The 57671-nt window shown below is 63.9% G+C and carries 44 protein-coding genes and 1 pseudogene (1 of these 45 running past the window's edge); 27 read left to right on the top strand and 18 right to left on the bottom strand.

Annotated elements, in window-relative coordinates; translation table 11 throughout:
• The first annotated feature begins 104 nt into the window (after nucleotides 1-104).
• The 17 genes from BX592_RS02155 (at nucleotide 105) to BX592_RS02230 (ending at nucleotide 17995) form a co-directional block, all read left to right on the top strand.
• On the top strand, nucleotides 105-263 hold the full coding sequence (locus BX592_RS02155; RefSeq protein ID WP_134190018.1) for an entericidin A/B family lipoprotein: 159 nt from the start codon (nucleotides 105-107) through the stop codon (nucleotides 261-263).
• A gap of 100 nt (nucleotides 264-363) precedes the next feature.
• Nucleotides 364-1017: a 3-isopropylmalate dehydratase small subunit gene (leuD, locus tag BX592_RS02160; RefSeq protein WP_134190019.1), complete on the top strand. Its 654-nt coding sequence runs from the start codon at nucleotides 364-366 to the stop codon at nucleotides 1015-1017.
• 54 nt (nucleotides 1018-1071) lie between these two features.
• Nucleotides 1072-2139 carry a 3-isopropylmalate dehydrogenase gene (leuB, locus tag BX592_RS02165; protein WP_134190020.1) on the top strand — a complete coding sequence of 356 codons (1068 nt, stop codon included), beginning with the start codon at nucleotides 1072-1074 and terminating at the stop codon, nucleotides 2137-2139.
• A gap of 108 nt (nucleotides 2140-2247) precedes the next feature.
• Nucleotides 2248-2376 (top strand): hypothetical protein, encoded by a 129-nt coding sequence (locus BX592_RS34825; protein WP_279589165.1) that lies wholly within the window; start codon nucleotides 2248-2250, stop codon nucleotides 2374-2376.
• Nucleotides 2377-2461: 85 nt separating this feature from the next.
• Nucleotides 2462-3583, top strand: coding sequence for an aspartate-semialdehyde dehydrogenase (asd, locus tag BX592_RS02170; protein ID WP_134190021.1), 1122 nt, complete (start codon nucleotides 2462-2464; stop codon nucleotides 3581-3583).
• A 207-nt stretch (nucleotides 3584-3790) separates the two neighbouring features.
• Nucleotides 3791-6238, top strand: coding sequence for a FimV/HubP family polar landmark protein (locus BX592_RS02175; RefSeq protein WP_134190022.1), 2448 nt, complete (start codon nucleotides 3791-3793; stop codon nucleotides 6236-6238).
• Entirely contained in the window at nucleotides 6238-7047 is an 810-nt protein-coding gene (gene truA, locus BX592_RS02180) for a tRNA pseudouridine(38-40) synthase TruA (RefSeq protein WP_134190023.1), read from the top strand. Before BX592_RS02175 ends, truA begins: the two co-directional genes overlap by 1 nt.
• The gene (locus tag BX592_RS02185; RefSeq protein ID WP_134190024.1) at nucleotides 7044-7793 is read left to right on the top strand and encodes a phosphoribosylanthranilate isomerase; all 750 of its coding nucleotides are present in this window, start codon (nucleotides 7044-7046) and stop codon (nucleotides 7791-7793) included. The genes truA and BX592_RS02185 overlap by 4 nt, the downstream gene beginning before the upstream one ends.
• 59 nt (nucleotides 7794-7852) lie before the next feature.
• Complete coding sequence (gene trpB, locus BX592_RS02190; protein ID WP_134190025.1) at nucleotides 7853-9046, top strand: tryptophan synthase subunit beta; 1194 nt, start codon at nucleotides 7853-7855, stop codon at nucleotides 9044-9046.
• A 110-nt stretch (nucleotides 9047-9156) separates the two neighbouring features.
• On the top strand, nucleotides 9157-10044 hold the full coding sequence (locus tag BX592_RS02195; RefSeq protein WP_134190348.1) for a DNA-methyltransferase: 888 nt from the start codon (nucleotides 9157-9159) through the stop codon (nucleotides 10042-10044).
• 73 nt (nucleotides 10045-10117) lie between these two features.
• Nucleotides 10118-10942, top strand: coding sequence for a tryptophan synthase subunit alpha (trpA, locus tag BX592_RS02200; protein WP_134190026.1), 825 nt, complete (start codon nucleotides 10118-10120; stop codon nucleotides 10940-10942).
• Nucleotides 10943-11037: 95 nt separating this feature from the next.
• Nucleotides 11038-11910 carry an acetyl-CoA carboxylase, carboxyltransferase subunit beta gene (gene accD / locus BX592_RS02205; RefSeq protein ID WP_134190027.1) on the top strand — a complete coding sequence of 291 codons (873 nt, stop codon included), beginning with the start codon at nucleotides 11038-11040 and terminating at the stop codon, nucleotides 11908-11910.
• 137 nt (nucleotides 11911-12047) lie between these two features.
• A complete protein-coding gene (gene folC / locus BX592_RS02210; RefSeq protein WP_134190028.1) occupies nucleotides 12048-13358 on the top strand; it encodes a bifunctional tetrahydrofolate synthase/dihydrofolate synthase in 1311 nt (436 codons plus the stop codon).
• Between the two features lie 28 nt (nucleotides 13359-13386).
• Entirely contained in the window at nucleotides 13387-14397 is a 1011-nt protein-coding gene (locus tag BX592_RS02215) for an SPOR domain-containing protein (RefSeq protein ID WP_134190029.1), read from the top strand.
• Between the two features lie 7 nt (nucleotides 14398-14404).
• Complete coding sequence (locus tag BX592_RS02220) at nucleotides 14405-14899, top strand: CvpA family protein (protein WP_134190030.1); 495 nt, start codon at nucleotides 14405-14407, stop codon at nucleotides 14897-14899.
• A 137-nt stretch (nucleotides 14900-15036) separates the two neighbouring features.
• Nucleotides 15037-16587, top strand: coding sequence for an amidophosphoribosyltransferase (purF, locus tag BX592_RS02225; protein ID WP_134190031.1), 1551 nt, complete (start codon nucleotides 15037-15039; stop codon nucleotides 16585-16587).
• A gap of 220 nt (nucleotides 16588-16807) precedes the next feature.
• Nucleotides 16808-17995 carry an O-succinylhomoserine sulfhydrylase gene (locus BX592_RS02230; protein WP_134190032.1) on the top strand — a complete coding sequence of 396 codons (1188 nt, stop codon included), beginning with the start codon at nucleotides 16808-16810 and terminating at the stop codon, nucleotides 17993-17995.
• Between the two features lie 114 nt (nucleotides 17996-18109).
• Here the strand turns inward: BX592_RS02230 and BX592_RS02235 are convergent, their stop codons facing one another.
• Nucleotides 18110-18916: an AraC family transcriptional regulator gene (locus BX592_RS02235; RefSeq protein ID WP_134190033.1), complete on the bottom strand. Its 807-nt coding sequence runs from the start codon at nucleotides 18914-18916 to the stop codon at nucleotides 18110-18112.
• A gap of 33 nt (nucleotides 18917-18949) precedes the next feature.
• Entirely contained in the window at nucleotides 18950-19291 is a 342-nt protein-coding gene (locus BX592_RS02240) for an FKBP-type peptidyl-prolyl cis-trans isomerase (RefSeq protein WP_134190034.1), read from the bottom strand.
• A gap of 153 nt (nucleotides 19292-19444) precedes the next feature.
• On the opposite strand from BX592_RS02240, the gene BX592_RS02245 reads away from it, so the two are divergent.
• A complete protein-coding gene (locus BX592_RS02245; RefSeq protein WP_134190035.1) occupies nucleotides 19445-20251 on the top strand; it encodes a sensor histidine kinase in 807 nt (268 codons plus the stop codon).
• A 187-nt stretch (nucleotides 20252-20438) separates the two neighbouring features.
• Nucleotides 20439-21782 carry a hemolysin family protein gene (locus tag BX592_RS02250; protein ID WP_134190036.1) on the top strand — a complete coding sequence of 448 codons (1344 nt, stop codon included), beginning with the start codon at nucleotides 20439-20441 and terminating at the stop codon, nucleotides 21780-21782.
• Between the two features lie 104 nt (nucleotides 21783-21886).
• Here the strand turns inward: BX592_RS02250 and treY are convergent, their stop codons facing one another.
• The 8 genes and pseudogenes from treY to BX592_RS02290 all read right to left on the bottom strand — a co-directional run bounded on the left by treY (nucleotide 21887) and on the right by BX592_RS02290 (nucleotide 42099).
• The gene (gene treY / locus BX592_RS02255) at nucleotides 21887-24868 is read right to left on the bottom strand and encodes a malto-oligosyltrehalose synthase (protein WP_134190037.1); all 2982 of its coding nucleotides are present in this window, start codon (nucleotides 24866-24868) and stop codon (nucleotides 21887-21889) included.
• The gene (malQ, locus tag BX592_RS02260) at nucleotides 24865-27129 is read right to left on the bottom strand and encodes a 4-alpha-glucanotransferase (protein ID WP_134190038.1); all 2265 of its coding nucleotides are present in this window, start codon (nucleotides 27127-27129) and stop codon (nucleotides 24865-24867) included. Before malQ ends, treY begins: the two co-directional genes overlap by 4 nt.
• A gap of 5 nt (nucleotides 27130-27134) precedes the next feature.
• Nucleotides 27135-29027: a malto-oligosyltrehalose trehalohydrolase gene (gene treZ, locus BX592_RS02265; RefSeq protein ID WP_134190039.1), complete on the bottom strand. Its 1893-nt coding sequence runs from the start codon at nucleotides 29025-29027 to the stop codon at nucleotides 27135-27137.
• Between the two features lie 166 nt (nucleotides 29028-29193).
• Nucleotides 29194-31505, bottom strand: a pseudogene (gene glgX, locus BX592_RS02270) (glycogen debranching protein GlgX).
• A 205-nt stretch (nucleotides 31506-31710) separates the two neighbouring features.
• Nucleotides 31711-33948 carry a 1,4-alpha-glucan branching protein GlgB gene (gene glgB, locus BX592_RS02275; protein WP_134190041.1) on the bottom strand — a complete coding sequence of 746 codons (2238 nt, stop codon included), beginning with the start codon at nucleotides 33946-33948 and terminating at the stop codon, nucleotides 31711-31713.
• A complete protein-coding gene (treS, locus tag BX592_RS02280) occupies nucleotides 33941-37399 on the bottom strand; it encodes a maltose alpha-D-glucosyltransferase (protein ID WP_134190042.1) in 3459 nt (1152 codons plus the stop codon). Before treS ends, glgB begins: the two co-directional genes overlap by 8 nt.
• A gap of 9 nt (nucleotides 37400-37408) precedes the next feature.
• Nucleotides 37409-40849: a maltotransferase domain-containing protein gene (locus BX592_RS02285; protein WP_134190043.1), complete on the bottom strand. Its 3441-nt coding sequence runs from the start codon at nucleotides 40847-40849 to the stop codon at nucleotides 37409-37411.
• A 581-nt stretch (nucleotides 40850-41430) separates the two neighbouring features.
• Nucleotides 41431-42099, bottom strand: a complete 669-nt coding sequence (locus tag BX592_RS02290) for a DUF1345 domain-containing protein (protein ID WP_134190044.1) — start codon at nucleotides 42097-42099, stop codon at nucleotides 41431-41433.
• Nucleotides 42100-42414: 315 nt separating this feature from the next.
• On the opposite strand from BX592_RS02290, the gene BX592_RS02295 reads away from it, so the two are divergent.
• The 4 genes from BX592_RS02295 (at nucleotide 42415) to BX592_RS02310 (ending at nucleotide 46916) form a co-directional block, all read left to right on the top strand.
• Nucleotides 42415-42972 (top strand): sugar dehydrogenase complex small subunit, encoded by a 558-nt coding sequence (locus tag BX592_RS02295; protein ID WP_377681608.1) that lies wholly within the window; start codon nucleotides 42415-42417, stop codon nucleotides 42970-42972.
• Nucleotides 42965-44560 (top strand): GMC family oxidoreductase, encoded by a 1596-nt coding sequence (locus BX592_RS02300; protein ID WP_134190046.1) that lies wholly within the window; start codon nucleotides 42965-42967, stop codon nucleotides 44558-44560. The genes BX592_RS02295 and BX592_RS02300 overlap by 8 nt, the downstream gene beginning before the upstream one ends.
• A 23-nt stretch (nucleotides 44561-44583) precedes the next feature.
• A complete protein-coding gene (locus tag BX592_RS02305) occupies nucleotides 44584-46026 on the top strand; it encodes a c-type cytochrome (protein ID WP_243849255.1) in 1443 nt (480 codons plus the stop codon).
• Between the two features lie 152 nt (nucleotides 46027-46178).
• Nucleotides 46179-46916, top strand: a complete 738-nt coding sequence (locus BX592_RS02310) for a metallophosphoesterase (protein ID WP_134190047.1) — start codon at nucleotides 46179-46181, stop codon at nucleotides 46914-46916.
• A gap of 27 nt (nucleotides 46917-46943) precedes the next feature.
• Here BX592_RS02310 and BX592_RS02315 read toward each other — a convergent pair whose 3' ends face one another.
• From BX592_RS02315 to BX592_RS02325, 3 genes are all read right to left on the bottom strand, one after another.
• A complete protein-coding gene (locus BX592_RS02315; RefSeq protein WP_134190048.1) occupies nucleotides 46944-47729 on the bottom strand; it encodes an RES family NAD+ phosphorylase in 786 nt (261 codons plus the stop codon).
• The gene (locus BX592_RS02320; RefSeq protein ID WP_377681607.1) at nucleotides 47726-48088 is read right to left on the bottom strand and encodes an MbcA/ParS/Xre antitoxin family protein; all 363 of its coding nucleotides are present in this window, start codon (nucleotides 48086-48088) and stop codon (nucleotides 47726-47728) included. Before BX592_RS02320 ends, BX592_RS02315 begins: the two co-directional genes overlap by 4 nt.
• A gap of 241 nt (nucleotides 48089-48329) precedes the next feature.
• Nucleotides 48330-49124, bottom strand: a complete 795-nt coding sequence (locus BX592_RS02325) for an SDR family NAD(P)-dependent oxidoreductase (protein ID WP_134190050.1) — start codon at nucleotides 49122-49124, stop codon at nucleotides 48330-48332.
• A gap of 225 nt (nucleotides 49125-49349) precedes the next feature.
• On the opposite strand from BX592_RS02325, the gene BX592_RS02330 reads away from it, so the two are divergent.
• Nucleotides 49350-51077: a CHAD domain-containing protein gene (locus BX592_RS02330; RefSeq protein WP_134190051.1), complete on the top strand. Its 1728-nt coding sequence runs from the start codon at nucleotides 49350-49352 to the stop codon at nucleotides 51075-51077.
• 55 nt (nucleotides 51078-51132) lie between these two features.
• Nucleotides 51133-51969: a TOBE domain-containing protein gene (locus BX592_RS02335; RefSeq protein WP_134190052.1), complete on the top strand. Its 837-nt coding sequence runs from the start codon at nucleotides 51133-51135 to the stop codon at nucleotides 51967-51969.
• Between the two features lie 22 nt (nucleotides 51970-51991).
• On the opposite strand, the gene BX592_RS02340 is transcribed toward BX592_RS02335, so the two are convergent.
• The 4 genes from BX592_RS02340 to BX592_RS02355 form a co-directional block, all read right to left on the bottom strand.
• On the bottom strand, nucleotides 51992-52693 hold the full coding sequence (locus BX592_RS02340; RefSeq protein WP_134190053.1) for an ATP-binding cassette domain-containing protein: 702 nt from the start codon (nucleotides 52691-52693) through the stop codon (nucleotides 51992-51994).
• Between the two features lies 1 nt (nucleotide 52694).
• Nucleotides 52695-53369 (bottom strand): molybdate ABC transporter permease subunit, encoded by a 675-nt coding sequence (gene modB, locus BX592_RS02345; protein ID WP_134190054.1) that lies wholly within the window; start codon nucleotides 53367-53369, stop codon nucleotides 52695-52697.
• A 32-nt stretch (nucleotides 53370-53401) separates the two neighbouring features.
• Nucleotides 53402-54178: a molybdate ABC transporter substrate-binding protein gene (gene modA / locus BX592_RS02350; RefSeq protein ID WP_134190055.1), complete on the bottom strand. Its 777-nt coding sequence runs from the start codon at nucleotides 54176-54178 to the stop codon at nucleotides 53402-53404.
• 151 nt (nucleotides 54179-54329) lie between these two features.
• The gene (locus BX592_RS02355; RefSeq protein ID WP_134190056.1) at nucleotides 54330-55040 is read right to left on the bottom strand and encodes a phosphatase PAP2 family protein; all 711 of its coding nucleotides are present in this window, start codon (nucleotides 55038-55040) and stop codon (nucleotides 54330-54332) included.
• A gap of 313 nt (nucleotides 55041-55353) precedes the next feature.
• Between BX592_RS02355 and BX592_RS02360 the strand changes: the two genes are divergently transcribed.
• Nucleotides 55354-56505 carry an extracellular catalytic domain type 1 short-chain-length polyhydroxyalkanoate depolymerase gene (locus BX592_RS02360; RefSeq protein ID WP_134190057.1) on the top strand — a complete coding sequence of 384 codons (1152 nt, stop codon included), beginning with the start codon at nucleotides 55354-55356 and terminating at the stop codon, nucleotides 56503-56505.
• 116 nt (nucleotides 56506-56621) lie between these two features.
• The gene (locus BX592_RS02365) at nucleotides 56622-56798 is read left to right on the top strand and encodes a DUF3563 family protein (RefSeq protein WP_134190058.1); all 177 of its coding nucleotides are present in this window, start codon (nucleotides 56622-56624) and stop codon (nucleotides 56796-56798) included.
• A 93-nt stretch (nucleotides 56799-56891) separates the two neighbouring features.
• On the opposite strand, the gene BX592_RS02370 is transcribed toward BX592_RS02365, so the two are convergent.
• Nucleotides 56892-57671, bottom strand: partial view of a cryptochrome/photolyase family protein gene (locus BX592_RS02370; RefSeq protein ID WP_134190059.1) — the 3' end only. It continues 792 nt past the right edge of the window; 780 of the gene's 1572 nt are visible here — the last part of the coding sequence; its start codon lies off the right edge, out of view; the stop codon is at nucleotides 56892-56894.

The raw sequence follows: 57671 nt of genomic DNA on the forward strand, positions 1-57671 counted from the left end.
CGCCAGGGTGCGGGCGGTCGCACCCACCTCGTGAGTCCCGCGATGGCTGCCGCGGCTGCCATCGAAGGTCATTTCGTCGATATTCGCAAGCTGGGTTGAACAACATGACGAAGCTTCCGTTGAACGACACGCTGCTGCGCCGGTTCGCACTGGCCGCTTTTGCAGGGTTGCTGCTCGGTCTCGCCGGGTGCAACACCGTGAGCGGCTTCGGTCAGGACATGAGCGCGGCCGGCCACTCGATCAGCAACGCGGCGGCGAAGTGAAGCCGCGCCGTCATCGCATGAATACTTGAACGCCGGCAATGCGGTCGCGCAAGCAACGCTCGCACATCAGCATCTCCGGCTCTGAACAGGCATAAGCGTCATGGACAAATTCACCGTACACACCGGCCTCGTCGCGCCGCTCGATCGCGAGAACGTCGATACGGACGCGATCATTCCGAAGCAGTTTCTGAAGTCGATCAAGCGCTCCGGCTTCGGCCCGAACGCATTCGACGAGTGGCGATATCTCGACCACGGCGAACCGGGCATGGACAACTCGAAGCGTCCGCTGAACCCGGACTTCGTGTTGAACCAGCCGCGTTATCAGGGCGCGTCGGTTCTGCTCGCGCGCCAGAACTTCGGCTGCGGCAGCTCGCGCGAGCACGCGCCGTGGGCGTTGCAGCAGTACGGCTTTCGCGCGCTGATCGCGCCGAGCTTCGCCGATATCTTCTATAACAACTGCTTCAAGAACGGTCTGTTGCCAATCGTGCTGACCGAACAGCAGGTCGATCATCTGTTCAACGAAACCTTCGCGTTCAACGGTTTTCAGTTGACGATCGATCTGGAAAATCAGGTCGTGCGTAAGACCGATGGCAGTGCCGAGTACAAGTTCGATGTCGACGGATTCCGCAAATACTGCCTGCTGAACGGTTTCGACGACATCGGGCTTACGCTGCGCCAGGCGGACAAGATTCGCCAGTTCGAAGCGGAACGGCTGACGAAGCAGCCATGGCTTGGTCACCGCATCGTCGGTTAACTAACGGCCAGCCGCGCGCGACGCGTCGCGCCCCATACGAATAAGGAAACACACATGAAGATTGCTGTATTGCCCGGCGACGGTATCGGTCCGGAAATCGTCAAGGAAGCCGTGAAGGTGCTGAACAAACTCGGCGAGAAGTTCGAGCTTGAAGAAGCGCCGGTCGGTGGCGCTGGCTACGAAGCGGCCGGTCATCCGCTGCCCGACGCGACGTTGAAGCTGGCGAAAGAAGCCGATGCGATCCTGTTCGGCGCGGTCGGCGACTGGAAATACGACAAGCTCGAACGCGCGCTGCGCCCCGAGCAGGCCATTCTGGGTCTGCGCAAGCATCTGCAGCTGTTCGCGAACTTCCGTCCGGCGATCTGCTATGCGCAATTGACGGGCGCCTCGTCGTTGAAACCGGAGATCGTGTCCGGGCTCGACATCCTGATCGTGCGCGAACTGAACGGCGACATCTACTTCGGTTCGCCGCGCGGCGTGCGCGAGGCGCCGGACGGTCCGTTTGCCGGCGCGAAGGAAGGCTTCGACACGATGCGCTATTCGGAACCCGAAGTGCGCCGCATCGCGCATGTCGCGTTTCAGGCGGCGCAAAAGCGTGGCAAGAAGTTGACTTCAGTCGACAAGGCGAACGTGCTCGAAACGTCGCAGTTGTGGAAGGACGTGATGATCGATGTCGCGAAGGAGTATGCGGACGTCGAACTGTCGCACATGTACGTCGACAACGCGGCGATGCAGCTTGTGAAGGCGCCGAAGTCGTTCGACGTGATCGTCACCGGCAATATGTTCGGCGATATTCTGTCCGACGAGGCCGCGATGCTGACGGGCTCGATCGGCATGCTGCCGTCCGCGTCGCTCGACAAGAACAACAAGGGTCTGTACGAGCCGTCGCACGGTTCGGCGCCGGATATCGCAGGCAAGGGCGTTGCCAATCCGCTCGCGACCATTCTTTCCGCCGCGATGATGCTGCGCTATTCACTGAACAAGGCGGAGCAGGCGGATCGCATCGAAAGCGCGGTGAAGAAAGTGCTCGAGCAGGGCTACCGCACCGGCGATATTCTGACGCCGGGTTGCAGGCAGGTGGGTACTGCGGCGATGGGCGACGCAGTTGTCGCCGCGCTGTAATTGAAGGTCAACTGAAGGGTGGGCCGGATCGCCGGCCCTTTTAGCATCGTTTGTGCCCGAAACGGGCGAGTACGCTGCCGAATCACGGTTTTCGTGTAGACTCACGTAATGGCGCAGATTTCTCACATCACCTCGGTCTCGAGCAAGCACGGCAAAACGGCCCGTGCGACCGAACTCGCCATTTCCACCAAGGCGCTCATCAAAGCGATTACCCCGAAAACGATCACGAAACGCTGATCGTCCGTCGTGCCCGCCCGTCTTCCCCGCGCGGACACGCCGGGCAAAATTGCGGGGAAGCTGTCCACTCCAAGGGTATGAAGTCATGAACGTAGGTCTCGTAGGTTGGCGCGGCATGGTCGGCAGCGTCCTGATGCAACGTATGCAGCAGGAGCGCGACTTCGATCTGATCGAACCGGTGTTTTTCAGCACCAGCAATGCGGGCGGCAATGCGCCGTCGTTCGCCAAAAACGAGACCAAACTCAAAGACGCCAACAGCATCGACGATCTGAAGAAGTGCGATGCGATCATCTCCTGCCAGGGCGGCGATTACACCAGCGATGTGTTCCCGAAACTGCGCGCCGCGGGCTGGAATGGCTACTGGATCGACGCGGCATCGACGCTGCGCATGAAGGATGACGCGGTGATCGTGCTCGATCCGGTCAACCTGGACGTCATCAAGAACGCGCTGGTCAAGGGACAGAAGAACTTTATCGGCGGTAACTGCACGGTCAGCCTGATGCTAATGGCGCTGGGCGGCCTGTTCCGCGAGAACCTGATCGACTGGATGACCGCGATGACGTATCAGGCCGCCTCGGGCGCGGGCGCGCAGAACATGCGCGAACTGCTCGCGCAGATGGGCGCGCTGCATAGCGCGGTGAAGGACGATCTGGCCAACCCGGCATCGGCCATCCTCGATATCGACCGCCGTGTGCTGTCCGCCATGAATAGCGACAGCATGCCGACCGAACATTTCGGCGTGCCGCTGGCCGGTTCGCTGATTCCGTGGATCGACAAGGATCTCGGCAACGGCATGTCGAAAGAAGAATGGAAGGGTGGCGCGGAAGCGAACAAGATTCTCGGTAAGCCGGCGATGGGCGAGCCGGGCTCGGTTCCGGTCGACGGTCTGTGTGTGCGGATCGGCGCAATGCGCTGCCATTCGCAGGCACTGACGATCAAGCTGAAGAAGGACGTGCCGCTTGACGAGGTGAACAGCATTCTCGCGTCGGCCAACGACTGGGTGAAGGTGGTGCCGAACGAGCGTGAAGCGTCGATTCGCGACCTGTCGCCGGCGGTCGTCACCGGGACGATGACGGTGCCGGTTGGCCGTCTGCGCAAGCTGGCAATGGGCGGCGAGTATCTGTCCGCGTTCACGGTTGGCGACCAGCTGCTGTGGGGTGCCGCTGAACCACTGCGTCGTATGCTTCGCATTCTGCTCGACAAGTAAAGTAAACTACGCGCCAGACGCGTATAACACTTACAGCAACAATAAAAGCGTCGCGATTCTCGCGGCGCTTTTTTCATTGGGCGTTCCTACATCTTGTCTTTGTTCATCGAAAACAGCGCAATGAGGCTTCGCCAACCCGGGCCGCGTGACCACGCGCGCAACGCCCCGATGATTGCCCGGGTTCAGATCCCGCATGCAGTGGCGGCAATGTTTGACGGTACTGGATGCCGTATTGTGGTGACCGCGGCTGTTTTACTGATTGCGGCGCAAACGTGTGCTGCGCAGGGGATGCCGGCGAGCGGCGCGACGGCTGCGAGCGCGGCCATCGTTGCGAGCACGCCTATCGCAGCGAGCCAGGTCACGGTACAGGCCGGGCAATCGCTGAACGATATTGCGATCCGAATGACCCAGTCGCATGACCGCGCGGTGCTCGCGCGCGCGGCGCGCGCGATTTTCGACGCGAATCCCAGCGCGTTCATGAAGAACGACCCGAGCCGATTGAAGGTCGGTGCGGTGTTGAATGTGCCGGTATTGGACGCAACCGGGGCGGCGGTTGCCGCCGCGACGGCGACAGCGGCTTCCGCGCCGGGCGGCGCCTCGAGCGCGGCCGCGATGGCTGGCAACGCCGCGAGCGCGCCGTCAGCGGTTTCGGCGGCGCCGGCGCCGGCGTCGGCCGCTGGGGCGAGCATGGCAACTGCGCAGGAAGCGCGCGAGCAGCCAGCCGCGAGTGCGGCAAGTTCAACGACGACAGCAGCGGCAGCCGCAACAACAACTGCGACAACTGCAACGCCGTCGTCTGCGGCAAGCGCGTCGGTTGCTGAAAGCGCGTCCACCGCAACCGCAACTGCAACCGCTTCCGCAACCACCGCCGCGTCGTCACCCGCGAATGCGGCTACGCCGGCATCTGCATCCGTACCGGCATCGGTCTCGCAGGCAACTGGCGCAAGCATTCCGCAAGCCGCGGCGGCGAGCAGCGGGAACGTGTGGTCGGGCTCGATCCAGTCTGCGCCTAGCCAGCCCGCGGCGGGCGCGAGCGGCGCACTCGCGGCATCCGCCGGCGCACCCCAGGCTGCGTCGCAGGCGCATCCGCAGGTTTCAAGCCTTCAGCAATTGCTCGCGTTGAAAAATCGCGTGCTGATGGAGCTGCAGAAGCACGGTATCGGCAAGTCTGCGGGAACGCCGCAGGCGGCAAGCAGCGTCGCAGCGAATGGACAGCCGGCGGCCGTGGCTGGTGCGAGCGCCGGCGCGTCGACGACCGCAGGCACGGCTGCGCCGGGCGCGCATCCGCTCGTCGCGCCGATGGCCGCTCAGCAGACTGCTGGCTCGACGGTCATGTCGAAACAGGGCTACGTTGGCGTGGCCGCGCTAATCGGCGCGGTGCTGGCTGCGATGGTTGCCGGACTGGCAATGCGTCGACGCAAGCGCGCCGACGTATCCGCGTCGTCGTCCACATCGGCGCGGGCGGCTGCAGAAGAGGGGCCGTCGGCTGCGGATGTCGCGCCGCCACACGATGCAGGCCGGAATACCGCGAGCGCCGATGACGCGATGCCGAAAAGCGGCGAGCACACCGCAGCGCACGAGACGCAGCAGCATGACGACGCAGACGCGGTGCCATCGCTGACCGAGCGGGTCTCGCCGGTAGCCGATCACCTCTCGCCCCAACCGCACGAAACGCCGGATCAACCGGCGAAACCGGCGAAAACGACGGAGACCGTGCAAACCATCGCGGGCAGCACCGCTGCGCTGGGTTTCGCTGCCGCGCACGAAGAGCGGTCCGAGCCGCCGACACGCGAAGAACCGCTGATACCCGATCTGCACGAGCAACTTGGCGCACACGAGTCGCCGGGCGAGCTGCCGGCCGCACAGACGGAACACGTCGTCGATGAAGTGGCGCCTGCCGCTTCCGTTGAAGAATCCCACGCACCGATCGGCGAGCCCAATGAACCGGCGCAAGCGGAACTGCCGCCGGATGTCACGATGCCGGCCGAGCACGAACCGGTTCTGTCCGACCACTTCGAAAGCGAACCGGTTATCGACTTGGCGTCCGACGAACCGACCGACGCCGACGCCGATACCGCGCAAGCGCACGCCGAGCCGCACCAGCCCGCCGATCAGCAAGACCACGCGTTGTCAGGCCACGAACCCGACGAAAACCGCGCAACGCTGCCGCAATTCCCGCGCGCGGCGCTCGACGCGTTCGGCAGTCTCGACATGTCGTTGCCGCCGCGAGCCGACGCTGATGCACCCGCTGTGCCGCCAGCCACGCCCACTGTGCAACCGGTCGTCGAACCTGAAATCACCGCGAGCCACGCCGTGCCGCCGCACGAGCCAGAACCACCGCGCGTCGGCGAGCAGATCGAAGCCGGCACCGCCGGCCCCGGCGCGATCGCCGGCATGGGCGCGGCCAAATACGGCCCGCTCGCGCTCGATTTCGATCTCGAGCTACCGCCGGGCCCGGCGCAGCCGTTGCCGACGTTCACGCCGGAAGAGCTCGCGCGCATCGCGCGCAACAAGCTCGAACTCGCGGCCGAATATATCGAGCTCGGCGACGTCGCCGGCGCACGGACGCTGATCAACGAAGTGATCGAGTCCAACGACGCCGCAACGCGCAACGAAGCCCGCGCGATGCTGTCGACGCTCGCGCCACTGTCGTGATGCGCATTGCACTAGGTGTTCAGTACGACGGCGCCGCATTTTGCGGCTGGCAATCGCAGCCGCACGGCAAAACCGTCCAGGACGAACTGGAACGCGCGCTGCGCGAATTCGCGCAGACGCCGCTGCCGACCGTAGTCGCCGGCCGCACGGACACCGGTGTGCACGGCCTCGGGCAAGTGGTCCATTTCGATACCGATCTCGACCGCGCCGAATTCTCGTGGGTACGCGGCACCAATGCGTTCTTGCCGTCGACGGTCGCCGTCCAGTGGGCGAAGCCGATGCCGGACACGTTCCACGCGCGCTTCTCCGCGTTCGAGCGCACCTATTACTACGTGTTGTACGTGCACCCGGTGCGCTCGCCGATGCTGTCGGGCCGCGCCGGCTGGATTCACACGCCGCTCGACGTCGACGCGATGCGCGCGGCAACCGCGTGCCTGGTCGGCGAGCACGATTTTTCGGCGTTCCGCTCGTCGGAATGCCAGGCGAAGACACCGGTGAAACACCTGTACCAGATCGACGTGCGGCGCGACGGCGACTTCATCCATTTCCGGTTTCGCGCGAACGCGTTTCTGCATCACATGGTGCGTAACCTGATGGGCTGCCTCGTCGCGATCGGGCGTGGGCGTTATCCTGTCGACTGGCTCGCCGACGTGCTGCGAAGCCGCGACCGCAATCTCGCGGCGCCGACTTTCATGCCGGACGGCCTCTATCTGGCTCGGGTCGGCTACCCGGACAAGTTCGCGGTGCCGGCCGCAGCGGTCGGCAGCGTGCCGTGGAGCCATGTCTGGAACGACGAAGCGCAATCATGAACACCACCTCGAGTCAGCCGGCGCAAGCCGCCGGCGTCGCCGCTGAGAGCGCGGCGCAGTCCGCCTCCCCGGCACGCGCCGACGCGGCCGTGCCGCACCGCACGCGTATCAAGCTATGCGGGCTGTCGAAGCCATCCGACGTCGAATGCGCGGTCGAACTCGGCGCGGACGCGATCGGTCTCGTGTTTTATCCGCCGAGCCCGCGTTCATTGAGTGTCGCGCAGGCGGTCGAACTGACGCGCAATGTGCCGCCGTTTCTGTCGGTGGTCGGACTCTTCGTCAATGCGACACAGGATTGGCTTCGAGAAGTCGTCTGCAATGTGCCGCTATCGTTGCTGCAGTTTCATGGCGACGAAACGCCCGCTGAATGCGAGTCGCTCGCGAGCGTCGCGGGTTTGCCATGGTTGCGCGCATTACGGATTGAGCCTGATACTCAGCCGGCCGATTTGGTAAAATCGGCGCTTAACTATTCGGCAGCCAGTGGCCTTTTGTTCGACACCCATGTCGAGGGCTATGGCGGCGGCGGGAAGGTTTTCGATTGGTCACTTATTCCAGCAGAGCTCGCGCGTCGGGCCGTTTTGAGTGGTGGGTTGAACGCGCAAAACGTCGGTGAAGCGATACGTCGCGTGCGCCCGTACGCGGTCGATGTCTCGAGCGGCATCGAAGTGGTGGGCGCCAAGGGCGTAAAGGACCACGCCCGGATGGCGGCGTTCGTACGCGCAGTGCGAGAAGCGGACGCTGGATGATTCAGGCCGCGCAGGCGTTCATTGAAACGCCGGCCCGGCAACCTGAAACGAGTGATGAAATGTACAACTTACCTGATGAACGTGGCCACTTCGGCCAATATGGCGGCGTGTTCGTCGCCGAAACCCTGATGCACGCGCTTGATGAGCTGCGCGTCGCTTACGAAAAATCCCAGACCGACCCGGACTTCATCGCGGAATACCAGCGCGAACTGAAGCATTTCGTTGGTCGCCCCTCACCTGTGTACCACGCTCAGCGCTGGAGCGAATTGCTCGGCGGCGCGCAGATTTATCTGAAGCGGGAAGATCTCAACCATACCGGCGCCCATAAGGTGAACAACGTGATCGGCCAGGCGCTGCTCGCGAAGCGCATGGGCAAACCGCGCGTGATCGCCGAAACGGGCGCGGGCCAGCATGGCGTCGCGACCGCGACGATCGCCGCGCGCTTCGGGATGGAATGCGTGGTCTATATGGGCGTCGAGGACGTGCATCGTCAGGCCGCGAACGTGTACCGGATGAAGTTGCTCGGCGCGACGGTGGTGCCGGTCGAATCCGGCTCGCGCACGCTGAAGGACGCGCTGAACGAAGCGATGCGCGACTGGGTGACCAACGTCGAAAGCACGTTCTACATCATCGGCACGGTGGCGGGTCCGCACCCGTATCCGATGATGGTGCGCGACTTCCAGCGTGTGATCGGGGACGAATGCAAGGTGCAGATGCCGGAGCTCACGGGTCGCCAGCCGGACGCCGTCATCGCGTGCATTGGCGGCGGTTCGAACGCGATGGGCATCTTTTACCCGTATATCGACGATAAATCCGTGCAGTTGATCGGCGTCGAAGCGGCCGGCGACGGTATCGACACCGGCCGTCACGCAGCGTCGCTGACAGGCGGTACGCCAGGCGTGCTGCATGGCAATCGCACGTACCTGCTGCAGGACGAAAACGGCCAGATCATCGAAACGCATTCGATCTCCGCCGGTCTCGACTATCCGGGCGTCGGCCCGGAGCACGCATGGCTCAAGGACAGTGGGCGCGCGCAATACGTCAGCATCACCGACGAAGAAGCGCTGAAGGCGTTCCACGATTGCTGCCGCATCGAAGGGATCATCCCGGCGCTCGAATCGAGCCATGCGCTTGCGTACGCGATGAAACTCGCGCCGACGCTGCCGAAGGACAAAACCCTGCTGGTCAACCTGTCGGGCCGCGGCGACAAGGACATGCACACGGTCGCGGAGCGATCGGGTATCAAGTTCTGAGCGCCGCGGTGATGCGCGACGAGTTCGACGAACCGCAGCCGACTTTCGACACCGCCGCGGCGGACGCGAAGCAGGCGGCAATGGCCACGGAAGACGTGGCTCAGTCGGAAATGGTGGAGCAAAGGGCGGAGCAAGCGGTTGAGCAACCCTTGGCCGAACAGCCGGCGGCGCAACGGCCGGTTGCGCCTGCCATTACCACTGCACCGCTACTGCCGACGCCGGCTGGCATCGAACTTCGCAACTGCGACTTTCTGACCGATGCGGCGAACCTGCCCGACCAGTCGATCGACCTGATCCTCGCCGACCCGCCGTACGGGCTCGGCAAGGACTACGGCAACGATTCGGACATGCGTTCGGGCGACGACTTTCTCGGCTGGACACGCGAGTGGCTGGAATTGGCCATTCCGAAGCTCAAACCGTCCGGTTCGCTGTATATCTTCTGCACGTGGCAGTACGCGCCGGAAATCTTCTGCTTCCTGAAGACCCGGCTCACGATGGTCAACGAGATCATCTGGGACCGGCGCGTGCCGAGCATGGGCGGCACCACGCGGCGTTTCACGTCGGTGCACGACAATATCGGTCTGTTCGCGGTGTCGAAGGATTACTACTTCGATCTCGATCCCGTCCGCATCCCATACGATGCCGCTACGAAGAAGGCACGTTCGCGCAAGTTGTTCGAAGGCAGCAAGTGGTTGGAGGTGGGCTACAACCCGAAGGACGTGTGGTCGGTATCGCGCCTGCATCGGCAGCATGCGGAGCGGGTCGCGCACCCGACGCAAAAGCCGCTGGAAATCGTCGAGCGGATGGTGCTCGCGAGTTGTCCTCCCGGCGGCCGCGTACTCGATCCATTCATGGGCAGCGGCACCACCGCAGTTGCTTGCGCGCGTCAGCAGCGCCAATTCGTCGGCTATGAGATCAATGAAAGTTACTGCGCGATAGCGCGAGAACGCGTCAGTTTGGCGGCAACTTCGGTTGCGTCCGTCGCGGCGACGGCGTAAGCGCCGATGTCCGCGAACGCCGCTGGCCAATACCGCCAAAACGCGCAGTCAATCGACTTCGAGAAAATTCAACATGTCCCGAATTAACCAGACATTCGCGGCACTGGCCGCACAGAAACGCAAAGGGCTGATCCCGTTCATCACCGCGGGCGATCCCGATCCGGCGCGCACCGTCGAATTCATGCACGCGCTCGTCGAAGGCGGTGCGGACGTGATCGAGCTGGGCGTGCCGTTTTCCGACCCGATGGCAGACGGTCCGGTCATCCAGCGTTCGTCGGAGCGCGCGCTCGCGAAGGGCGTTACGCTGCGCGACGTACTGGCCGACGTGAAGCGCTTTCGCGAGCGCGACGACAAGACGCCGATCGTGCTGATGGGCTACGCGAATCCGATCGAGCGGATCGGCGCCGACGCGTTCGCGAAGGCCGCCAAAGAAGCAGGCGTGGATGGCGTGCTGGTGGTCGACTATCCGCCGGAAGAGTGCGCGCCATTCGCCGCAACGATGAAGGCCGCCGGCATCGATCCGATTTTCCTGCTGGCGCCGACGTCGACCGACGAACGCATCGCGGCGGTCGGCCAGATCGCGAGTGGCTATGTGTACTACGTGTCGCTGAAGGGCGTGACCGGTGCAGCGCATCTGGACGTTCTTGATATTGCAGGTAAAATCCCGGCCATCAAGTCGCGGGTGCCGCTACCGGTTGGGGTCGGATTCGGCATCCGCGATGCGCAATCGGCGCGCGCAGTGGCGGAAGTCTCCGATGCGGTGGTCATCGGCAGCCGGATCGTCAATCTGCTCGAACAGTCGGCCCCCGAAGCCGCCGCCGATGCGCTGACCCGCTTCATCGGGGAAATACGTCAGGCAATCGACGCGATCGGCGCAGGGGCTCGCCCAGGCGCCTGACCACGCCTAACGACCAACATCAGAAATCGGTTACCGGTACGCGTTACGCGCGCGTGTCGCGCGATACGCGTACCGCCGACCTGGAGAAAATCAACATGAGCTGGCTCGACAAACTGCTGCCGCCGAAAATCAAGCAAACCGATCCGAAAAACCGCAAGGGGATTCCGGAAGGTCTGTGGATCAAGTGTCCGTCGTGCGAGGCTGTGCTGTATCGCAGCGACGTGGAGGCGAATCTGCACGTCTGTCCGAAGTGCGACCACCATATGCGGATCGGCGCACGCGAGCGGCTCGACAGCCTGCTCGACGCGGAAGGCCGCTATGAGATCGGCCAGGAAATCCTGCCGGTCGACGCGCTGAAGTTCAAGGACAGCCGCAAGTACCCGGACCGTCTGAAAGAAGCGATCGACGAGACTGACGAGACCGATGCAATGGTCGTGATGGGCGGCGCGATTCACACGCTGCCGGTCGTGGTCGCCTGTTTCGAGTTTTCGTTCATGGGCGGCTCGATGGGCTCGGTGGTCGGCGAGCGCTTTGCGCGCGGCGCGCAGAACGCGCTCGAGCAGCAGGTGCCGTTTATCTGCTTCACCGCTTCGGGCGGCGCGCGGATGCAGGAAAGCCTGCTGTCGCTCATGCAGATGGCGAAAACGACCGCGATGCTGACGCGCCTCGCCGAAGCCAAACTGCCGTTTATCTCGGTGCTGACCGATCCGACGATGGGCGGCGTATCGGCGAGTTTTGCGTTCCTCGGCGACGTGGTTATCGCGGAACCGAAGGCGCTGATCGGCTTCGCGGGTCCGCGCGTGATCGAACAGACGGTGCGCGAGAAACTGCCGGAAGGGTTCCAGCGGGCCGAGTTCCTGCTGCAGAAAGGGGCGGTTGACATGATCGTCGACCGCCGCAAGCTGCGTGAAGAAATCGCGCGACTGATGGCGCTGCTGACGCGCCAACCGGCGGACGCTGTGGCCTGACAAACCCGGGTTGTGGCGGCCCGACCTCGCAGACGCCGGGCCGCACTGAAGCAAAACAGACAACGCGCCGCTGCTGGGATCCAAGCGGCGCGTTGTCGTTTCCGGGATAATTGCGGTCCGCACTCCCGTTTGATCCGATGACCTCATTCCCCACCCTCGACGCCTGGCTCACGCATCTCGAAACCGCGCATCCTGTCGGCATCGATATGGGCCTCGCACGAATCAGCCGGGTCCGCGATGCGTTGCAGTTGTCGTTTGCGTGCCCGGTGATCACCGTAGGCGGCACCAACGGCAAAGGCTCGACCTGCGCAATTCTCGAATCGATTTTGCTGCGCGCCGGCTACACGGTCGGCTGCCACACGTCGCCGCATCTGCTGTCGTTCAATGAGCGCGCGCGCGTCAACGGCGAAAACGCGAGCGATGCCGATCTTCTGCCGCATTTCGAAGCGGTCGAAAAAGCCCGTTCGAGCTTGGCCGAACCGCCGTCGCTGACCTATTTCGAGTTCACGACGCTCGCGATCATGCATCTGTTCGCGTCGCGCGGGCTCGACGCGGTGATCATGGAAGTCGGTCTCGGCGGCCGCCTCGATGCAGTGAATATTCTCGATGCCGATTGCGCGATTATCACCAGCATCGACATCGATCACACCGAGTACCTCGGCGATACGCGCGACAAAATCGCATTCGAAAAGGCCGGCATATTCCGCGCGGGCAAGCCGGCCATTTGCGCCGACCCGCTGGCGCCGCAGACGCTGATCGACCATGCGAACGCTATTGGTGCCGATCTCTGGCTGGCCGGCCGCGATTTCCGCTACGAAGGACAAGCAGGCAGCGAACGCCAGCAGTGGAACTACATCGGCCGCACGATGCGGCGCTCGGCGCTCGCCTATCCGGCGTTGCGCGGCGCGAATCAGCTGCTGAATACGTCGGCGGCGCTGGCCGGCCTCGAAGCGCTGCGCGACCGGCTGCCGGTGTCCGCGCAGGACATTCGCCTCGGTCTCGCGAATGTCGAGTTGCCAGGGCGCTTTCAGGTGCTGCCCGGCAAACCGTCTATCGTCCTCGATGTCGGCCATAACCCACATGCAGCCGCGGTGCTCGCGCAAAATCTCGGCAATATGGGCTATTTTCCGTACACTTACGCGGTGTTCGGCTCGATGCGCGACAAGAACATCGCGGGCGTGCTGACTCATCTGAAGGGCGAAGTCGATCACTGGTGCGTGACCGACCTGCCGACGCCGCGTGCGGCATCCGCGGCGGAACTGGAGGCTGTGTTGCGTGATGCGGACGTTGTCGACGGGCCGGCTAGCAGCGTCACCCGCTTCGCGTCGCCGTCAGAAGCATTTCAGGACGCGCTAAAACGGGCCTCCGACAATGATAGAATTGTTGTTTTCGGTAGCTTCTTTACTGTTGCGGGTGTGATGGCCTATCGGAAATCGCAGCAACACTGAACGCGGGCAGCCTCGAACCAAGGCATCCATGGGAATCTTCTCGTTCGGCAAAAAAGACGACGTGTCCAATCGGCGCGGCGCAAATTCCAGTTCTAAACGGGGCTCAAACGGTAGCGATCGTAGCGAACGCGTCGAACGGCCCAGCCGGCGGGCCGAACGGGCCGGCGACGCGGACGCGATGCTGCTTGATCCAACGCTCCCGGAGAAGCAGCGGGCGAGGCGGCGCCTCGTCGGTGCGATCGCGTTGGTGGTGGCGGCCGTCGTGATTCTTCCGATGGTTCTCGATTCGCACCCGAAACCCGTCACCGACGACATTTCAATCGATATTCCGAGCCGCCCGGTATCGCGTGCGCGCGTTCAGGACCCGCAGGACACCCAGGCAGGCGTAGCCCCTGACAATCCAGCTGTGCCGGATGCGGCGCCCGGCGCAGCCGAGGGCACGCAAAGCGCGTCGGGTTCGTCGTCCGCACCAGCGGCAACCGCTGCGACAGGTACGCCGAGCCCGGGTCGCGACGCGGCCGCGCCGAAGGGCGCAGCGCCTGCGCAGCAAGCGCAATCAGCGGGGAAATCGCAGCAAGGGGCGGTAACAGCCACGAATCCGGCGCTTTCCGAGGCCAAATCGGAAGCCAAACCGGCCACGAAACCGCTGGCAAAACAGCCGCAAACGGCTATCGCGACCACTTCAGCACCCGCGAAGTCATCCACTGCACCTGCACAATCGACCGAAACCGCAGCGAACACCGCACAAAGCGCGACGCCGCCCCAAGCCGAATCCGGCACGCCGGCGGCGCCGCCGGGCAGCCGCTTCGCGGTGCAACTCGGTTCATTTTCCGATGATGCGAGCGCACGTAACTGGGTCAGCAAGTTGAAAGCGGCTGGTGTGCCCGCATATCTCGAAAAGCGGAAGCAGGCCGACGGTTCAGTGCGAACGTTATTGCGCGCGGGGCCATTCGCGGATCGCGCGGCGGCTTCAGCGGCCATCTCGAAGGTTCGCGAAGCCGGCTTGACGTCGGGCGCGAACAACGGCTCAGCTCAATAAGCCGGCGATGTTCACTGCGTTCGACTACGCTGTTATGGCGGTGATCGTCTTGTCAGCGCTGCGCGGCACGTGGCGCGGCTTTCTGTCCGAGATATTCGGGCTGATCGGCTGGATCGCGGCGTTTCTGATCGCCTGCCGGTTTGTTGGGCATGTGGTGCCGTATATGCCGGAGCACTGGCCGGGCGGCGAGTTGACCCAGTGGCTGCTCGCCTTTGCAGTCATCGTGATTGGCGTGGTGCTGGTCGCGGGCGTGGCAAACGCGTTGCTGGGGCGGCTGGTGCAGGTATCGGGGCTTAGCGGTATCGACCGCTCGCTCGGATTGATGTTCGGCCTCGTGCGCGGGGTCATTCTGGTGCTGATTCTGGTCGCCTTCGCGGGCTTGACCGAACTGCCCCAGCACGAATTCTGGCGCAATGCGCTGTTTCGGCCATACGCGGAGCAGGGCGTGCGAGAGTTGAAGCCGTTGCTGCCCGACGCGATCGCTGCATACGTTCACGTATAGCGTGCGAGCCGGGTCGATACGACGGCGGCGCCGGTAAGCGCGGCGGTGGCGAGCAAGGCGCCAACGTACGCGACGCGCGGCAAAGGCCGGCACATGCCGGCCGCCGAAACGAATTTCGTACCTTTGAAGGACATGCCATGTGCGGCATCGTAGGCGTAGTTTCCCAATCCCCGGTCAACCAGCTGATCTATGACAGCCTGCTGCTGCTGCAGCACCGCGGTCAGGATGCCGCCGGCATCGCGACGGCGAACGGCAGCAACTTCCACATGCACAAGGCGAATGGCATGGTGCGCGACGTGTTCCGCACGCGCAACATGCGCAGTCTGCCCGGCACGGTCGGCATCGGCCAGGTGCGTTACCCGACTGCCGGGTCCGCGTCGAGCGAGGAAGAAGCGCAGCCGTTCTACGTGAACGCGCCGTTCGGCATCATCCTCGCGCATAACGGCAACCTGACCAACTGGCCGCAGCTGAAAGACGAGATGTTCCGCGTCGATCGCCGCCACATCAATACGAACTCCGATACCGAAGTGCTGCTCAACGTGTTCGCGCACGAATTGCAGCTCGCGAGCTCGGGGCTGCAGGTCGATCCATCGGCGCTGTTCAAGGCGGTGTCGGGCGTGCATCGGCGCGTGCGCGGTTCGTACGCGATCGTGTCGCTGATCGCGGGCTACGGCCTCGTCGGCTTCCGTGACCCGTTCGGTATTCGTCCGCTGTGCATCGGCAAGCTTGAAACCGCGCACGGCACCGAGTGGATGCTCGCATCGGAATCGGTTGCGCTGGAAGGGATCGGCTTCGAATTCGTGCGCGACGTGCAGCCGGGCGAGGCGATCTTTATCGACCTCGAAGGCAATTTCTACGCACAGCAGTGCGCGACGAACGCGAGCCTGAACCCGTGCATCTTCGAACTCGTGTATCTCGCGCGTCCGGACTCGGTGCTCGATGGCGTGCCGGTCTACAACGCGCGTCTGCGCATGGGCGACTATCTGGCCGAAAAAATCAAGCGCGTGTTGCCGGCTGATCTGAAGATCGACGTCGTGATGCCGATTCCCGATTCATCGCGTCCGGCTGCGATGCAGGTCGCCGCGAAGCTGGGTGTCGAGTATCGCGAAGGCTTCTTCAAGAACCGCTACGTGGGCCGCACGTTTATCATGCCGGGCCAGGCGGTGCGCAAGAAGTCAGTGCGCCAGAAGCTGAACGCGATGGGCATCGAGTTCAAGGGCAAGAATGTGCTGATCGTCGACGATTCGATCGTGCGCGGCACCACGTCGCACGAAATCGTGCAGATGGCGCGCGATGCCGGCGCGAACAAGGTGATCTTCGCGTCGGCTGCGCCGCCGGTGAAATTCCCGAACGTGTACGGCATCGATATGCCGACGCGCGGCGAACTGGTCGCACATGGCCGCTCGGACGACGAAGTCGCGCGAATGATCGGCGCGGACTATCTGGTGTATCAGGACGTCGAGGCGCTCGAGCAAGCGGTGCGCGACATCAACCCGGCGCTGAAGGGTTTCGAGGCATCGTGCTTCGACGGCAACTACATCACCGGCGATGTGACGAACGAATATCTCGACGGCATCGAACTCGCGCGCCTCGCGCCCGCGGCGCAGTCCGACCGCGATGCAGCGAGCGAAGCGCTCGACGGCGGCACTGCGCGCTCGCAGTTGCACTTGCAGCTATCGGTCGAATGACCGGGTGGCCCGGTGTTAGAATTAAAGCTTGCGTCGATTTGAGTTCAGCTTGCGGACGCGGGGTAGCTCTGAAAAGGGCGGCCCGAAACAGCTAAAGTGAACGGCGGCAGCGAACGCGTGCCGCCTACGCTCGAAGCTTCCGCACAGAAAGCCCGCTTATGCCGACGCAAAGCGGGCTTTTTTATTGTCATCTGGCAACAACATCGGAAATAGAACGAACATGGACAACACCTTCAACTTCGACACGCTCGCGGTCCGTTCGGGCACGCAGCGCAGTGAATTCGGCGAGCATTCGGAAGCGATTTTTCTGACCTCGAGCTTCGTATTCGCGAATGCGGCCGAAGCGGCCGAGCGCTTTAAAAAGTCGGAAGACTATTACACGTACTCGCGCTTCACGAACCCGACCGTCACGATGTTCCAGGACCGGCTCGCGGCGCTCGAAGGCGGCGAAGCGTGCATGGCGACCGCGTCGGGGATGAGCGCGATCCTGTCGGTGGTGATGTCCGCGATGCAGGCGGGCGACCACCTGGTCAGCTCGCAAAGCCTGTTCGGTTCGACGCTCGGCATGTTCTCGCAGATCTTCAGCAAGTTCGGCATTGCGACGACGTTCGTCGATCCGACCGATCTCGACGCATGGAAAAATGCGGTGCGTCCGGAGACGAAGATGTTCTTCCTCGAAACGCCGTCGAACCCGCTGACTGAAGTCGCGGATATCGAAGCGATCGGCAAGATTGCGAAGGCGGCGAATGCGCTGTTCGTCGTCGACAACTGTTTTTGCAGTCCCGCGCTGCAGCAACCGCTGAAGCTGGGCGCGGACGTCGTGATGCATTCGGCGACGAAATTTCTCGACGGCCAGGGTCGCGTGCTCGGCGGCGCGCTGGTCGGCTCGAAACAGTTCATCATGGAAAAGGTGTTTCCGTTTGTGCGCAGCGCGGGCCCGACGCTATCCGCGTTCAACGCGTGGGTGCTGCTGAAGGGGATGGAAACGCTGTCGCTGCGCGTTGATCGTCAGTCGGCGAATGCACTCGAGATTGCGCGCTGGCTCGAAACGCATCCGGCGGTGAACCGCGTGTTCTACCCCGGCCTCGAATCGCATCCGCAATACGCAATTGCGAAGCGTCAGCAGAAGTCGGGTGGCGCGATCCTGTCGTTCGAGCTGAAAGGCGATACGCCCGAAGCGCAGCGCGAAAACGCATGGCGCGTGATCGACAGCACGAAGATCTGTTCGATCACCGGCAATCTCGGCGATACGCGCACGACAATCACGCATCCGGCCACGACGACGCACGCGCGCATCACGCCCGAAGCGCGCGCGGCGGCGGGCATCACTGAAGGGCTGATTCGTGTGGCGGTGGGTCTGGAAAACGCATCCGATATCCGCGCGGATCTGGCGCGCGGGTTGAACTGAACGACGCTTGAGCGCAGCGAAGGGAACGAAGAGCCGGATGCCGCGCAACGCGATGTAAAACCACGGTGAAAAGTAAACGACGGAAAATCGCGAGGAAACCGCGTCGCGCTGCGCCTAGTGCCGCAGCGCGCGCCACTGTCCCGGCGCAATGCCGAAACGGCGCGTGAACGCATGCGTATACGCGCTCTGATCGCCAAACCCGACGTCGAGCGCGACGTCGGTGAGCGATCGGCGCGGATCGGCGAGCAAAGTAATCGACGTATCGAGCCGCAGCCGCTGCAGATAGCGATGCGGCGTCTCGCCGAACGCTTCAATGAAAAGCTGGTGAAAGCGCCGCAATCCAAAGCCGCAATGCGCGGCGAGATCGACCATACGCAGCGGTTGGGCCAGATGCGCGCGCAACCAGCGGTCGATGCGCGCGAAGTCGAGGCCCGCGGCCGCCTGCACATGCGCGGCGCTTGCTGACGCGTGACCCGCGTCCTGCACGAGTGCCGCGCACAGTTGCGCGGCCGCGCCCCAGTTGAAGCGGCGCAGTGCAGCCGCATTCTGCTCCACGTGACCATGACCGCCCGCCACGGTCGATACAGCAATCTCACCGACCAGTTGTATCAAGGCGGCATCGATATCGATGGTCCGCGCACGCTCGAAGAGCCGCTCAGGCACGGCAAGCGACGCCGCCGGCAAATCGAGCACAAGGTGCCGGTTTTCCCCGATGCCCGCGTAGTCATGGCGCGATCCGGCGGGAACGAGCCACGCGGAGCGGCGATCGATCTGCCGTTCGATACCGTCGACCGCCATCACCATCGACCCATCGACGCCGAGCACGATCTGATGAAACTCGTGCACGTCCGACGCTTCGATTTCGCTGAAGCGTCGCAACGCGACGCTCGGCGACGCGGCGGTGACAAAACTGCCGGCCATGGACTGTGCGCCTTTTCCGCTCAGACTTCGCGCTCAGACTTCGAGCAGTTCGACTTCGAACACGAGCGTCGCATTCGGCGGAATCACGCCGCCCGCGCCACGCACGCCATAACCGAGTTGCGGCGGAATCGTCAGGCGCCGCACGCCGCCGACCTTCATGCCTTGCACACCTTCATCCCAGCCCTTGATGACCATCCCGCCGCCCAGCACGAACGCGAACGGATCGTTACGGTCCTTGCTCGAGTCGAACTTCTGGCCGTCGGTCAGCCAGCCCGTGTAATGAACGCTGACGGTTTGCCCGGCGCGTGCTTCGGCGCCGGAGCCTTCGGTCAGATCTTCGTATTTCAGGCCGGATTCGGTCGTGACGGTCGGCATAAGTTGCTCCATTTGAAAGCGTTTGAAACCGCTATTGTAGGCGCGTTGCGCGAGCGCCGCGAAAGGGCTGTTCTCATGGCGTTTCGTGGCGTTTCATGTAAGGGCCTTGCCTATAATGTTGGCTGACCATTCGAATCACGAACTGTTTAGAGGATGTCGATTGTGACCACGCCTTCCCCAGCGAGCAGCAGCCATGAACCGGGATTGCCCGGCACTGCTGCGTCGGAACGCGCTGCCCGCCTGTGCGCGCAGACCGCGCTTTTTATGCGCGATCATGTGCTGTCGCTTGTTTCTCATGATCTGCGCAGCCCGCTGAACGCAATCCATAGCTGGGCCTACGTGCTCGAACGCAAGGTCGACGGCGCGGACACGACCGCGCAGCGCGCGCTCGCGGGCATCCGCAGCGGCGTCGAGCAACAGGTGCAATTGCTCGAGACGATTGTCGACACAACCCGCGCGGAAACCAAAACACTCGCGCTAAAGCGTGAATGTTTCGAGTTGCGGCCGTTTGTCGATGCGACCGTGATCGATGTTCGCGACATGCTCGCGCAACCGCGCGGCGTGCGACTCGTGCTCGATACTCCGCTGGCCGCCGAGCAACTCGATGGCGATCGCGAGCGTCTTGCCGCCGCGCTGTGGCTGATGCTGACATTCGCGACCGAGGCGAGCGCGCCGGACTCGACAGTCACGCTCGTCACGCACGCGGACGCATCGATGTGGCATGCGGCTGCGACGTTCACCGCAGTGCCCGACGCGCTCGATGACGCGGAATTACCGCACCTGCTCGAAGCATTCGCGCGCAGACAGGCGGGCGAGCCGCGCGAAGCGGGGCGCATTGCATGGGTGCTTGCGCTGTGCAAACGGGTTGCTGAAGCGCATGAAGGCGCATTCGAACAACGCGAGTTTGCGCAAGGGGAGCCTGCGACACTGTCGTTGCGCATCCCGCTGAAGCGGGGATAAGTGACATAGGCTCTGCATACGCCGTCAGGCGCGGCGCGGTCTCCGCATTCCAAGTGGTCGTTATGCGCGGCCTACCTCGCAAAGCGGGCGTACAGGCACACCCTGCGACCCGCGCTCATCGCACACACTACTTTCGCTGTGCTGTCACCCTCTATACTGACGACTTTTGTCGCCGGAGCCCGTCGCTTTGATCCAGGTTGTCGCCCTTATCGGTGCGTTGCTGCTGGTTGCGCTCAACGGTTTTTTCGTCGCAGCTGAATTCGGTCTCGTAAAGCTGCGGCAGACGCGCGTGCAGACGCTCGCGCAAAGGCACGGCGTACGCGGCAAGCTGCTTGCAACCGTCCATGGCAGGCTGGACGCGTATCTTTCCGCGTGTCAGCTTGGCATTACGCTGGCGTCGCTCGGGCTAGGCTGGATCGGCGAACCTGCGTTCGCCGATTTACTGATGCCGCTATTCAGAGCGCTCGGCGTCGAGTCCGCGCAGATGATTCACGGCATCTCGCTGTTCTTCGCGTTCTCGTGCATTTCGTTTCTGCACATCGTGGTCGGCGAGCTTGCGCCGAAGTCACTGGCGATTCGCCAGGCCGAGAAGATCTCGTTGTGGGTTGCGCTGCCGCTCTACGCGTTTTATTGGCTGATGTATCCGGCGATCTGGGTGCTCAACACGAGCGCGAATGCGGTGTTGCGCATCGCGGGCCTGACGGCGGATCACGGCGGCGACACACACTATTCGAACGAAGAGCTGAAGCTGATCCTGCGCGCGCGCCGCACGAGTGTCGCTGACGAAATGGAACTGCCAGGTCGGACCTATAGCCCGGACGAGTGGAACACGCTCGCGCATTCGCTGGATTTCTCGCGGATGACCGTCTCCGACCTGATGCGCCCCGCGCACGAACTGGTGAGCCTGCGGCGCGATCTGCCGTGGCGCGACAATATGCAGATCATCGCGCGGCACCGTTTCAGCCGTTACCCGCTCTTCGAAGACGCATCGGGCGAACACGTGGCGGGCACGATCCATCTGAAAGACCTGTTGCTCGCGCGGCATGCGGGAAGCTCGCTCGACAACCTGTCGAAATACGTGCGACCGGTGCAATACGTGAAGCCGGACATGCCGGCGCTGGAACTGTTCCGGCGCTTTCGCAAAGGTGCGCCGCATCTTGCGCTGGTGGGCCACAAACACGCGAAGCCGATTGGCTTTCTGACGCTCGACAATCTGCTTGGCGCGCTGGTCGGCCAGATTCATGACGAGTTCCGCCAGGGCGACCAGGATTGGACGCGCCTCGACGACGGCACGTTGATGGGCAAGGGCAGCTTGCCGGTGGTGTCGCTCGAACGCGCGCTGGGCATCGATATCGATGAAGGCCGCGCGGAGTCGGTCGGCGGGCTGGTCATTCAGGCGTTGCGCGATTTGCCGTCGGAAGGGCAGCGCGTGGAGTTCGATCGCTTCGATATTGTCGTGAAGAAGATGACCGGGCCGCGCATCGTGCTTGTGCGCGTCTATCCGAAGGAATTTGCTGACGAAGGCGGTTGACCGGCAACGGCAAGTTCCGCGCGATGGCGTGTGCCGTACTTTCTCGCGCAAACATGCGCACGCTGCTGCGACAGCACTTGCGGTGCGAGGCCTTTCGCTCAAACTCACGCGCGCGGCACACCGTCCTCGACCAGCACCGCCACCGGCATCGCCGTGAGCGCATCGCGCAGATACAGCAGACCGTTATCGTCGACCTTCGGCGCGGCCGGGCTCAGCCAGTCGAACATGGCGCGCGCAACCAGTTCGTCCGGCATTCGCACGGCGGTGTCTTCCCAGCGGGCGGGCTCGACAAGCGGCACGTCGTGTGGCGCACGAGCATCGGCACCTGCACCTGCGCCGACACTAGCTGCATCGGCATCGGCATCGGCATCGGCATCGGCATCGGCATCGGCATCGGCATCGCGTTGCAGCAACCCCGTTGCAAGACGTGTCGCAATCACCACCGCCCACGTATTGCCCTGTCGCCGCGCAAACGCGATCGCGTGCTCGGCGTGCGTACCTTGCACCGTCAACGGCAGATACTCGCCAGGCCCTAGCAGTTCCGGCAAATGCGCGCGCAATGCGAGCATGCGTTGCACGATCGCGAGCTTCACACGTCCGTCGCGCCACGTCGCAAGAAATTCTGAAGGGGGTTTCTCCGCGAGCAACGCAGCCCGTTTTTCAAAGTCGACCGGCTGCCGGTTATCGGGATCGACGAGGCTAAAATCCCATAGCTCGGTGCCTTGATACAGATCCGGCACACCCGGCGACGCCAACCGCAAAACCGTCTGTTGCAGGCTGTTGATCACGCCCGCGCACTCGATGCGTGCGATAAACGCGCACAGTTCGCGCAGAAAACCATTGCGCCGCTGTGGCGCGAGAATGTCGAACAGAAACGCACGGCATGCGTTTTCGTACGCTTCGTCCGGAGCGAACCACGTGGTTCGCAGCTTCGCTTCGCGCAGCGCCTTCAGTTGCCATTGCTCGATGCGCCTCGCGAGCGCGGCGATGCCGGCTTCATCGTCGGCGGTCAGATCGGGGGGCCAGCAGCCGACCAGCGTTTGGTAAAGCAGTGCTTCCGCAACGGGCCCGGGCGCCCAGTCTTCGCTCAGCGCATCGACAATCGTTTCATCAGCGCCAGCGTGCGCGCCGCCATCCGCCGCGCGCCGCTGCGGCGCGTTCAATGTCGACCACGCGCGCTGTGTCGTGCTCCATTCGTCGGCGATCTCGCTGAGCACCGCCAGCCGCGCGCGCACATCTTCGCCGCGCTTGTGATCGTGCGTCGCAGTGACCAGCATCGCGTGCGGAAAGCGCCGCGCGCGTTCGAGATTGCCTGCATGAAACTGTTCGACCGACAGCGCGAACTCGCCCGGATCGGCACCCACTTCGTTGCGCGACAACAGCCGACCATAGCGATAGCACGCGGTGTCTTCGATCGCCTTGGCCGCGACCGGTGCAGTCAGTTGCGAGAACAACGTTTGCACGGTGCGCCGCGCGGCCACTGCATGATTGAATGCGCCGGCTGCCGCGCCTTGCAACGGCGGCGCACGCAGGTTGGTCGCTTCGCGCGCGCCGGCTGATTCGTCGGCGCCGCCGCCAAGCCATGCATCGACGCGCTCGAGCACCGTGCGGTCGGCACGCGACAGCCTGCGCCGCGCGGCATCGAGCGCCTTGTCGAAGAACACGTTGTCCGCCGCGCTGCGCATGCCGTTTTGCGGATAGATCCGATAGACCGGAAACTGCGCGGCCAGCTCGCTGGTCACGCGACGGATCGACGTGTACGTGAAATCGCGCGTCGTGACGTTGTCGCGCGCAATGCGATGCAACGCGCGCGCGGCGCGATCCAGTTCCGCGGCGAGGTTTTCAGACAGGATCTTCTGGCGCGCGATCATCGCTTCGTCGGCAAACGATGCGCTGCGCCCGCTGAGCTCGGCCCAGGCGGCAGCCAACGGCGCCGCGCCGCGCGGATCGTGCAGCAGCGCGCCCACGTCGTTCATAAACTCGTAGCCGGTCGTACCGTCGACCGGCCAGTCGTCGCGCAGCGATTCGCCGCGCGCAAGAATCTTCTCGACGACGATATACGGCGCGCCTTCGCGCAACTCCGACAGCCGCTGTCGCAAGCGCTGGCAGTATTCGCGCGGCTCGGCGAGTCCGTCGACATGATCGATCCGCACGCCGTCGATCACGCCTTCCGCGTACAGGCGAAACACCAGCGCGTGCACCGCGTCGAAGACTTCCGGCCGCTCGACACGTACCGCCGCGAGGGTGGAAATATCGAAGAAGCGCCGCCAGTTCACTTCGTCGGCCGCGGTGCGCCACCATGCAAGCCGGAAGTGCTGCCGCTCGAGCAGCCGGTGCAGACGATCGCGCGCGACCGGATCTTCAGGCGCATACGCCTGCAATACGAACTCGATCGGCGCGAGCCCGTTCTGCCTGACGAAATCGCGTAGTGTGTCGCGCGCCTGCGCGGCGCGCGGCTGATCGGCCGGCTGCGTCGTGAGGCCGTGAAAGCGATCGGCAAGCGCGCTAAGGTCCGGGTGATCAGCGGCCTGCAGCAGTGCGGCGTAATCGACCGGACACACCGCGCACACATGATCGCCGTACACAATATTGAAGCGCCCGGAGTCCGCGTCGAAGCGCAACGCGATGCGGCCCGCGGCGAGCTCTTCGCCATACGGCGCGCCGAGACAGGGCAGCAGCACTTTGCCGCGCAGCGCGGGGTCCGGCGAATGCCAGTCGACATCGAAATGCCGCGCGTAAGCGCTATGCCGGCCCCATTCGAGGATGTCGCGCCACCACGCGTTATGCGCGCCGGAGCCTGCAATACCCATATGGTTCGGCACCACGTCGACAATCAGCCCCATGCCGCGCTCGCGCAGCTTGTCCGCGAGACGCGTGAGCCCCGCTTCGCCGCCGCATTCGGCGCTGACCTGCGTGTAGTCGACGGTGTCGTAGCCGTGCATCGAGCCCGGCACGGCCGTCGTGACCGGCGACGTGTACAGGTGACTCACGCCGAGCGCGGCGAAGTATTCGATGTGCGCGAGCGCATCGTCGAAAGTGAAGCCCCGATGGAACTGGAGCCGGAGCGTGGAACGCGGGACGGTCATGGCGTATTCGGCGGCAAAGAAGCGGTAGATCCGGAGGAAGCGGATGGGCCAGTCTTACCCGGTGCATCCGCTGTGCCTGCCGAAGCAGCCTTGCGTGCATGGTCGACCGCGCGCAGACGGTCGCAGAACGTTGCGTCCGCAAACAGTGCGTCCACCGGCTTCATCACGCGCCGGCGCCAGTTCGGGTGCTCGTCGATCGAGCCGGGCAGGTTGGGCTGCTCTTCGAGCCCGAGCAGATCTTCGAGCGGATAGGTTGCAAGCGGCGACGGCGTCGCGGCAACGAACGCGAGCGCTTCGTCGACCGGCGCCTGATCGGGCGGCGGCGCCGCGACGCCGCTGGCCGCGACGCCGGCCTGCTGGAACGCGCGCCACAGCGCCGCGCGATCCACCGCGCGTTCGGCCTGCGCCGCCTCGACCGGGTCGCGGCCATCGCTACGCGGCATCGTCTGGCCGATCCGGTTACGCCACACGATGTCCTCGCCGCGCCACCAGCCGGTGACGGTCGGTAGATCGTGCGTGGTCGTGGTCGCGGCCGCGTTACGGTCCCACTCGGACGGTGGCCGAAAACCTTTGCCTTCCTGCGCGCGCTCGAACCACAGCACACGGATGCCGGATAGCCCATGATCGGCCAGCCGCTCGCGGAAGCCGGGCGGCACGGTGCCGAGATCCTCGCCGATCACGATCGCGCGATGCCGCCACGATTCGAGCGCGATCAGCCGCAACATATCGTCGAGCGGATAGCGCAGATAGCCGCCGTTTTTTGCGCGCTCGCCTTCAGGCACGAGCCACAGGCGGCGCAAGCCGAGAATGTGATCGATGCGCACGCCGCCTGAATGCGCGAACACTGTGCGCAGCATATCGATAAAGGCCGAGAAACCCTGATTGCGCATCGCGCGCGGGGAAAATGTCGTGAGGCCCCACGCCTGGCCCGCCTGATTGAACAGATCCGGCGGCGCGCCGACCGACACGCCGTGCAGCATTTCGTCGCGATACGACCACGCATGGCTGCCTGCACTATCGCAGCCGACCGCGAGGTCCGCGATCAATCCGATTGCCATCCCTGCATCGCGCGCCGCGTGCTGTGCGTGCGACAGCCCTTTCGCCGCGAGCCATTGCAGGAACAGATGAAACTCCACTTCATGCCGATGCTCGTTCGCGAACGCTTCGACTTCGGCGCTACGCGGATCGCGCAACGGCTCGGGCCATTTGCGCCAGTAGCCTTCGCCGTCCGGCTGCGCAAGCTGATACGCGTGCAAGGCTTCAAAGCGCGCGTGATCTTCGAGCGCGCGGCCGCCGCGCGTACAGAACCCATGAAATTCCAGCGCACGCGGCAAATCCTGTGCGCGATCGTGCGCGCAGAAATGCTCGAACAACACGCGCAATACCTTCAGCTTCAGCGGCACCGCAGACGGCCAGTCGATCAGCGGCTGCGCTTCGAGCTGCCGCCACGCGTCGCCCGCTCGCGCGGTTTCGATCGCATGATGGGCGGCCTCGGCGCCGAATACCGCAGCCGGATCGATATGCGCGACATTCAGCCACAAGCGCGACGACGGCGCATACGGGCTGAAACGCTGTGGCTGCGCGCTGAACATCGCGTGCGTCGGGCTCACTGCGAGGACATGTGCGCCGCGCTTTGCACTTTCGATCGCGAGCGTTGCAAGCGCGGTGTAGTCGCCAATCCCGCCGTCGCCGACGCGGTGCAGCCCGTAAATCTGCGCGGCGATACCCCACAACGGTGGCATCGGTTGGCGGTTCGCATCGCCGGCCTGATCGGAAGCGTTCGCCTGCATCGAGCGCCACGCGTCGTTCACCGTATAGCAGCGCGCCGGCGCGACCGCCAGCGTCATTCGATGCTCGTTGATCACGAGCGTGTGATAGCCCGCTTCATCGATCGGCGCGAGCAGCGCAGCTTCGCCTTTCGGCGCGGTAAAGCGGCCGTCGATCAGGGAACCGCTTTCGAGCTCGACACGATAGCGGCTGCCGGACTTGATCGCCGCAGCGGGCAGTGCGATGCCGCGGCCGCATTCGGCGGTCATCAGCGGCGGCAGCTTGCGGCCGGACAGTTCCGCGTCGAGCGCGGCCGCGCTCTGGCGGACCTGTGTCGCGCTGCCGCACGGCAGGCCCATCCGTTCGAGCAACGCGGAAAGCGTGGTATCGGGTACGCGCCGCATCATCTGATGCGCGTCTTGCCATTCGATCTCGAAACCGGCACGCGTCGCGAGGCTTGCGATCGATTCGCTGGGGCGGCGGGCAGCATTCACGCGCGTCACTCCTGATGGGCGCTTTGGCGCGCATCGTGGCAGGCGGCATATTCGCTGACGTCGCCGGTCAGCCACGCGACAAACGACTGCGCCGGCAGCTCGCCCGCATCGACGCGATCGCGCACGCGCGGCGGTGTTTCGAAGACCACTTTGCCGGGCGGCCGGTCCTGCAAAGGCACCGCGTGATCCGCGAGGTTCAGCACGACGGACAGCGTCTCGCCGTCAGTGAGCTTCCAGCGCGCGGCGAGCGCATTGGCCTCGGTGCCATCCTGCGCGGTCAATACGGTTGCGCCAAGCGGCTTTGCATACTTGAGGCGCGGCATGATCAGTTTCGCGCGCACCGCCAGCGCTGACTTGTAGAAATGCATCCATTCGACACGCTCAGGCGACGCGTCATCCGCGCCGCGCGGCGACGACGCTTCGAGCGTGCGCGGATCGTTTGGATCGGGAATCTGCGCACGGCGCTTTTCATCGGCGTACGCGGCGAAACGCGCGAACTCGCGACGGCGGCCTTCGCGTACTGCGTCGGCGAGTTCGCCGGTGTAGTCGGTAAAGAACAGGAACGGTTGCCTGGAGCCGTACTCTTCGTCCATGAAAAGCAGCGGAATTTGCGGCGACAGCATCACAAGGCCGATTGCGGCGCGCAATGCATCGTCCGAACAGAGCGAACGTAGCCGCTCGCCCATCGCGCGATTGCCGATCTGATCGTGGTTCTGCAGAAACATCACGAACGATGTCGGCGGCAAATGGCCGCTCGCTTCGCCGCGCGGTTCGCCGTCGTGCAGCGGCGACGGCTCGCCCTGGTACGCAAATCCGCTCGACAGCACGCGCGCCAGCAGGCGGATCGGCTGTTGTGCATACGCGCGATAGTAACCTTCGGTCTCGCCGGTCAACAGCACGTGTAGCGCGTTGTGCGCGTCGTCGTTCCATTGCGCGGTGAAGTGCGTGTCGAGCAGGTTTGCGGTGTTGCGCTCGTTTTCGAGCACCAGATGCACGTGCCGGCCATGCTGAACCTTCGCGCGAATATGATCGGCGACGTCGCGCAGCCACTCGTCGTTGCGGATCGCGTGGACCGCATCGAAGCGCAGTCCGTCGAAGCGGTATTCGTTGATCCAGTACAGCGTGTTGTCGCAGAAGAACTCGCGCACTTCCATCCGCTCGAAATCGATCGCGGGGCCCCATGGCGTGTGCACGTCGTCGCGGAAGAACGCCTTCGCGTACTGATGCAGATAATTGCCGTCCGGCCCGAAATGGTTATAGACGACATCGAGCAGCACCATCAGCCCAAGACCATGGGCGGTATCGATCAACGCTTTCAGATCGTCAGGGCGGCCGTATGACGAATCCGGCGCGAACGGCAGCACACCGTCATAGCCCCAATTGCGCTTGCCGGGGAAGTCGTTGAGCGGCATCAGTTCGATCGCAGTCACGCCCAGTTCGACGAGCGCCGGCAGCCGTTTCATCACACCCGCATAGCCGCCGAGCGCACCGACGTGCAATTCATACAGCACCGCTTCTTCCCAGGGCCGGCCTTGCCAATGCGTGTGTTGCCAGTGATACGCGCGCGGGTCGATCACCTCGCTAGGCCCGTGCACGTCCTGCGGCTGAAACCGCGACGCGGGGTCGGGCACCGTCAGCTTGCCGTCGAGCCGGAAGCGGTACAGCGTGCCGGGGCCGCACTCGGTTTCGACATCGAACCAGCCGCCACCGGATTCGCTCATGTCGTGCACGCCGCCGCACGCGCCGCTTTCGATCACCAGTTCGGCCTTGCGGCACGACGGGGCCCACAGCCTGAAGCGCGTGTGCGGTTTGTCGCCGCGCGCGCCAAGCACCTGCGCGCCAAACGGCAGGCAATGCGCGTATTGATGCGCGTGGGGATCAATCGCTCTGTCATGCATGATCGTCACCTTTCGTTATGCGGCACGCTTGCCGGCTTTCGCCGTCTACGCCGCTTCACCTGTGCCGGCCCGCCTGCTCCACGTCGCCCTTCAAATTCAATGCCGATACTTGCGTCACTGTGCCGCCTCGCTCGTCGTGCAATCGGACGTGCGAGTCACGCGCCGCTTATGCGTGTCGCTCACGCGCGTCGCTCGGGCGGCCGCGCAATCCAGTCAGAAATCGCGGGTCCTTCTGTCGACGGCCGTCCGGTGCACTTGCCACTCCGCGTCGTCGTCGGCTGGCCTCGCCGCGAGCACCACAAGCGCATGCGCGGCCACTTCCAGGTCGGCTGCTGCAAGCGGGCGCGGCGGCGCATCGGGGTCCGCCGAGTCCACGAGCATGTGCCATTCCAGGTGCGGCGACGGCGGAATGAAGCGCAGTGCGTCGCCCGACCCGTTCAACATCATCAACAATACTTCGGTTTCGCCGGTGAGTCCTGGACCCGCGCGCCGCAGCGTAAATGCGCGGCCTTCCGGGTCCTGCCATGCTTCGATCGACAGCGGCTCGCCGCGTTCGTCGAACCAGCCCACGTCGTACAGCCCAGGCAGCACTTCGCGATCGCCTACCAGAAAGCGCGTCTCGCGCAGCAGCGGATGCTGTTTGCGCAACGCGATCATCCGCGTGACAAATGCAGTCATCTGTTGGGCCTGCGGCGTTGTCGTCCGTTCCCAGTCGATCCACGATATCGCGTTGTCCTGGCAGTACGCATTGTTGTTGCCGCTTTGCGTGCGCCACGCTTCGTCGCCGGCGAGCAGCATTGGTGTGCCGAGCGCGATAAACAGGGTGCCGATCATCGAACGCGCGACGCGCCTGCGGGTGTCTTCGATCGCCGCAACGGCGGCCGCGTCGATCGTGATTCGTTCCGCCGTGACCGGTGCGCCGCCCACCGGCTCGCCATTTGTCTGATCGGTGTGCTCGTCGTCAGCCGGTGCGCCGAGCGGGCCGACCGGCCCTTCAACTCCCCAGTTCGAGCTGTAGTTTTCGTTATGGCCGTCGTTGTTGTGCTCGCCGTTGATTTCGTTGTGCTTGTGCTCATACGACACGAGATCGGCGAGCGTGAAACCGTCGTGCGATGCGACGTAGTTGATCGACGCGGTCGGCTTGCGAAAGCGCCGGTTGAACAGATCCGACGAACCGGTCAAACGGGCGGCAAGGTCGGGACGCAGCCCCGCATCGCCGCGCCAGAAACGGCGCACACAGTCGCGAAAACGATCGTTCCATTCGCCGAAGCCCGGCGGATGATTGCCGAGCTGATAGCCTCCAGGCCCGATATCCCACGGCTCGGAAATCAGCTTGCGCTGCGACAGCACCGGGTCCTGGCGGATCGCGTCGAACAGACCCGAGCCCGGATCGAAGCCCGATGCCTCGCGCCCGAGCGTCACGCCGAGATCGAAACGGAAGCCGTCGACATTAAACGCGGTCGACCAATAACGCAGCGAATCCATCACCATCTGTAGCACGCGCGGGTGCGTCGTATTCAGCGTATTGCCGCAGCCGGTGTCGTTGATGTGATGGCGTTCGTCGCCGGGCACGAGGCGGTAGTAGCTGGCATTGTCGAGGCCGCGCCACGATACGGTCGGGCCGGTCTCGCTGCCTTCGCAGGTATGGTTGTAGACGACATCGAGAATCACCTCGATCCCGGCCGCATGCAGTTGCCGTACCGCGATGCGCATTTCATCGAGCCGATGCGAGGCCAGGTATGACGGTTCCGGCGCGAAGAACGCGGCAGTGTTATAGCCCCAGTAGTTGCGCAAACCGCGTTCGACGAGAAAACGGTCGTTCAGGAACGCGTGCACCGGCAGCAGTTCGACCGCGGTCACGCCGAGCCTCAGCAGGTGATCGATGAACTCCGGCGACGCGAGCGCCGAAAACGTGCCGCGTTCGGGCGGGCGCAAATCGTTGCGCAGCATCGACGCGCCGCGCACATGCGTCTCGTAGATCACGGTATCGCCCCACGACACGTTGGGCCGCGAGTCGTGCGTCCAGTCGAACGCTTCATCGACCACCACGCATTTCGGCATGGCCGGCGCCGAATCGCGCCGGTCGATCGACAGGTCGACCTTGTTCGAATGCACGCGATAGCTGAATAGCGCGTCGGACCAGCGGAATTGGCCGATCAGTTTGCGCGCGTACGGGTCGAGCAGCAGCTTGTGCGGATTGAAGCGGTGGCCGTGTTGCGGTTGATAGGGCCCGTGCGCGCGAAATGCGTAGACAGTGCCCGGATGCGCATACGGCAGATAGCCGTGCCAGACCTCGTCGGTGCACTCGGGCAGCGCGTAGCGCTTCAGCTCCTTGCGCCCGCTCGGTTCGAACAGGCACAACTCGATGGTTTGCGCGTTCGCGGAAAACACCGCGAAGTTTACGCCCAGTCCGTCCCAGCGCGCCCCGAGCGGATAGGGCGAGCCCGGCAACAGCCGATCGGGCAGTACGTGCGACATGGTTCCCGTTCCTTGTTTCGGCTTGTGCGCGTTTGATCGTACCTATGCGCGCTTGTGCTTGATCGGGCGAACCCGCGGGCAAACCCGCGGATAACCAGCAAACTGCGGGCAAACAACCCGCGAACTCGCGGGCACTACGTGCGCGTCGTGTTGCGTGCGGAAGCATCGCGCAGTGCGTCGCTCACTGCGTCGCGGCAACCGTCCGTCAGTCCGCGCGCAGCACGACGGTCGCAAGCGGCGGCAGGATCAGCGACGCCGATTGCGGCCGGCCGTGACTCGGCACGTCCTCGGTAAAGATCAGACCGCCATTGCCGACATTCGATCCGCCATACACCGCGGCATCGGTATTCAGTATCTCGCTCCAGCGGCCGTGGCGCGACATCCCGATCCGATAATGATGACGCGGCACCGGCGTGAAATTGCAGATTGCGACGATCTCCCGGCCTGCGCCGTCCATGCGCCGGAACGCGTACACGCTGTTGGCCGCGTCGTCGCCGATGATCCATTCGAAGCCGCCGGGCTCGCTGTCCATCTGATACAGCGCGGGCTCGCCGCGATACATCCGGTTCAGGTCGCGCACGAGCTTTTGCACGCCGTGATGCAGGTCGTCGTCGAGCAGGTGCCAGTGCGGCGACCCGTCGTGATCGAACTCGGCCATCTGCCCGAACTCGCCGCCCATGAACATCAGCTTCTTGCCGGGGTGCGTCCACATAAAGCCGAAGTACGCGCGCAGGTTCGCGAAACGCTGCCAGCGGTCGCCCGGCATCTTGCCGAGCAGCGACCCTTTGCCATGCACGACTTCATCGTGCGACAGCGGCAGCACGAAGCGCTCCGAATACGCGTACACCATGCCGAAGGTCATGTTGTGGTGATGCCAGCGGCGGTGCACCGGGTCTTCATGCATGTAATGCAGCGTGTCGTGCATCCAGCCCATATTCCATTTGAACTGGAAACCGAGACCGCCGCTGTCGACCGGCGCGGTGACGCCAGGCCACGCAGTCGATTCCTCCGCGACGGTCATCGCGCCATGTACGCCGGGCATATGCTGTACTTCGTGGTTCAACCGCTTCAGGAACGCGATCGATTCGAGGTTCTCGCGGCCGCCGTAAATATTCGGCACCCACTCGCCGGCCGCGCGCGAGTAATCGCGATACAGCATCGACGCGACCGCATCGACGCGCAATCCGTCGACGTGATAGCGCATCAGCCACGCCAGCGCGGACGCGATCAGGAACGCGCTGACCTCGTTGCGGCCGAGGTTGTAGATCATCGTGTTCCAGTCCTGGTGATAGCCTTCGCGCGGGTCCGAATGCTCGTAAAGCGGCGTGCCGTCGAATTGCACGAGGCCATGCGAGTCGTTCGGAAAGTGCGCGGGCACCCAGTCGAGAATCACGCCGAGTCCCGCTTCATGCGCACGGTTCACGAAGCCGGCGAACTGCTCGGGTGACCCGAAGCGGGCCGACGGCGCGAACTGCGAAAGCGGTTGATAACCCCACGAGCCGCCAAACGGATGTTCGGCGATCGGCATGAACTCGATATGCGTAAAGCCCATCCCCTTCGCGTAAGGAATCAGCCGGTCCGCGAGTTCGGACCAGTCGAGCCCGCGATGACCTTGTTCGGCGATGCGCAGCCAGGACTCCGCATGAACCTCATAGATCGAAACCGGTGTCTGCGGCGTTTGCAGGTTGCCGCGCGAGTCCATCCATTCGCGATCGGTCCACGCGAATTGCTCGATCTTGTCGACGTGCGCGACCACCGATGCGGTGGCCGGCGGTTTTTCGGTCTGCATCGCGCACGGGTCCGCTTTCAGCGGCAGCGGATGACCGTCGCGCGTCAGCATCTCGTACTTGTAGCGCGTGCCGGCGCCGATCTGCGGCACGAACAGTTCCCACACGCCCGCCTGATGGCGCAGCCGCATTGGATGGCGGCGGCCGTCCCACGAGTTGAAGTCGCCGACCACGGAGACTCTGCGCGCATTCGGCGCCCATACCGCGAAGCGCACGCCGTGCACGCCGTCGACCACGAACGGCCGCGAACCGAGGCATTCGAGCACCGCATACGGATCGCCCCACGCGACGCGCTGCAGCGGTTCGTCGCCGAGCACCGGGCCGAACGAATATGTATCGTCGATTTCCTGCACCGGTCCGTGCCAGTCGATGCGCAGCCGGTAAGGCACCGCATCGCTGACGAGGCCGGCGAACAGGCCGCCGGGATGCACCGGGTGCAGTTCGCCGAGCAAACGCCCGTCGTCGCGCGCGACCGCGCTGACGCGCGCCGCGTTCGGCAGCATCGCGCGCACGACTGGGCCGGCGTCGGTCTGATGCATGCCGAGCTGCGAGAACGGGTCTGGATGGCGTGCATCGACGAGCGCGTTGATATCGAGCGGATGCAATCCCGCCATCGCACTTTCGGCGGCATGATGAATATTGCTTTGCTCACTCATAATCGCCCTCAGCGGGGTTCGGCGGCTGTGTGCCGTCCGGGGAATGCGGCGCGATCATGCCGCCGGGCGGCGTGCCCGTGTCGCCGAGCAGGCGGCTCGTGAGCGCGGCGAGCCCACGTACCGGCAAGCCGAGCCACGATGGCCGGTTGGCCGCTTCATAGCGGATTTCATACGCGGCCTTTTCGATCAGGAACAGATCGAGCAACGCCTGTTCGTCGGCGGGCGCGACGAGCGGCTGCGACGACTGCTCTATGGCCGCGCGGTATTCGGCGAGGAACGCCTCGGCTGCATGCGAGCGGAAGCGCTCGAATAGCGCGCGCTTGCGGTCGGCGGTCGGTTGCGGCGCGGCCTCGGTCGTCGATTGCGCGGCCGCGCTCGCATACGACAGCGAGCGCAGCAGCCCCGCGACATCGCGCAACGGGCTCGATTTCGCGCGGCGCTCTTCGAGCTCACGAGCCGGCTCGCCTTCGAAGTCGATCAGGAATGCGTCGCCCTGCGCGACCAGCACCTGGCCCAGATGGAAGTCGCCATGGATGCGCGTGCGCAATGCGCTGGCGTCCGCCTTCACCAGATGTTCGACCGCTTCGACCAGCCGTTCACGCCGGTCGAGCACGCTGCGTGCGAGCAGCAGCGTGTCGTCGGACAGATGATCGATGCTTTTGTCGAGCAGATCGAGCGCCGCCGCGAGCATCGACTGCGTGCCGTCGATCCACGCGCGCACCTGTTCGGGCGTCGCGGGCTCGGGCGCGAACGCCGGGTCGTCGGACGGCGCCGCGAGTATCACATGCAACTCGCCAAGCCGCTTGCCGATCACGCCGATAAATGATGCATAGCCCTCGAACGCTTCATCCTCGTTGATACGGTCCTGCGTCGGCTCGCCGTCGATCGCGAGCGCGAGTTCGTCGATCGTGCGGCGCAGATAATCGAGCGCCCAGTTCCACGCATCGCCCTGGTTATCGATAAAGCCTTGCAGGATCGACAGCGTATGCGGCACGCCCTGCGGATCGACGCGCACCACTTCGCCATACAGCGGCCCGGTGTTCGCATAGCCGTGTTGCGTCAGGTAGCGGGTCATTTCCGCTTCCGGGTTAACGCCGCTCATCAGGCGCCGCACCAGCTTCAGCACGATCGCGTCGGCGATCACCAGCGAGCTGTTGCTCTGTTCGGCTGCGAGCCAGCGGACCTCGGGCGCGTCGCCGAGATCGAGTTCGTCGAAGCGATCGGTCGGGATAAAGCGGATCTCGCTCTTTTGCACGGTCGGCACCGCCGCGCGCTGGCGCAGCTTGCGCAGAATGCCATACGCGAATTGTGGTAGCGCGAACGCGTCGGTCAGGTGGCCGATATTGCGCGCGCGTCGCACGCGTGCGAGCGCGAGCTGGATAAAAAGTGGCGTCGTCGTGTCGGTGCCCCATGTGATCGCGAGCGGCAGCACGTAGCGTTCGGTGTGCTTGCCGACATCCGCTTCGATCTCGGTGAACGCGAAGCCGGCCTCGGGAATGGTCGTCAGCGCGGCGAGGCGTACCGCGTTCAGCTTCTGGTCCTTCGATGCGAACCAGCGGCGCCGCACGAGCCACGACGGCAGCACCTCCGATTCGAGCAGACGCACGTTTTCGGGTGTTGGGCCGGCCTGTCCTTCGCGGATCACAATCGTCACGAAATCGGGCAATGCTTCGGATGGCGCCTGGCTCCAGGTCGGTCGCTGATTGCTCGAGCACAGCAGGAACCACAAAAAGCCGTACGGCGGAAAGGTCAGCAGATAACTGAGTTGGCCGATTGCGGGAAACACGGAGTCCGACGTCATCTCGACCGGCACCGTGCCAGCGAATTCGGACAGGTCGAGCTCGACCGCTTGCGGCGCGCGCGACAGGTTCGCGACACAGAGAATGGCCGGCTCGCCGGGCATCTCGCGCAGATACGCGAGAATCTTGCGATTGCTCGGCTTCAGAAAGCGGATCGTGCCGCGGCCGAACATATGTTTCGAACGGCGCGTCGCGAGCATCCGGCGCGTCCAGTTCAGCAGCGAATGCGGATCGCGGCTTTGTGCTTCGACGTTCACCGCATCGAAGCCGTACAGCGAGCCCATCACCGGCGGCAGCACCAGTTGCTCAGGGTCCGCGCGCGAGAAACCGCCATTGCGGTCCGACGACCATTGCATCGGCGTGCGCACGCCATCGCGGTCGCCGAGGTGAATGTTGTCGCCCATCCCAAGTTCGTCGCCGTAGTAGATAACAGGCGTGCCTGGCATCGACAGTAAAAGCGAGTTGATCAATTCGATGCGGCGGCGGTCGCGTTCCATCAAGGTCGCGAGGCGGCGGCGAATGCCCAGGTTCAGTCGCGCGCGGCGATCGCTCGCGTAGGTGTTCCACAGATAATCACGCTCGGAATCGGTGACCATCTCGAGCGTGAGCTCGTCATGATTGCGCAGGAAGATCGCCCATTGGCAGGTCGCCGCGAGATCCGGCGTCTGTTTCATGATGTCGGTGATGGGAAAGCGGTCTTCGCTGGCAATCGCCATATAGATGCGCGGCATCAACGGAAAGTGGAACGCCATATGGCATTCGTCTTCGTTGCCGAAATACTCCTGCACGTCTTCCGGCCATTGGTTCGCTTCGGCGAGCAGCATCCGGTTCGGATACTCGGCGTCGATCGTCGCGCGTATTTTCTTCAGAATCGCATGCGTTTCCGGCAGGTTTTCGTTGTTCGTGCCTTCGCGTTCGACGAGGTACGGCACTGCATCCAGCCGTAGCCCATCGATGCCCATGTCAAGCCAGAAACGCATCACTTGCAGCACTTCGCGCATCACCGCCGGGTTGTCGAAATTCAGATCCGGCTGGTGCGAATAAAAGCGATGCCAGTAGTACGCGCCCGCGACCGGATCGTGCGTCCAGTTCGACGGCTCGGTGTCGATAAAGATAATGCGGGTGCCCGCGTATTTCTGGTCGCTATCCGACCACACGTAGTAGTTGCGATGGTTCGAGCCGGGCTTCGCGCGCCGCGCGCGCTGAAACCACGGGTGCTGGTCCGACGTGTGGTTGATCACAAGCTCGGTGATCACCCGTATACCTCGCGCGTGCGCGGCCTGGATAAAGCGCTTGACGTCGCTGATCGTGCCGTAGTCCGGATGCACATTGCGGTAGTCGGCAATGTCGTAGCCATCGTCGCGGCGCGGCGACGGATAGAACGGCAGCAGCCAGATCGCGGTAACGCCGAGTTCCGCGATGTAGTCGAGCTTCGCGAGCAGTCCCGCGAAGTCGCCGACGCCGTCGTTGTTCGCATCGAAGAACGACTTCACGTGCACCTGGTAGATGATCGCGTCCTTGTACCACAGCGGATCGTCGGACAACGTCGAGGTTTTACGACGCCGTGCGGGCCGCTCCGTGACCGGCTCTTCGACGGTCGGATCGGCGATGGTCGCCTGTACTGCGCTATCAGAAGGATCGTCACGCTTCATTTCGCACCTTCATTCGGAGAGTGGGTCGGCTAGATCGCCACCGGCCAGTGCAGCCTGTTCCGCTTCCGGTATCGCGTCGCGCGGCAAACCGCCGGCGGGTTCGATGCGCCAGATCGCGAAAGGCCGTGTATTCGGATCGAGTTGCACATGCTGCCAGCGGCCATGCCACTGGAATCGCTCGCCGTTCATCTGATCGATCACGTCGACGCTCGCATGATCGTGCAGTTGCCAGCGATTGAATGTCGCCCACGAGAGTTCGATGTCCGCACCCTGCTGATTGAACGGATCGAGATTGATCGCGACGACGATCACGTTATCGCGCGCGTCGGTCGCCTTCTCGAAGAACAGGATGTGGTCGTTGTGCGCGGGCAGGAACGTGAGGCCCAGATGCGTATGCAGCGCGGGGTTCGTGCGGCGGATGCGATTCAACGCGGTGATCTCGCCGACGATATTCCCCGGCCGGTTCCAGTCCCATGCACGAAGTTGATACTTTTCCGAATCGAGGTATTCCTCGCTGTTCGGCAACGCCGCGGCTTCGCACAGTTCGAAGCCGCTATAGACACCCCACAGCCCGGACAGCGTCGCCGCCAGGGCGGCGCGGATCACAAAGCCCGCGCGACCCGACCATTGCAGATGCCGCGGGTTGATATCCGGCGTATTGACGAAGAAGTTTGGCCGGAAGAAATCGCGCAGATTCGTCTGCGTGAGTTCGGTCAGATACTCGGTGAAATCGCGCTTCGACTCGCGCCATGTGAAGTACGTGTACGACTGCGAGAAGCCGACCTTCGCGAGGCGCGCCATCACGCGCGGCCGCGTGAATGCTTCCGATAGAAAGATCACGTCCGGGTGACGCGCGCGCACATCGGCGATCATCCATTCCCAGAACGGTAGCGGCTTCGTGTGCGGGTTATCGACGCGAAACACACGCACGCCCGCGTCGATCCAGAACAGGATCACGTCGCGCAGTGCGATCCACAAATCGGGCTTTGCATCGCGCGCGTAGAAGTCCGGGTTCACGATGTCCTGATACTTCTTCGGCGGATTTTCCGCATAGCGCAGCGTGCCGTCGGGGCGCCACGCGAACCATGTCGGATGCTCCTTCAGCCACGGGTGATCGGGCGAGCATTGAATCGCGAAATCGAGCGCGATCTCGAGGCCATGGTCGTGCGCGGCGGCGAGCATCCGTCGGAAATCGTCGAGCGTGCCGAGCTCCGGATGCACAGCCGTGTGGCCGCCCGCATCGCCGCCGATCGCATACGGACTGCCGACGTCGTCGGGGCCGGCCGTCAGCGTGTTATTCCGGCCTTTACGGTTCGCTTTGCCAATCGGGTGGATCGGCGGGAAGTACAGCACGTCGAAGCCCATATCGCGGATGCGCGGCAGTTTGCCGATCACGTCGTCGAAGGTGCCGTGGCGGTGCTCGTCGTCGCTCATCGAGCGCGGGAAGATCTCATACCAGCTCGCAAAGCGCGCAGCCGCGCGTTCGGCGTCGATTTTGTAGATCGCGCCATCGCGCGATAGCGAAGGCCGGTGGCGCGCAGCCGCGACGGCCTGCGCGGTCGACGGCGCGAGCACGATCTGCAGACGAGCGGCGGTATCGGCCTTGGTGAACGTCTTGACCACCTGTTCAAGCGGTTTCGGGTCCGCACCGCTGTCGCTGGCCGTTTCGACTTCGGCAAGCACCAGCGCAAACAGATGCTTTGCTTCCTCGAGTTCGAGATCAACCGGCTGGTCGGCCTTCAGCTTCTTCTGCATATGGTCGACCAGCGACGCGAAGTCGTCCCGCCACGCGATTACCGTGAACTCATGACGGCCGACCCGCTCGAGCGGAATGTGCGCTTCCCACAAGTCGTTGCCGGCCGGTTGCGCGGGCGTCATCGAGGCTTCGTGCCACGCGGTTTCATCGGCCGCGCGCCAGATCACCGCGGCGGCAATCTTGTCGTGCCCTTCGGCAAAGATCGCGGCGCTCACCGGCACGCGCTCGCCGACCACGCGCTTGGCCGGAAAGCGCCCATAGTCGACCGATGGCGTCACGCTTTCGATCGCGACGCGCGGCGCCGCGATCGCATCGAGCACGGTTTTGTGCGCGGACGTCTTGCTGGTGCGCTTGTCGACGGGCGGCGCAAGCACCACCGGCTTGTCCGGCACCGCGGCCAGCAGTTTGAAGCCGGCGGGCGCGACAGCAAACGGCTTGAGCGGTGCAGGCGGCGTGTTCGCATCGCCGTGCAGCGGCACGAAGCGCGTGAAATTGCCGGGCACGCCGTCGAGGAAGCGCGCGGGGTCGCCATACACCGGTACGCTCAACTCGGGATTGAACACGGCCAGCAATGCTTCGTTCGCATCGCGCAGATCGCGTTGATCGCCGCGCAGCAGGACCGCGAGCGGCGCATCGGGCGCGCTGAGCACGCGCAGCTCGCCGGCGGTCTGCAACGTCCAGGTGTCGCGTTGCAATGCGTTCGCGTGCTTCACGTGCTGGCTCAGATCGAAGCGCCGCGCGCGGCATTCGTCCGCAAACGCGCGCGGATCGCCGTGCAGATACGACATCGGTTCAGCGACACCGTATTCGAAGCCCATCGGCATCATCCAGCCGGTGCCGATCGTGGTCGCCGCGGCGAGCGCGCGCCGATACACGCGTTCGACGATCGTCGCGTCGTGCGTATCGGCGACGTCGTGCACGAGGCGCGTGCCATACGGCGCTTCGGGAAACGCAACGGGTGCGCCGACGCGCGACAGCGCGTGATGTTCGTCGATCATCCATGGTGCGCGGAAGTCCCACCACCGCGACGACGAAAACACGCTATCGAAGCCGGCGCCTTCGAGGCTCAACAAATCGGCGCGCGTAAGGCCCGGCGTCGCCGCCAGAAAGCGGGTCGACGCATGCTGCTCGCGCACGCCGGCGCGCAGCCGTCGCCAGACCGACGCCGGTACGCGATGCGGCGAATCGAAGCGGAACCCGCCGATGCCGGCTTGCGCGAGTGCGCGCATCACCTGTGTCCACCAGTCGATCAGCGACGCGCACGCTGCGCCGTCGAAGTTCGCATACGCGACGTTGTCTTCGTGTCGCGCATGGCGAGGATCGAGCCGCGCTTCCTCCGGCTCGAACGGATGAAACCAGTCGCGATGTGCGTTGAACAGCGCGCCGTCGGCGGCGACCCGGTCGATCACCAGATCGACCAGCAGTGTGAGGCCGTACTGGCGCGCGAATCCGGCAAGGCGTTGCAGCGCGTCGGCGGCCGGCTGGCCGTTGCCGAACACCGGGTGCAGTTGCGCGTGATCGCTGACGATCTGCGTGTGGCCGGCCGCGCCGGGTTTGAACAGCGCGCCGATCAGGACATGGTCGAAGCCGAGTGCGGCGGCGTGTGCGAATTGAGCAGACCACGCGTCGAGCGGACCGACGAGCAGGGAGTGAACAAAGTAGATCCGCGGCGCATAGGCGTGGGGAGCTTCCATCGATCGTTTCCAGATTCGTCTTGCCGCGGCGTGGATGCACCGGATGTGCGATCACAGCCGCTTATTGGGCTTTCAGAGCCGGATGCCGCGCGATGCTAGAGCGACGGCGCTTTTGAGCATGGGCAAGTGCTGCCTGTTTCCGTTGTCACTACGTCGGGTCCGACTGACTGGCTACTCGTCACAATTTAGTGCATCAGGCGGCAGGACGCCTGGCGGATTCGCAACCCCGCTTGCAGCCGGGCACGGTGCGCCATTTCCGCCGCGTTGCCGGGGCCTGACATCCGGCGTCCGCGCTTCGGCAATCGGCACCGGCCACCCGGGTGCGCCGAACCCCTCGGCAAGAGCACGCCATGGGCGAGCAAGCGTTATGCCAATTGGCGGGCGGGAAACGGCCCGCCTGCATCGAAAGCGCGCGGAATGCGCGGCCGGCAAGGCATCGCGCAGACTCGCAAATAAAGTGTGGCGCCGCGCGATGCCGGATGCAGCGCTGGCGGCGTGTAAATCGGGAGAATAGTCGGCCGACTCTTACATACGCGGCCGCGCGGGGGTGACCGCTGGCATCACCGCTCGTGCGACTCGCGTCACGAGCCGAGTAACCCGGCCGCGATATTGATGCACAGACCGAGAATCGCGACATTGAAATAGAACGACAGCACCGATTGCGCGAGCGCCACGCGGCGAATCTGGCGCGATCTCAGTACGACGTCGGATGTCTGCGAAGCGACGGCAATCGTAAAAGAGAAGTACAGGAAGTCCCAGTAATTCGGATCGAGCTTGTGATCCGGAAAGAGCAGCGCGGTTTCCTTCGTCGTGCCGCTGAAGTAGAGGCGCGCGTAGTGCAGCGTGAAGATCGTCGGAATCAGGAACCACGCGCCGATCAGCGTCAGCGCGGTCAGCACATAGTGCGACACGCCGGGCGCGACGGTTGCGCCGCCACCGCCTTTCGCTGTCGCGAGTTCGAGCACGATCGCGGCGATGCTCGCGATCGTCGCGACGCTGACGATGATCAGCACGACACCGTCGTTTTCGTCCTCGCGCACCGCCAGATCGCGGACCTGGTCGTGATCCGCGCGGGCCATGTGAATCCAGATCAGCAAGAGATAGATCCACACGGCCGCATCCCAGCCGATCAATGCGCGCGCGGTCGGTTTGACGGGTGACGGCAAGAGCAGCAGCGCGATCAGCAGACCGGCGACGGCCGCGATGACCATGCGCGGCCGGTTGCGTAGCACTTGCGGGTACAGGTTCATTAGAGTCTTCGATAGGTCGGGCGCGAATTCTACCGCGCAGTGCAGGGCCGCATTGCAACACTCCATGCGGACCGATTGTCGAACGGCCGCGCGGACGTTATATTTCCCCGGCACAGTTTTACGCAGTCCGCTTGCGGGAGGCTTTCAAGCGAAGCTTTCACGCAACGGCGCAGATCAGAGACCGCTTCATTCAAGCGGCACAGAGACCACGCATGGCAAGTACTGGGGCAGACGGCCCGTGAGCAACGCGCTTCATTGTGCGCATCACGGACCGCAATACGAACACGATCCGGAGCCCCTATGACAGATGCTGAAATGCGGAACGCACGCGCGCGCCTACCTCGCGCGGTGCGAGCGACGCATTCAGCGAGCCGCCGCGCGTGGCTCGCCGGCGCTTGTGCGTCCGCTGCCGCGCTTGCGGCCGGCTCCGTCGCCCCTCTCGCGCCCGCGTACGCGGACACGCTTCCTCCCGCCGGCGGCGGCTTCGACGCATTTATCGCACTGTCACAGAAGTTGACCGGCCGCACCCGCTTCGACCCGGTGCTCGGCAAGCGCGCGTATGAAGCGCTATCGAACGCGGACAACCGGTTCACGCAGAACGTCGCGACGCTCAACAGCTGGCTGCTCACGCACGGCGGCGTGCCATCCGATACGGTGATCGCCGCATTGCAGGCCGATACGCCCGCGCTCGCCGCCACAGTGACTGCGATCGTGCGCGCGTGGTATCTGGGTCTGGTCGGCGAGCCACCGCATGCGCGGGTAATCGCCTATGAAAGCGCGCTGATGTTCGATCCGGTGAAGGACGTGCTGACGGTGCCGTCCTATTGCCGCGACATCCCGTTCTACTGGTCGCAGAAACCGACGAATGCGTGAGTCCGCGGATATCGTGGTCGTCGGTTCGGGGGTCGCGGGCAGCCTCGTCGCGCATCAGCTCGCGCTGGCCGGCGCTTCCGTGCTGATGCTCGAGGCGGGGCCGCGCGTGCCGCGCTGGCAGATCGTCGAAAACTTTCGCAACTCGGCGGCGAAGGCAGATTTCGCGACCGCTTATCCGTCGACGCCGTATGCTCCGCATCCGCAGACCACACCGGCCAACAACTATCTGATCCAGAAAGGCGACGATCCGTTTCACGCGCAATATCTGCGCGTGGTCGGCGGCACCACGTGGAACTGGGCGGCCGCCGCGTGGCGGTTGCTGCCGCAGGACTTCCAGTTGCAAACGCGTTACGGTGTCGGGCGGGACTGGCCCTATCGGTATGAAACGCTCGAGCCGTGGTACAGCGCAGCGGAAGTCGCGCTCGGCGTGTCGGGCCCGGATGCATCGGTCGACCTCGGTTCGCCGCGCTCGCAGCCGTATCCGATGCGCGCGTTGCCGCTGTCGTATATGGATCAGCGAGTCAGCGACGTGCTCAACGCGAGCGGTTTTCAGGTCGTGTCCGAGCCGGTCGCGCGCAATAGCCGCCCGTACGATGAAAGACCGACCTGCTGCGGCAACAATAGCTGCATGCCGGTTTGTCCGATCGCCGCGATGTACAACGGCATCGCGCATGTCGACAAAGCGGAGCAGGCGGGCGCGACGCTGCGTGCGCAAGCAGTCGCCTTCCGCATCGAAGCCGATAACAAAGGGCTGATCACCGCAGTGCATTACAAGGACCCAAACGGCAACAGCACCCGCGTCACCGGCAAACTATTCGTGCTCGCCGCGAACGGAATCGAAACGCCGAAGCTGATGCTGATGTCGACATCCGATGCTTTTCCGCGCGGCATCGGCAACCGTTCCGATCAGGTCGGCCGCCATCTGATGGACCATCCGGGCACCGGCGTTTCGTTTCTCGCGAACGAATCGTTGTGGCCGGGGCGCGGGCCGATGGAAATGACATCGGTGGTCAATTTCCGTGACGGCGCGTTCCGTTCGGATTACGCGGCGAAGAAGCTGCACGTGTCCAATGCGACGCCGACGCTCGCGATTACCGCGTCGCTGCTCGCGGGCGGCTTGACCGGCGCCGAGCTGGACCGGCAGATTCGCAACCGCGCGGCGCGTCTGGTGACGATCAACAGCATGCACGAGCCTTTAGCCGATCCGCAAAACCGGATCGTGCCGTCAACGGAACACAAGGACGCACTCGGCATCGCGCGCCCGGAAATCCACTACTCGATCGGCGACTATGTGAAAAAGAGCGCGGCCGATACACACGATCAGTACACACGCATCGCCGCGCTGTTCGGCGGCACTGAAGTTGCGTACGACGATAACTTTGCACCGAACAACCACATCATGGGTACAACGATCATGGGCAGCAAGGTTGCCGATTCCGTTGTCGATGCGGATTGCCGCACGCACGATCATCCGAATCTGTTTATCGCGGGCAGCAGCGTGATGCCGAGCGCCGGCTCGGTGAATTGCACGCTGACGATCGCCGCGCTTGCGCTTCAGCTTGCCGACAAGCTGAAGCGCGAACTTTGAGCCTGCCCACGGAGCTTCCGACGATGACGAATCCGACGTCTCGCGTGCGGCCGGCTGGTGCGGGCGGCGACGCGTTGCGCGAGCAACGGCTCGCGCAGCAGCGGCGCTTGCAGCGGCATCGAGTGGTCAATATGGCGACGCTGGCTGCCGCGTTTTCGTTGTTCGCGTTGTATATCGCGTGGCTCGAAGTGCACGGCGCCGATGCGGTTCGCAACGATGAGTTGCCGATGGCGGTCGCGGCCGCGCGCGGCCCCGCCGAACTCGACGGCGCGGATAGCACCGAACTCGCGAAACGCGGCGAGTATCTCGCGCGCGCGGGTAACTGCTTCGGATGTCACACATCCGACAGAAGCCGGCCATTCGCCGGCGGGGTCGCGATGAACACGCGCTTCGGCACGATCTACACGCCGAACATCACGCCGGACGCTGACACCGGTATCGGCCAATGGAGCAACGCAGACTTCTTGCGCGCGATGCACGAAGGGGTCGGCAAGACGGGCGAGCGGCTCTATCCGGCGTTTCCGTATCCGTCTTACACGAAGGTGATGGACCGCGACGTGCTGGCGATCCGTGCGTATCTGAATACGGTCGCGCCGATTCACAGCACGCCGCCTGCCAACGCGTTGAGGTTTCCGTTCAACCAGCGCTGGCTGATGTTCTTCTGGAATCTGTTCAACTTCGACGAGGGCCGCTTCGTTCCCGATCCGAAACAGAGCGCGGAATGGAATCGCGGCGCGTATCTGGTCGACGGGCTTGCGCATTGCGGCGAATGTCACACGCCGCGTAATTTCATGGATGGTTTGCAGTCGCGCGAGCGATTATCCGGTGCGACGCGCGCCGGCTGGCACGCGTTCAATATCACGCCGGACAAGCTCAGCGGAATCGGCGACTGGAGCGATGCCGATGTCGTCGCGTATCTGTCGAGCGGAGTCGCGTCGGGGCGCGCGAATGCGGCGGGGCCGATGGCGCGGGTCGTCGAGGACAGCACACAGTATCTGTCCGGTGAGGACTTGCGCTCGATCGCGGTTTATCTGCGTGCACTGCCGCCGGTGCGCCGCGCGGACACGCAGCCGCGCGACACGCGCGGCGTGCCAGCCACCGATGTCACCGCGTTGCGTGGCGCTGCGATCAACGGTGTCAACGGCGCGCAGCTTTTCATCGCGAATTGCGCAAGCTGTCATCGCTGGACCGGCGAAGGCATTGGCGCAAGCGCACCGGGCGCGTATCCGCCATTAATTCACAACAGCGTCGCTGGCGCGACCGATCCAGCCAATCTGGTGATGGTGATCCTGCAGGGTGTCAGCCGTAAGACACAGCAAGCGGAAATATTGATGCCGTCGTTTGGCAATCAATTGACTGACGTGCAGATTGCTGCTCTCGCCAACTACGTAACGGCGCGATTCGGCAATCCGCGCGCGTCGGTCACCGCGGTGCAGGTCGAACAACTGCGCAGTCAGCAACAGTAACCGACTTAATGAACCGTTAAGAAATCGTCGGCACGATTTGCCGTTGCGCGACGGTTCAATGTGCAACTCGTCAATTGGATGTAGAGTCAAAAATGCGTTTTAAGATCGACAGCGCTCATACAGGCGGCGTGTCATCGCACTATCATCGAAAGATGGAGCCCACTCTGGTCACTACCGTTCAACATCACCCGGTAAATCGGGTCGGCCGGGACTTTGTCATCGGCGACCTGCACGGTTGCGTCGACGCCTTGCGCTATCTGCTGCGCGAGATCGTGTTCGACCCCGCGCGTGACCGCCTTTTTTCTGTCGGTGATCTGGTCGACCGCGGCATGCAGTCCGAAGCAGCGCTCGCGTTGCTCGACAAGCCGTGGTTCTATGCCGTACTCGGCAATCATGAAGATACGTTGTGCGGCGTCGCCGAAGGGCGCTTGCGGCGCAAGTGGTGGTACGACATCGGCGGACAGTGGGGCGAAAACTTGTCGGACGAAAGATTGCGCGACTACGCGCAGCGGTTGCGCCTGCTGCCGCTCGTGCGCGTGGTCGGTACCGGCAGCGAGCGGTTCAATATTTTGCATGCCGAGTTTTTCGGCACCGACGCCGAACTCGATCGCGGCGACTTTTCGACTGCGACACGTCAGCGGCTTTTGTGGGGACGCGACCTCGCGTTAGGTAACTACGATGCGACCCGTGTGCGCGGGTTGTCGACCACTTATTGCGGACACACGCCAGTGCGCGAAGTGGTGCAAGTCGGTGCACAGGCGTTTATCGACACCGGCGCGTTCGGGCCGGGCGGCAAGCTGACCGTCGTCGAGGCGCGCACCGCGCAGCGCTGGTCGGTGAGCGTCGATATGGCGCGTGCGGGAGGCGCCGCGGCGCTTGCGTTTCCTTGATCGGCGGATCATCCGCTGTTGCGCGGGTCAGCCGACCTGATTCAGTTCGAACACCACGTCGATCTTGCTGCCGTTCCAGTTGTACTCGAGGTATGCCGCGTGATGGCAATCGCGTAGCAGCGTCGTGCGGAACGCGGCAAGACATTCGCCGGCGGGGTCGCGTACCGACGGATAGACGATGCCAGGCGCGCTCGCCGCGCGTACCGCGCGACCCAGCGCCTGTCCGGCGGTGTAGTCGGACGCAGACAGCACGGCGGGATCAAAGCGGGCGAGGGTATCCGGCATGCGTTCCGTGCTCTCCGGACACTCCGCGCGCGTGCTGCCAACGCTAACGGCTCCTGTCACAGTGCGCGCGCCGTTGCGCAGATCGACCACATCGCCTTCCGCCAGAACCGTGTACAGCCGCATCTGCTGACGCAACGGCGGCTCCTGCGTGGCCGAGAGAAATAACGCGGAGTGATAGCGCGTTTCCGCAATCGCGGTCGCGCGCGACGCCGCGCAGTAGAACACGCCGTAGGTGCCATCCGAAAAACGGCTGCCCAGCGGATTCAGATGCGTGAAAGCCGCCATGATTGGCCCCCAGCCCGGACCAAAACGGCGTTCGTCGCGCGGCACGAGATCCAGTTCGCCGACTTCGGTGCGTAACCGGTCGTTGGTCATCGCTTCGAGCGCGTACAGCGCGTCGAAATCTTCGGGCGATGCGACGCGATCGAACAGATTGACTGCTGGAAAGCGCGTCGGCACGACGCGATAGGCGGGCAACCACGTGAGCGGCGACGCGGGCCAGCGTTCCTGCCATTTCGATTCCGTCACGCCCAGCCGCCTCGCATTGCGTCGAGATACTGGCGCACCGCGACCAGATCGCTGATGTTGCCGGCCAGCAGCCGGTCCAGCGCACGACGGCCGCCGAACGGCGGCGCGCTGTTCGGGCGCTTGATCCACGCGTCCGCGGCAGCCGGTTGCGGCAGCAGAATTTGCAGCGATTTGTAGATGCCGAGCAGCAGCGACAGCCTTTCGAGCGTATCGCGCGCGAGCCGCGCCGCTTGCGGCTCCTGCTTCCATTTGAAGAACGTCGAACGTCCGGGCGAGCCGAGCAGCACGATCTGCTCGTCGGTGCTCAGATCCCAATCTCGCGCAATCGCGAAGAATGCGCGCAAGCCGGCCGCCGACATGCTGGCAAGCGACGGGTCGGACTGGCTGCGCCGTGACGGTCGTGCGGCGCCGGAACGGGCATCGGAACTATAGGCGGCTGAAGGCATGGATAAAGTCCTCAAATGAACTTTACATCAATCTTAGTCCATATGTGGATTTATGCAAGCGGAGTAACGCGAAAAGATGCCGAGGGACGACATCTTCATACGACACGGAACGGGCTCGCGCAGTACGTGATCAGCGCGGCCCGAGGCCTGCCCGTCACCCGATCGTGTCGACCACGCCGCCATCCACGCGCAACGCCGCGCCGGTCGTCGCGGACGCTTGCGGCGAACAGATGTACACGACCATATTCGCGACCTCTTCCGGGCTCGCCGCGCGGCGGATGATCGACGTTGCGCGGTGGCCGATGACGAATTCGTCGGCGGCCTGCTCGATCGTCTTGTTCTCTTTCTGCGCGGTCTCTTTTAGCATCTCACGCACGCCGTCGGTCAGCGTCGGGCCGGGCAGCACCGAGTTCACGGTTACACCGCTGCCGGCCGCGTACTTCGCGATGCCGCGCGCAATCGACAGCTGCGCGGTCTTCGAAAAGCCGTATGCGAGCATGTCCGCCGGAATGTTCAGCCCCGATTCGGACGAAACGAACACCACGCGTCCCCAGCGGCGCTCCATCATTCCCCTGAGATACGCACGCGTGATGCGCACGCCCGACATCACGTTGATCTGGAAGTAACGCTCCCATTCATCGTCACCGGTGGCGAAAATGTCGCTCGGGCCATAGAAGCCGAGGTTGTTCACGACGATGTCCGCATCCGGCACTGTCTTTACGAACGATTCGCATCCAGCGCGGCTACCGAGGTCCGCCGCGACGCCGCGAACCTTCGCACCCGACGCGTTGCCGCGGATGGTTTCGACGGCCTCGTCGACGGTGCGCTGATTGCGGCCGTTGATCACTGTGTCGGCACCGGCCATCGCAATGCCCGTTGCAATGGCGAGCCCGATGCCTGAAGTCGAGCCACTGATGACCGCGGTCTTGCCGGATAGATCGATTTGCATGGGTGTCGTCTCCTCCGAAGTGGGGTAGTGACCCAGCGACGCGAACTTAACGTACGTCAAGCACTTCGCTCGACAGGCCAAAAATTATTCTAGGTCCGGCGTACGCTGCTTGTCAGAATGCCGTGCAGTGCGGCGTGACGCTCGCCATGCCGCGCGTGTACCATCGATAACGCACCAAAGGCCGACGCCGGGCCATCCACACCATTCGCCACGCTTGGAGTGTCCATGGGTCGTGTGCTGGAAATCGTGCTGAATCTTCCGGAGCCCACGGTTCTCGCGTGGCTCGAACAACAGGGGCAATCGCCCGAACGAATCGATACCGCGCTCACCGAAACGCTCGATGCGCTGCCCGGCTTCGAGCGCACCGGCGAAGACGTCGCGCCGCGCATGCTGATTGGCTTCGACTTCAAGCGCAAGCTTGCGGATGGCGGGTGGCGCGTGACCACCGAAACGTTGGACGGCCGGCGGCGCGCAATGGCGTCGCATCGGGAAGCACATGCGCCGGGCGTGGCGATTTGCCACGTCGTTTGCGATGCGATGCTTGAACCGGATGCGATGCTTGATCCTGCACCTGACACCGCGTTCGAATCCGCCTTCGGCGATGCGCCCGCTGCCCTCGCACAAGTGCTTGCGGATGCCGGCAAATTGACGACCGTTGCGACGCTCGAAACCAGCCGCCGGATCACATGGCGGCGACAGACCGCACGACAGGTTGACGTCGACGTCGCGCTGGTCAGCATGCGCTGCACATGTCCTGGCACCGATGCTTCGCCTGCGCTGCGCGAATTGCGCATCACCACGCAATGGCCGGATGACGAAGACGACGCAGGCGAACCCGAAGCCGAGCCGGTCACCGACGACGCAGTCCGCGCACTATCCGAACCTGTGGACGAAGCCACGCACGAAGCCACTTCACCCGCGCGACCCGTGCCGACTGCCGAATCCGCATTGGCGGCGCTGTTTGCGGTGGCCAACGAACTGGTTGCCGCGTTGCCGGCTTTCCCGGTGCTGGCCGATGCGTTCGACCGTGTATGCCGGGTCGATATCGCACGCGACAACGCGCCGGCGCGCGCAAGGCCGCTCGATCTGGGCGGTGCGCGCACGCCGCATCGGGCGCTGCGTGTGATCGAACGCAACATCGCTGAGCAATGGTTCGGCAACGAAGCGGTGGTGCGCGATGCGCCCGACGTCGAATTCATCCATCAGATGCGGGTCGCACAGCGCCGCTTGAAAACGGTGACGAAGATTTTTCCCGCATGGGTCGACGGCGGGTGGACCGCGCGTATCGAGCCGCGTCTCAAACGGCTGAGCGATCTGTTAGGCGAGGCGCGCGACTGGGACGTGTTCGCCGATTCAACGCTGCCCGAGCTCGCTGAAGCGGACGTCGATGCCACCTCGTGGAACGCGACGCGCGACGCGGCCAATCAACGGCGCGCCGACGCACGCGCTCACGTTCAACAGGCGCTGCGCTCGTCCGCTTATGCGGAACTCGTGCTCGCGTGGCTCGAGTGGATCAGCGATCTCGCGATGCGCGGCACACCCGAAGCGGTGCGCGGCCGTTCGCTGCGCGGCTACGCGAAAAAGCGCGTCGCGAAGCACTATGATCGAGTGACGCGCGACACGAAGCTGACGGCGCTCGACGATGCGTCGCGCCATCGTGTTCGCATTCAGGCGAAGCGCCTGCGCTACGCGCTCGAGTTTCTTGAACCGATCATTACGCACAAGACACGTCGTGATGTGGTGAGGACGTTGTCGCGTGTGCAAAGCGTGCTCGGCGACGGTAACGACGCTGTCGTCGCGTTGCATTTTCTCGAGCAACTGGACGTGCCGCCGTATCAGCTTGGCTTCGCACGAGGCTGGTGCGAAGCGCTCAAGCGCACCACCGCGAAAGAAGGCGAGCGCCTACTGGGCGATTTGCGCAAGCCGAAGATTGCGAGCGGTGGCGCGGGCTGAACTCAGGCACAACCGCTATAATGCGTCGACCCTTCATTTAGTTGCATACACAACCATGATCCAATCCTCCTCAGACGAACCGGGGCGAGAGACGCTCGAGCTCGCTGGTTCGGTGTGGTTCAAGTCCGGCGAGCGGACACTTGGCGGCGCATCGCGCATTGCGCTTCTTGCTGCGATTCATGAAACCGGTTCGATCACCGGTGCGGCGAAATCGGTCGGCATGAGCTACAAGGCCGCGTGGGACGCGGTCGATACGATGAATAATCTGGCGGGCGAACCGCTGGTCGCACGTTCGACCGGCGGCAAGGGCGGCGGCGGCACGACGCTCACGCGTCGCGCGTTGAGCCTGATCGACACGTTTCGCGCGGTCGAACGCGAGCATGGCAAGTTTCTCGAACGCGCGGGCGCGGCGATCGAGGGCTTCGCGGGCGATTGGGCGATGATCGGCCGTATTGGCATGAAGACGAGCGCGCGCAATCAGTTATACGGAAAGGTCGCGTCAGTCCAACGTGGCACCGTGAACGACGAGGTATCGCTCGCGTTGCCGGGCGGCCAGACAATCGTCGCGGTACTGACGCATGAAAGCACCGAGACGCTTGGACTCGCCGAAGGCGTTGCCGCGTTTGCGCTCGTGAAGGCATCGTGGGTCATTCTGCTCGTCGATGATGGACACACGTCGACGCAACTGTCCGCACGCAACCAGTTGCGCGGCACAGTGTCCGCGGTGACGCGCGGTGCGGTGAATGCGCAAGTGTCGGTGGCGCTCGATGCGACGACGGTTGTGACGGCAGTCATCACCAACGAGAGCGTCGACAAGCTTGGCCTCGCGGAAGGTCAACCGGTGGTGGCCGCGTTTAAAGCATCGAGTGTCATTCTCGGCGTGACCGGATGAGATCGCGGCGCGCTCTCGCGTACTAGAACGTACTGCGCGCGTAGCCCGGAAACGGCAACTGCTCGCGCACGCAGCCGTCATAGATCTGCACGACCTGATCGCCAAACGACGCAACATCGTCCGGGTCGTGCGTAATGAGCAGCATCGGAATATCGAGGCGCGTTTGCAAATCCGATAGCTCGCGGCGCATCCGGTTGCGCAGCGGGCCATCGAGTGCCGAGAACGGTTCGTCGAGCAGCAGCAGACGCGGCTTCGCAACCAGCGCGCGAGCCAGCGCGACGCGCTGCTTCTGCCCGCCCGACAACTGCACGGGATGATTCCCCGCGACGCTGCGCAGATCGAGCGCATCGAGCCAGTAGTCGACATCCGCGTGCGACACGCGCCGGCGCGGGTTCATCCAGCCGCCGTGCAATCCGAACGCAATGTTCTGCCGCACGTTCAGATGCGGAAATAGCGCATAGTCCTGAAACAGATACGCGAGCTTGCGCGTTTGCGGTGTCTGGTCGATCCCGCCCGCGCTGTCGAATAGCGTGTCGCCGTTCAGCGTGATCGCGCCGTCGTCGGGGCGCAACAGTCCCGCGATCGCCTGCAGCGTCAGGCTTTTACCCGCGCCTGACGGGCCGAACAGCACGACACGCTGCGCCGTCGTTGTAAATGACACGTTTAGCGTGAAGTGGCGTTCGGCGCTGGTCAGTGTCTTGCGGATATCGACGCAGAGCGGCATGTCAGCGGGACGTCATCAGCGAATGTTGCGGTACGAGGCGGCCGGCGAGCAGCAGGATCGCGACACAGGTGACGGAGGTGACCAGCACGAGTAAATTCGCGGTGCGGTCGTCGCCTGCCTGGACCGCCGCGTAGACGGCAACCGATAAGGTTTGCGTGCGTCCCGGCAGATTGCCGGCAATCATCAGCGTCGCGCCGAATTCGCCGAGCGCGCGCGCAAATGCGAGCAGCGTGCCGGCGAGAATGCCGCGCATCGCGAGCGGTAAGGTCACGCGAAAGAAGATCGCGGTTTCGCCGATACCAAGCGTGCGCGCGGCGCGCTCCAGTTGCGGGTCGACCGATTCGAACGCCGCTCGAGCGGACTTCAGCACGAGCGGAAACGCAACGACCATCGATGCGATCACTGCGCCTTGCCATGTGAACACCAGCTGAATGCCGAACCGGTCGAGCCAGCCGCCGACTACGCCGCGCCGGCCGAGCAGGACCAACAGGTAGTAGCCGAGCACGGTCGGTGGCATCACGAGCGGCAGCGTGAGCAGCGAATCGACGACATCCCGCGCGCCCGAGCGCCAGCGCGACAGCCCGAGGCCCGCGGCCACGCCGAAGATGAAGTTGAGCACGGTCGCCCAGCCGGCCACTTTCAATGACAGCAGAAGCGGCACCCACGCTTGTTCCATGGTGATTCGATAAGGGAGGTGGAGTCAGGCGGTCAGTGCGCTGACGCGGGTTTAAAGCCATGCTTCGCGAGCACCGCTTGCCCCGCCGGTGACAGCACGAACGCGATAAACGCCTGCGCATCGGTCGCATAACGGCTGCCCTCGACCCGCGCAATCGGATACGTGATCGGCGATTGTGTCGGCACGGTCAGCGCGACTTTCACGCGCTCCGGCATGATAGCCGCGTCGGTGCCGAACACGAAGCCCGCGTCGACTTCGCCGCGCGAAACGTAGTCGAGGCTCTGGCGCACATTGGTTGCGAGCACACCTTTCGGACTGACCGCGTCCCATACGCCTGCCGATTTCAGCGCGCCTTCCGCGTAGCGGCCAACGGGCACCGATGCCGGATCGCCATACGCGATGCGCTTCACGTTCGCCGCGGTCAGCGCATTGAGCGCGGTCGGCGCGAAGTGGCTGTCCGACGGCACGATCAGCACCAGCGAGTTTGCCGCGAAGTCCTTACGCGTCGCGGGCACGATCACCTTCTCGGCTGCAGCTTTGTCCATCGCCTTTTGATCAGCGGACGCGAATACGTCGGCGGGCGCGCCGTTCGAAATCTGCTGCATTAGCACATCGGACGCGCCGAAATTGAACAGCACCTTCGTGCCCGGATGCTGCTGCTCGAACGCATCGCCGACCGCCTTGAATGCGTTGGTCAGACTGGCGGCGGCGGAAACGGTCAGATCGTCCGCGTGCGCTTGCGCGCCGAATGTCAGCGCAACGGCGGTCGCGGCGAGTGCGCGCGCGAAAAAGCGAGAGAGCGGTCTCATGGGATTCGATAGCGAATGGGGAAAGGAAAATGAAATGGAACGCTATCGTAATATAGTCGAGGCTATAGCGATCGGCAATTTTGCTGTTCCATAGTGAGTCAGGACGCGGTGTGACACTGCGATGGCGGTCGTTGACTTCAGTCGACGGCGCTCAGACGGACTTGGTTCGCGGTGGCGCGATGGAATCGTGCGTACGCGACAACGGCGCGGGAATGATCTGACTGTGGTGATGGTTCGCTTTCCAGCGCGCGCGGACGAACGGCCGCGCATGACCGGACACTTTCATCGCAATGTGCTCGACCCAGCGGTGCGTCGGAATGTGAATATTGTGGAACGCGGCGATCAGCACGACGAGGCTCATCATCACCGGCAAGATCGACAGCGGGTTCCGGCTGCGGGTGGTGTGCCACGCGAGCCGGATAAATAGCAGCGCAGTCGCCGCGCCCATCACGCAGCCGAAGATCGCCTCCGACGGCGAATGTGCTTCGACCATCACCCGTGAAAAGCTGATCGCAATGCCGATGCAAAACCCTGCGACGATGCCCGCTACGCGAATCGCCGTGCGCGCCGGCAACAGGACGAGGAAACACGCGACCGGATAGATTGCGGTCGACATCATCGCGTGGCCGCTGAGTCCGGTGAAATCCCAGTCGCGCACGCCGATGCCCCAGCCGAGGAAAGCCAGCTTCGTGACGATTACGATCGACGCCGAGCACGCAATGAGCCCAATCCACCCGAACGCGAGCCGCGACGAATAGCCGACCGCGAGCCACAGCGCGATCGCAATCGTCAGTGGCAGCGTCACGCTGACGCCGCCAAGGCTGCTGGTCAGGTACCAGAAATGAAGCGGCAGATCGGGCATGGCAAAAATGCTGCGAAGTCAGGTGAAATGCGCCAAGACGGAAATCGAACCCATGATGCGGATTTGGCCGTTGCACAGGTGGTGAACGCGTATTTTATAAGTATAAAAAGCGTCGAAATGCCCGATATGTACGGTGGCGAGCCTGCCCGCCAGCAACGCGCAAGGTTCGCCGCGTTCTCGCGGCCCGTTCCTATTCGGTCGAACGATCGGACACCTGTTTCGTCGACAGCATCGCAGCGGGATTGATGTTATTGTGCAATGCACAAGTGGCCTCATCTAGGCAGACACACCGATCCCTTTTTGCGAGGTGTTCATGGCAAAAAGTCTGACAAAAATATGGCTCGGCGGCCTGAAACGGTTGATAGCCATCCAGAAAGAGCACGCGCGCGTGACGTCGAAGCGCATGTCCAGCCGGCCGGTAAGACCGGCTTCAACGCGGCCTCCCGTCAAGGTGCGCAAGACGGCGGTGCGCGATGCGCAGCATCCGGGCACGCGGGAATCGCGCGTGCGTCCGCGCGCGGCGGCGTGGGCGAGCGGCACATGGACGCGTTCGTTTCACTCGGCGCCAGCCGCGCCGGGCCGGCTCGTCAACCATTTGCAATACGGGCTTTACCTGCCGGCGGGCAAGCCGCAGCGAGGCGCACCGCTGGTCGTGATGCTGCACGGCTGCAAACAGACCATCGACGAATTCGCGGAAGGCACGCGGATGAACCTGCTGGCCGATCGTTATGGTTTTGCGGTCGTCTATCCGGAGCAGTCGAAGCACGCGCATGCGCACCGCTGCTGGCACTGGTACGACGTTTCCGACAATGCCGGCGGCGCGGAAGCGCGGGCGGTGGTGTCGCTCGTCGATGCGCTGGTCGACGAGTACGGGTTCGATGCGGAGCGTGTGTATATCGCGGGCTTGTCGGCCGGCGCGGGTCTCGCGTCGCTGCTTGTGCTGCGCTATCCGGACCGCTTCGCGGCGGTCGCGCTCCATTCAGGGCCGGCATTTGGCGAAGCACATTCGGGCATCACCGGGATGGATGTGATGCGGCGGGGCACGCGTCAGGACCCGGTCGCGCTAGTCGACCGGGTCGCGGACATCGACGCTTACCCCGGCATGCCGGCGATCATCGTGCAAGGCGAGGGCGATCGCATCGTCGCGCCAGTCAATGCTGATCAGCTCGCCAGTCAGTTTCTGCGGCTGAACCGGTTGGTCGACGCGAGTGGCGCGCGTAAGGCCGGCGATATGAAGGAAGAGCGCAAGGCGGCGGTGGTGACACGCGACTATGTGCGCGGCGGGCGGCGGGTCGTGCGCCTGTGCCGTGTGCAGGGGCTCGGTCACGCGTGGAGCGGCGGCGACGACGCGGTGCCGTTCCATTCGTCGAACGGTCCCGACGCGAGCAGCCTGCTGTGGGAATTCTTCCGGTATCAGCGTCGCAATCCCGCCCCGGAGGCCGTCAGCAAGGCCGCTTCGCGTTGAGTGTGGCTTTTACGGTTCTTTTTAAAGAAAAGCTGGCGCAGGTCTAGGGTTTTCCCTATAATGCAATGCAGCAACTAGGGGTAATCCCTTAGTTCTGAACCGATAGGGGTTGAACCATGTACCTACTGAGCCGTCTTTTCCTGTTCCTCACGAAGTCTTCGGATGAAGCCGCCAAAGAGCGTTACGACGCATACCTGTCGGAAGCGACTGATCTGTACGATCTCGAATTCCGCATGCGCAAGCTCGATCGCGAAGCGCAGCGTCGTCAACCGTCGTGGATGAGCCAGCATTAAGCGTTGGTCTGAGCGTGCGGCGTCAGCGTTGCGCGGCGGGTTGACCTGCCGGTCGCGGGTGCGCTCGCCGTCGCTCTTCGTGGCTGCGAGCGCTTAACCGGTCTTCTTGTGCGCGCGGCGTGAGCCTGCGCCGCCACCATCACCACCTGCGCCGGCGCCTGGCTTTGACGCGCCAAAACGCTCGAGCGTCCGTTGGCGCGCGTGCGCGTGGTCCACGATGGGCTGCGGGTAGTGAACCCCGAGCGTCACGCCCCACTCTGCGCGTTGCTCGTCGGTGGCGAGCCACGGCGCGTGTATCCACTTAGGCGGAACGTTTTCCAGCTGCGGCAGGTAGCGCTTGATAAAGCGTCCTTGCGGGTCGAATTTCTCCGACTGCGTGACTGGATTAAAGATACGGAACCACGGTTGCGCGTCGCAGCCGGTCGATGCCGCCCACTGCCAGTTGCCATTATTCGCGGCGAAATCGAAGTCGTTCAGCATCTCGGCGAAATAGCGTTCGCCGAGATGCCAGTCGATGCCCAGATCCTTGACCAGAAAACTCGCGACCACCATCCGCAGACGGTTGTGCATATAGCCGGTGCGGTTGATCTGCAGCATCGCCGCATCCACCAGCGGATAACCAGTCCGTCCTTCGCACCACGCGGCAAACGCGGCGTCGGCTGCGCAGCCATGCTCCCAGCGAATTCTGTCGAATTCCGCCCTGAACGGCGCACCGCTCGCGACGCGCGGATGATGCGCGAGGATCATGAAATAGAAGTCGCGCCAGATCAATTCCGACAACCAGGTCGCCGCGCCACCTCCATCCGGCTGCAACGATAGTTCGTGCGCGAGTCGCGCGAGCGTGCGAATCGATACCGTGCCGAAGCGCAGATG

It is taken from the genome of Paraburkholderia rhizosphaerae (genome assembly GCF_004366595.1).
GTDB lineage: Bacteria > Pseudomonadota > Gammaproteobacteria > Burkholderiales > Burkholderiaceae > Paraburkholderia > Paraburkholderia rhizosphaerae.

Bases quoted from the DNA above. Each gene is read 5' to 3' on its own strand.
- BX592_RS02175 (WP_134190022.1), top strand. From the start codon at position 3,791: ATGTTTGACGGTACTGGATGCCGTATTGTGGTGACCGCGGCTGTTTTA.
- BX592_RS02325 (WP_134190050.1), bottom strand. From the start codon at position 49,124: ATGCAAATCGATCTATCCGGCAAGACCGCGGTCATCAGTGGCTCGACT.
- trpA (WP_134190026.1), top strand. From the start codon at position 10,118: ATGTCCCGAATTAACCAGACATTCGCGGCACTGGCCGCACAGAAACGC.
- BX592_RS02285 (WP_134190043.1), bottom strand. From the start codon at position 40,849: ATGGAAGCTCCCCACGCCTATGCGCCGCGGATCTACTTTGTTCACTCC.
- BX592_RS02320 (WP_377681607.1), bottom strand. From the start codon at position 48,088: ATGTCGGCGGCCGGCTTGCGCGCATTCTTCGCGATTGCGCGAGATTGG.
- truA (WP_134190023.1), top strand. From the start codon at position 6,238: ATGCGCATTGCACTAGGTGTTCAGTACGACGGCGCCGCATTTTGCGGC.
- asd (WP_134190021.1), top strand. From the start codon at position 2,462: ATGAACGTAGGTCTCGTAGGTTGGCGCGGCATGGTCGGCAGCGTCCTG.
- BX592_RS02245 (WP_134190035.1), top strand. From the start codon at position 19,445: ATGTCGATTGTGACCACGCCTTCCCCAGCGAGCAGCAGCCATGAACCG.
- BX592_RS02340 (WP_134190053.1), bottom strand. From the start codon at position 52,693: ATGCCGCTCTGCGTCGATATCCGCAAGACACTGACCAGCGCCGAACGC.
- accD (WP_134190027.1), top strand. From the start codon at position 11,038: ATGAGCTGGCTCGACAAACTGCTGCCGCCGAAAATCAAGCAAACCGAT.
- BX592_RS02215 (WP_134190029.1), top strand. From the start codon at position 13,387: ATGGGAATCTTCTCGTTCGGCAAAAAAGACGACGTGTCCAATCGGCGC.
- BX592_RS02295 (WP_377681608.1), top strand. From the start codon at position 42,415: ATGCGGAACGCACGCGCGCGCCTACCTCGCGCGGTGCGAGCGACGCAT.
- purF (WP_134190031.1), top strand. From the start codon at position 15,037: ATGTGCGGCATCGTAGGCGTAGTTTCCCAATCCCCGGTCAACCAGCTG.
- treZ (WP_134190039.1), bottom strand. From the start codon at position 29,027: ATGCATGACAGAGCGATTGATCCCCACGCGCATCAATACGCGCATTGC.
- BX592_RS02360 (WP_134190057.1), top strand. From the start codon at position 55,354: ATGGCAAAAAGTCTGACAAAAATATGGCTCGGCGGCCTGAAACGGTTG.
- trpB (WP_134190025.1), top strand. From the start codon at position 7,853: ATGTACAACTTACCTGATGAACGTGGCCACTTCGGCCAATATGGCGGC.
- treS (WP_134190042.1), bottom strand. From the start codon at position 37,399: ATGAAGCGTGACGATCCTTCTGATAGCGCAGTACAGGCGACCATCGCC.
- leuB (WP_134190020.1), top strand. From the start codon at position 1,072: ATGAAGATTGCTGTATTGCCCGGCGACGGTATCGGTCCGGAAATCGTC.
- glgB (WP_134190041.1), bottom strand. From the start codon at position 33,948: ATGAGTGAGCAAAGCAATATTCATCATGCCGCCGAAAGTGCGATGGCG.
- BX592_RS34825 (WP_279589165.1), top strand. From the start codon at position 2,248: ATGGCGCAGATTTCTCACATCACCTCGGTCTCGAGCAAGCACGGCAAA.
- BX592_RS02155 (WP_134190018.1), top strand. From the start codon at position 105: ATGACGAAGCTTCCGTTGAACGACACGCTGCTGCGCCGGTTCGCACTG.
- BX592_RS02290 (WP_134190044.1), bottom strand. From the start codon at position 42,099: ATGAACCTGTACCCGCAAGTGCTACGCAACCGGCCGCGCATGGTCATC.
- BX592_RS02305 (WP_243849255.1), top strand. From the start codon at position 44,584: ATGACGAATCCGACGTCTCGCGTGCGGCCGGCTGGTGCGGGCGGCGAC.
- modB (WP_134190054.1), bottom strand. From the start codon at position 53,369: ATGGAACAAGCGTGGGTGCCGCTTCTGCTGTCATTGAAAGTGGCCGGC.
- BX592_RS02365 (WP_134190058.1), top strand. From the start codon at position 56,622: ATGTACCTACTGAGCCGTCTTTTCCTGTTCCTCACGAAGTCTTCGGAT.
- BX592_RS02310 (WP_134190047.1), top strand. From the start codon at position 46,179: ATGGAGCCCACTCTGGTCACTACCGTTCAACATCACCCGGTAAATCGG.
- BX592_RS02230 (WP_134190032.1), top strand. From the start codon at position 16,808: ATGGACAACACCTTCAACTTCGACACGCTCGCGGTCCGTTCGGGCACG.
- treY (WP_134190037.1), bottom strand. From the start codon at position 24,868: ATGACCGTCCCGCGTTCCACGCTCCGGCTCCAGTTCCATCGGGGCTTC.
- BX592_RS02185 (WP_134190024.1), top strand. From the start codon at position 7,044: ATGAACACCACCTCGAGTCAGCCGGCGCAAGCCGCCGGCGTCGCCGCT.
- BX592_RS02235 (WP_134190033.1), bottom strand. From the start codon at position 18,916: ATGGCCGGCAGTTTTGTCACCGCCGCGTCGCCGAGCGTCGCGTTGCGA.
- BX592_RS02220 (WP_134190030.1), top strand. From the start codon at position 14,405: ATGTTCACTGCGTTCGACTACGCTGTTATGGCGGTGATCGTCTTGTCA.
- BX592_RS02335 (WP_134190052.1), top strand. From the start codon at position 51,133: ATGATCCAATCCTCCTCAGACGAACCGGGGCGAGAGACGCTCGAGCTC.
- BX592_RS02240 (WP_134190034.1), bottom strand. From the start codon at position 19,291: ATGCCGACCGTCACGACCGAATCCGGCCTGAAATACGAAGATCTGACC.
- leuD (WP_134190019.1), top strand. From the start codon at position 364: ATGGACAAATTCACCGTACACACCGGCCTCGTCGCGCCGCTCGATCGC.
- modA (WP_134190055.1), bottom strand. From the start codon at position 54,178: ATGAGACCGCTCTCTCGCTTTTTCGCGCGCGCACTCGCCGCGACCGCC.
- BX592_RS02330 (WP_134190051.1), top strand. From the start codon at position 49,350: ATGGGTCGTGTGCTGGAAATCGTGCTGAATCTTCCGGAGCCCACGGTT.
- BX592_RS02355 (WP_134190056.1), bottom strand. From the start codon at position 55,040: ATGCCCGATCTGCCGCTTCATTTCTGGTACCTGACCAGCAGCCTTGGC.
- BX592_RS02195 (WP_134190348.1), top strand. From the start codon at position 9,157: ATGGTGGAGCAAAGGGCGGAGCAAGCGGTTGAGCAACCCTTGGCCGAA.
- folC (WP_134190028.1), top strand. From the start codon at position 12,048: ATGACCTCATTCCCCACCCTCGACGCCTGGCTCACGCATCTCGAAACC.
- BX592_RS02300 (WP_134190046.1), top strand. From the start codon at position 42,965: ATGCGTGAGTCCGCGGATATCGTGGTCGTCGGTTCGGGGGTCGCGGGC.